The following is a 54,684-nucleotide window of genomic DNA, read 5'->3' as shown; positions in this document are numbered from 1 at the left end:
CACGGTGAGCTGGGGCTGATCCCGCCTCAGCCGGCTACGACCCAGATGTGGCGGGCGACCTCGTGTTCGAGCGCGAGCTCCACGTGGTCGCACAGGATCACCGTCATCGGCTGCTGCTGCAGGACCTTCACCGGGTGCGGCGCCGACAGGCCGTAGGCGTGCAGCTGCTCGCGCTGCAGCGGGTCGATCTCGTCGCCGAATTCGGCGATGTGCACCATGCGCCCGACCGGGGTGCCGGTGAGGCGGATGCGTTCATGCGGATGGGGCGCGGCGTTCATCGGGGACCTCAGGCGAACAGGCGCAGCAGGTGGTTGAGCAGGCCGCCGACGAGGAAGGCGGTGGGCACGATCAGCGCCACCATGGCGGCGGCGGTGCGCAGGCCCTGCTCCTTGACGATCATCATCAGGCTGGCGATACACGGAATGAACAGGGTCAGCGTGACCATGCCGACCACCGCCTGGATCATGTCGAGCTGGTCCTGCAGCGCGAACAGCCCGCTGGCGCCGAAGTCGCGGCGCAGGAAGCCCATCACGAAGGCGGCGCTCGCCTCCGGCGGCAGGCCGAGCCAGCCCGACACCAGCGGCTTGCCGGCCTCGATGATCCAGGGCAGCACGCCGGTGCGGTCCATCACGAACATGAGCAGGGTGCCGACGAGAAAGATCGGGATCACCTCGATCAGGTACCACTTCAGCCGGCCGCCGGTCTTCTTCAGCACGTTGCCGAGCACCGGTCGGCGCATCGGCGGCAGCTCGGTGACCAGCGGGACCCGCCGGCCGGGGACCACCTTGCTCGCGAGCCAGCCGGTGGCGAGCAGCACGCCGACCATGCTCACCACCCAGATCAGGGTGGCAGCGAAGGAGATGCCGCCGAGCATGCCGAGCACGACCCCGAGCTGGGCCGAGCAGGGAATCGCCAGCGCCATCAGGAAGGTGGTGATCAGGCGCTCGCGCGGGGTGTGCAGGATGCGGGTGGTGAGCGTCGCCATGGTGACGCAGCCGAGGCCGAGCACCATCGGCAGCACCGCGCGGCCGTTGAGACCGATTGCCGCGAACAGGCGGTTGGCGATCACCGACAGGCGGGCGAAGTAGCCCGAATCCTCGAGCACGCCGAAGGCGATGAAGAAGGTGGTGACGATCGGCAGGATCAATGCCAGGGCGTAGGTCATGCCCATCGTCCACAGGCCGTATTCGCCCACCAGCAGGTCGGCGAGCCAGGGTGGCGAGACGTGGGTGTTTACGAAGCCGCTGACCGCCGGGTTGAGCACAGCGCCGAACAGGTCTTCCTCGAGCAGGCCGACCAGCACGCCGGCGCCGAAGTCGCCGACGAAGAGATAGACGAGGTAGAGCACGCCGAGCAGCATCGGCCAGCCCCACAGCGGATGAACCGCGAGGCGGGCGGCGAACTGGGACAGGGTGCGGTCGTGCAGCTCCGCCTGGTGGCTGACGGTGCGCGCGAGCGCCTCGGCGGCGCCGCTGCGCTCGCGCGCGAGCCGGGCCGGTACCGAGTCGCGGCCGACCGCGGCGGTGAGCTCGACCAGCGCCTCGCGCACCGCGTCGCCGCCGGCCTGACGCGCGAGCCAGGCCTCGACCTCGGGGTCGCGTCCGATCAGCAGGATCGCCAGCCCGCGAGCGGCCAGGCGCGGATGCGGGCAGTGGGTGGCGATCGCGGTGGCGACGCGCGCGATCGCGCGCTCGAGGACCGGGTCGTACTGCAGCAGCGGTGCAGGCAGGGCGGCGCGGGCGAGCGCGTCGGTGAGCGCGCCGACGCCCTCGCCGCCGGTGGCGACCGTCTCCACTACCGGCACGCCGAGCGCTTCGGCGAGGCGCGTGCCGTCCACGCTGACGCCGCGCGCCTTCGCCTCGTCGCACATGTTGAGCGCCATCACCATCGGCACCCCAAGCTCGGCCAGCAGCGCGCTCAGATTGAGGGTGCGGCGCAGGTTCTTGGCGTCACCGACCTGGATGATCAGCCGCATGTCCTCTTCGAGCAGCGCACGCACGGTGGCGCGCTCGTCGTCGCTGCGCGACGGCAGGGCGAGTACGCCCGGGGTGTCGAGCAGCGAGGCCTCGCGATCGAAGCGCGGCGCGGCGCGCGCCACCTCCACCGTGGTGCCGGGATAGTTCGACACGGTCACATAGGTGCCGGTGAGGCGGTGGAAGAGCACCGACTTGCCGACGTTGGGGTGACCGACCAGGGCCAGCGTGCACAATGGGACGGGGGCGGGGGCGAGCGGGGCAGCGTGGGCCATGGTTTCGGATGCGGGTGAGGTCGGTCTTGTCGGGAATGATAATGGATCGCATTAAAGGGATTCCTGATCCATCTCAAGTCTCGTGCTCGTGTCCGGCCCGCAGCGAGGGGCGCTACGGTCGGGTCCAGCGGCGCAGCAGGTTGTGATACACGCCGGTCAGGCGCAGCAGGTCGGGGTCGTCCGCGCGTCCCGCCGCGCTCAGCCCCTGGATCGACTGATCGAGGTCGTAGAGCAGGGTGCGGGCGCCATCGTCCTGCACCAGGCTCTGGATCCAGAAGAAGCTGGCGATGCGGGCGCCGCGGGTGACCGGCGTGACCCGGTGCAGGCTGGTCGAAGGGTAGAGCACCATGTCGCCCGCCGCGAGCTTCACCGACTGCACGCCGAACGGGCCTTCGATCTGCAGCTCGCCGCCATCGTACTCCTCGGGCTCGGCAAGGAAGAGCGTCGCCGAGACGTCGGTGCGGAGGGTGATGTCGGTGCCCGGCACCGCCATCAGCGCGCTATCGACGTGAGCGCCATAGCTGCCGCCGCCGCGGTAGCAGTTGAACTTGGGTGGGTAGATGCGCTGGGGCAGGGCGGCGGAGATGAACTCAGGGTGGCTGCCGAGCGTTCGCAGAATGTGGTGACCAAGGCTCACGCCGACTTCGGACCCGTCGGCCAGCTGCAGATTGCGCTTGATGCCGGCGGCCAGCGTGCCGGCGGTCGTCCGCCCGTCTTCCCATTCCGCGTGGTCGAGGTGTCGGCGGAACTGGCGAACTTCGTCCCCGCTGAGGACGTTCTGAATCGAGATCAGCATGGCGACTCCAGGGAGGCGGGAAAGGCGACGGCGTCGGCGTCGATGTCGGCGAGGGTGGCGCAGCCGGCCAGCGCCATGCACAGCTCCAGCTCCTCGCGCAGCAGCTTGAGCATGTGGGCGACGCCGAGTGCGCCGGCCACCGCCAGCGCATAGGCCTGCAGACGGCCGACCAGAACGGCGTCGGCGCCGAGCGCGAGCGCGCGGAACACGTCGGTGCCGGAGCGGATGCCGCTGTCGAGCAGCAACGGGTAATCGGCGCCGACCGCGCCGCGGATGTGCGGCAGCGCGGCCAGGCTGGCGGGGACGCCGTCGAGGCCGCGGCCGCCGTGGTTGGACACGATCAGGCCGGCCACGCCGCGCGCCTTGAGCGCACCCGCGTCGTCGGCGCGCAGCACGCCCTTCACCAGCACCGGCAGCCGGGTCTGCGCGAGCAGCCAGTCGAGGTCTGCCCGGGTCGGCGCCTCGCGCATCAGGCCCTGGAAGATCCGGCTCTGCTCCGGCGCGAGGCTGACCTGGCCGGGGCGGGGGTGGGCGCGGAGATTGGCCGGTGCGAGGTCGGGCGGCAGGCGGAAGCCCGCGCGCAGGGCGCGCCGGCTCGGGCTCTGTACCGCGGCGTCGAGGGTGACGACGAGCGCCGCATACCCCGCGGCTTCCGCCCGGCGCACGAGGTCGAGGGTGGCTGCGCGCAGCGGCTGGAAGTAGAGCTGGAACCAGTTCTCGCCGCGGTTGTGGCGCGCGATCTCTTCCAGCGCAAAGGCGGACAGCGTGCTCGCCACCAGGCAGGTGTCGGTGGCCTGCGCGGCGCGCGCGGTGTCGAGCTCGCCGTGCGGATGGGCCAGGGTCTGGAAGGCGAGCGGCGCGAGCAGGATCGGGTGGCGCAGGCTGCGGCCGAAGAGCTCGACCCGGGTGTGGCCGGCGGTTACGTCGCGCAGCAGGCGGGGCAGGATGCGGACGGAGGCGAAGGCGCTGAGGTTGGCGCGCAGCGTGGCCTCGTCACCGCTGCCGCCGGCGATGTAGGCGTGTGCCCCGGGCGCGATGAAACGGGGCGCGAGGGCCTCGTAGTCCTGCGCGCACAGGATGTCGGGCGGGATGCGATCGAGCGGCGAAGACGGCGGTTCTATTGGCGTCATGAGAATCGAAGCGGGGAGGGCGCCGGACATGCGCGTCCGGCGCCCTCCCGCGAGGTCGGGCTCAGAAGTTGTAGTCGAGGGTCAGGCGCACGTTGCGGGCGTCGCCGATGTAGGCGAAGGCGCCCGAGCGGTAGGCCGCGGTGTAGTAGTCCTCGTCGGTGAGGTTGCCGATGTTCAGGCGCGCGGTCAGGTCCTTGCTGACGCGATAGCTCGCGAACAGGTCATAGACGGTGTAGGCGGGCACCTTGAGGTCGGTCGCCGCGGCCGACTCCGGCTCGCCCGAGTACTTCTCGCTCGAGTGGGTGAGGCCGCCGCCGAAGGTGAATTTCGGCGTGAGCTCGTAGCTCAGCAGCAGCGAGGCGGTCTTCTCGGGGAAGTTGCTCAGGCCCTTGCCGACGTTGTCGGGATCCTGCGACTCGCGGATCTCGGAGTTCATCACCGCCACGCCGGCCTGCACCATCAGCTTGTCGGTGAGCTTGCCGCTCAGGCCGAGCTCGGCGCCTTCGACCCGGTATTCGCCGGTGTTGATGCTGCCGATGCTCGAGTAGGCGTCGTCGGTGGCGTTCTCCATGACGTCGGTCTTGACGGTGCGGAACACCGCGCCGCTGGCGAGCAGGCGGCCGTCCATCAGGTTCCACTTGGTGCCGAGCTCGAAGTTCTGCGACTTCTCCGGCTTGCTGTTGGCGAACATGCGCAGCCGCTCCTCGGCGGTGGTGCCGCTCGGCACGCAGATGCCGCCGTAGCCGCAGCTGGCACCGACGTCGGACTCGCCGCCGTTGAAGTCGCTCGCGGTGCTGTAGTTGAAGTAGACGTTGGCGTCGGGGCGGAACGTGTAGCTGATCCCGGCGTGGCCGTTCCACAGGCCGTCCTCGAGCGCGTAGTCGAGCGCGCCGGCGCTGCGGTCGATGACCGTGTTGTCGTACTCGAAGCGGTCGTAGCGCAGGCCGCCGAAAACGCTCCACTCGTCGTTCAGGTCGACCGTGTCCATCGCCGACAGCGACACCGTCTTCACCTTCCAGTCGGTGTCCCAGTCGCCCTTGCTGAAGCTGCGGTTCATCATGCGGCCGATGTCCGGCACGACCTGACGGCCGTCGACGATCGGGCAGTGGCCCGGCTGCGGACCGCCGCGGCCGTTCGCCACGCAGTTGGTGGGCGAGTTCGCCCGGTAGTCGTAGACGCCGTTCTTCACGCTGTGGTCGGAATACTCGAGGCCGAACACGAACTGGTGCTTCATGCCGGCGATCCGCTTGTCGAGGTAGAGGTTCAGCGCGTTGGCGAAGTAGTCGACATCCTGCCAGCCCTGATGGGTGCTGAGCGAAGTGCCGCGGTAGCCGGTGGTCAGGTAGCCGTTCTCGGTGGTGCCGTAGCGGGTCAGGTTCTCGAGGCGGAGGTCGGCACTGAACTGGTAGCCGAGGCGTAGCGTCCAGGTGTCGATCTTCGACTCGAGGAAGTCCTCGGCCTGCAGATAGACCGGTACGTCCTTGACGACCCTGCCGGTGCTGCGGTCGATGTAGGCGCCCATGTCCGGCTTGTCCTCCGCCTGGGCGAAGTAGTAGTCGGCGGTGACGTCGAGCTTGTCGGTCGGCTTCCACAGCAGGGACACCGCCGCGCCCTCGCGGTCGCGATCGGCGGGGCCGCGATCGGGCACTTCCTGGTAGGCGTCGAGCAGGTTGACCCGCACAGCCAGGGTGTCGGTGAGGACACGGTTGCCGTCGAAGGTGTAGCGGCGGTAGTCATCGCTGCCGAAGCCGGCCGAGAGCCTGGCGAAGTCGAGGTCGGTGGTGGCCTGCTTGGTCACCGAGTTGACCGCGCCGCCGGTGGCGCCGCGGCCGGCGAAGGTCGAGCTCGGGCCCTTGGTGATCTCCACCTGCTCGGTGGCGAAGCTCTCGCGCACCGTCATGCCGGGGTCGCGCAGGCCATCGACGAAGACGTCGCTGCGTGCCTCCTGGCCGCGGATGACGTAGCGGTCGCCGAAGGCGTTGCCGTTCTCGCCGGTGCCCAGGGTGATGCCCGGCTGCGCCTGCAGGATATCGCGCAGGTCGCTGCGGCCGCTGTCCTCGAGCTGCTTGGCGGTGATTACCTGGATGGTCTGCGGCGTCTCGGCGAGCGGCTTGACGTGCCGCTTGTCGCCCGAGGTCCTGGCCTTGTAGGGCACGCCGGGTTCGGCGTTGGGGTTGGGGTCGATCACCGTGTCGACCACCTCGACCGCCGTCATCTCGGTCTGCTCCTCGGCGCCGAGCGCACCGGCGGGGGCCAGCATGGCGGTGGACAGGCCGAGCGCGAGGCCGGTGCGGGTGAGGGCGGGGCGGCGGCGGAGCGTGGCGGGCTGCTTCACGTTGGGCTTGTTCAGCGACATCTGATTGTTTTCCTGAGCACGGGTTGGCGGTCACGAAGGGTGTGGCCGGCCCCGGCCCGGAGCTTCGCGGCGGCGTTCCACGCTCGCCGCGAGGGCGGGCGCGCGTGCGGATCTCCGGGTCAAGCAGGGCTGGCTTGGCTGGCTGATCCGCACGCGGCGGAGTGGCTGGCTGGGTGGGTGTTGCGAGCGCGGGTCGCGCGCCGACGCGCCTTCAGGTGGGCGCGGTGCCACGCGATCTGCATCTGCAGACGGACGGGATTGTCACAGAGGATTTGATGAATGTCAATGCAACTGCGAACAGTTCGCATTCGCAATCTTGCATTCATGCCACGCCGCGCGAGCGAGCGTGGCCACCAAGCCTCAGCTCGAGGGCGGGACGCCGGCCTCGGCCGGCGTCCATCCGCCGCCGAGTGCCTTGTACAGGTCGACCGCGTCGGTCAGCCGCGCCAGGCGCAGCAGGGCGAGTTGTTCCTCGGCGGAGAACAGGGTGCGCTGGGCGTCGAGCACCGCGAGCAGATCGTCGGCCCCTTCGCGGTAGCGCAGCTCGGCGAGGCGCAGGCTGCGCTCGGCCTCGGCGATGATCGCGTGCTGGGCCGCCTCGCGGTTGGCGTCGCGCGAGGTGTTGCCGAGGGCGTCCTCCACCTCCTTGAGGGCGGCGAGAACGATGCGTCGATGGTCTTCGAGCAGCGCGCGCTGACGCGAACGCTCGATCGCGACCTGGGAGCGCAGGCGGCCGCCGTCGAAGATGCGCTGCAGCAGCGCGGCGGACAGCGACAGGCTTTCGGTGGGGTCGGCGAGCGAGAGCAGGGCGCCGCTCGCGACCCCGCCGGTGGCCGACAGGTTCAGCGACGGCAGCAGTGCGGCGCGCGCCGCGGCCACGTCGGCGGCGGCGGCGGCGAGCCCGGCCTCGCTGGCGGCGATGTCCGGCCGGCGCAGCAGGAGCTGCGAGGGCAGGCCGGGGGAGACCGCGGGCACGGCCAGTTCGACGAGCCGCTCGTCGGCTGCGGCCAGCGTCTGCGGCGCGCGGCCGAGCAGGATCGCGAGCGCCGAGCGCGTCTGCCGCTCCTGGACCTCGAGCGGCTCGATCGCGGCGCGCTGGGCGAGCACCTCGGTCCGCTGGCGGCTGACGTCGAGCGCCGAGGCGGCGCCGTGCCGGTAACGGGCTTCGGCGACGCGAAGCACGCGCTCGGCGATCTCGAGGTTGCGGCGGGCGATCGTCAGCCGCTCCTCCAGGGCGAGGATCTGGAACCAGCTGGTGGCGACGCCGGCGGCCAGGCTGAGGCGGGCGGCGTCGTGGTCGAAGCGGGTGGCGGCGAGGCTGGCCTCGGCGCTGTCGACCGTGGCTGCGATGCGGCCCCACAGGTCGAGCTCGTAGCCGGCCGACAGGTTGAGCGCGGTCGACTCCGAGCCGTCGCCGTCCACACGCCGGCTGGCGCTGCTGCCGCCGAGCTCGAGGGTGGGGAAGAGCGAGGCGCCTACGCTGCGCAGCGCCAGTTCGGCCTGCACCACGCGTTCGGCCTGGCTGCGCAGGTCGGGGCTGGCGGCGACCGCCTCGCGGATCAGCGCGTCCAGCCGCGGCGAGGCGAAGGACTGCCACCACGCGGGGTCGATGTCCGCGGCCGGGGCGTCGGTGGCGGCGGTCTCATGCCAGTTCACCGGCAGGTCGAGCGCGGGTTTCCGCACCGGTTCGCCGATCGCGCAGCCGGCGAGCAGCAGCGCGGCGAACAGGCCTGAAATCGGGGCGGAGAGCGAGGGGCGCGTGCGAGACGGGGTCATGGATTCACTCCGAAGCGAGGGCGGTCACCGGGTCGAGGCGGGCGGCCTTGCGCGCGGGCAGGTAGCCGAACACGAGGCCGGTGGCGAAGGCGCAGCCGAAGGCGAGCAGCACCGGCGCGACCGAGTACTCGATCGCGGTGCCGAACCAGGCGATCAGCGCGGCGCTGCCCAAGCCGGCGGCGACGCCGATGAGGCCGCCGACCGCCGATACCACCAGGGCCTCGATCAGGAACTGCTGGAGGATGTTGCGGGTGCGTGCGCCGGTCGCCATGCGGATGCCGATCTCGCGGGTGCGTTCGGTGACCGACACCAGCATGATGTTCATGACGCCGATGCCGCCCACCAGCAGCGAGATCGCCGCTACCGTGCCGAGCAGCACGGTGAGCGTGTTCTGGGTTTCGGAGACGGTGTCGAGCACCGAGGCCATGTTGCGGATCTGGAAGTCCTCGACGCCGTGGCGTGCAAGCAGCAGGCTCTGCACCGCGGCCTGGGTGTCGTCGATCGCGCCGACGTCATCGACCGCGACGGTGGCGTTGCGCAGGAAGCGCTGGCCGGTGATGCGCAGGCTGCCGGTGGTGTAGGGGACGAAGACGATGTCGTCCTGGTCCTGGCCCCAGGGCGTGGCGCCCTTGGGCGTCATCGTGCCGGTGACCTGGAAGGGGATGTTGTTGACCAGGATGAACTGGCCCACGGCGTCGCCGGTGGGGAAGAGCGCGTCGGCTACGGTCTGGCCGAGCACCGCCACCGTGGCGTAGCGCGCCTCGTCCTCGACGGAGAAGAAGGTGCCGCTGGCGACCTCCCAGCTGCGCGCGAGCACATAGTCGGCGGAGGTGCCGTTGACGCTGGTGCGGTGGTCGGTGTTGCCGAAACGCACGGTGATCGTGCCGCCCTGCTCGGGCACCGAGGCGAGCACGTTGGGCAACTCGGCGATTGCGCGCACGTCCTCGATCACCAGGGTCGCGGGGGCGTCGCGGCCGCGGGTGTTGGGCGCACCGGGGCGGACCGTGAGCAGGTTGGTGCCCATCGCGCTGATCTGGTCGATCACCTTCTGCTTGGCGCCGTCGCCGATCGCCAGCATCGCGATTACCGAGGCGACGCCGATGACGATGCCGAGCAGGGTCAGGATCGAGCGGAACAGGTTGGCGCGTATTGCGCGCAGCGCGGTGCGGGTGGCCTCCGTCAGGTCCGACATCGGTGAGGTGCGATCGACATGGGGGCTGAAATCGGGCTCCGGATTGACCGGCGGCTGCGGGCCGGGGTCGCCGACGACGCGGCCGTCGCGGATCTCGATCAGCCGGTGCGCCATCTCGGCGACCTCGCGCTCGTGGGTGATCAGGATCACCGTGTGGCCGTCTTCCGAGAGCCGGCGCAGCAGCTTCATGACCTCCTCGCCGCTGCGGCTGTCGAGCGCGCCGGTGGGTTCGTCGGCGAGGATGATGCGCCCGCCGTTCATCAGCGCGCGCGCGATCGACACCCGCTGCTGCTGTCCGCCGGAGAGCTGGTTGGGGCGGTGGTGGGTGCGCTCGCCGAGGCCGAGCGTCGTGAGCAGGGCTTCGGCGCGCGCGTGGCGCTCCTCGCGCGGCATGCCCGAGTAGATCGCCGGCACCTCGACGTTCTCGCGCGCGGTCGCGCCGCCGATCAGGTTGTAGCTCTGGAACACGAAGCCGAAGGCCTCGCGGCGCAGGCGAGCGAGCTCATCCCGGTCGAAGCCGGCGACGTCCTCGCCCATGAAGCGGTAGCTGCCGCTGCTGGCGCGGTCGAGGCAGCCGATGATGTTCATCAGGGTCGACTTGCCCGAGCCCGAGGCGCCCATGATGGCGACGAACTCGCCCGCGTAGATGGTGAGGTCGATGCCGTGCAGGACGCGCGTCTCGACCTCGCCATTGACGAAGGTGCGGGTGATGCCGGCGAGTTCGATCAGCGGCTGGCGGGCGGCGGCTGACGTCGCGGCGGGCAGCGGGAGGCGTTCGGCCTTCACAGGCGGGGCGTCCTGCCAGCCGCGCCACCGGCGCCGTTGGCGGCGCGCGCCAGGCCGGCGACGACCTGATCGCCTTCGGCAAGCCCCGAGCGGATTTCCGCCTGCACCCGGTTGGCGACGCCGATCTCGACCGCGCGCTCCTCGAGCGCGCCCCTGGCGCCGACCACCCTGACCGTGCCGCGGCGGACGGCGGGACGGGACTCGTCGGCGGGCGTCGCCGACACCGCCCGTGCCGCGGCCTGCGCGCCGCGGGCGCGCGGCGCGCCCTGCGCGAGCGCCGCCATCGGCACCACCAGCGCGTTCTCGGCCTGGGCGACGACGAAGAAGACCTGGGCGGTCATCTGCGTCATCAGTCGGCCGTCCGGGTTGGGGACGTCGAACAGCGCGTTGTAGAGCACGACGTTGTTGGTCACCGTCGGCGTGGGCTCGATCTTCTCGAGCTTGCCGCGCCAGCGCTCGCTGCCCCCACCGAGGGTGGTGAAGTAGGCTTCCATGCCGAGCCGCAGGCGGCCGACGTCGGCTTCCGAGACCTCGGTCTGCACCGTCATCGTGCTGAGATCGGCCACGCGCAGGATCACCGGTGCCTGCTGGTTGGTGTTGAGCGTCTGGCCCTGGCGGGCGGTGATCGACACCACCGTGCCGCTCATCGGCGACAGGATGTCGGCGTACTCGAGGTTGGCCTCGTCGGCACGCAGGGTGGATTCGATCTGCTCGATCTGGGCGCGCAGCGCCTCGAGCTGGGCCGCGGCCGACTTCTGCGTCGCTTCGGCGCTCTGCACGCTTTCCCTGGTGGTGGCGTCCTCGGCCATCAGCGCGGTCTGGCGGCGGAACTGGATGCGGGCGAGGGCGAGCTGGGCCTCGCGGTCCTTGAGCTGGGCGCGCAGGTTGCGCAGCTGCGCGCGCGATGCGTCCACCCGGGCGCGATAGACGGTGGGATCGATCTCGGCCAGCAGCTGGCCCTGCTCGACCTCGCTGCCGACCTCGACATGGATTCTCTCGAGCTGACCGGACACTTGGGCGCCGACATCGACGTAGTTGCGTGGCTGCAGGGTGCCGGTCGCGGTGACGACGTCCTCGATGTCGCCGCGGGCGACGGTGGCGAGCTGGTAGGCGGCGAGGCCGTCCTCGCGCTGCTGCATGGCGCGCCAGCCGGTCCAGACGAGGGCGGCGAGCACGCACAGGGCAGCGAGGCCGAGGAGGGGGCGTTTCCATCTTGGGGCGGGGCGGGGAGGCGATGCTGGCTTCATGTTGTCGGGTCGTGGTGAGGGGATTGGCGGGAGGACAGACAATGGATGCACTGTAAATGTTCGCTCCGGCGGCCTGTGTATCGATTTGCAGCGTCGGCGCGAGCTCCGCGGGTCGGGCCCGAAAGGCGCATTTGATGATCTGGATCAAGAAACGCGCCGTCGCGGGCGGGCTATCCTTTCGTGAAACATTTAGACACGGTCCAATCTGCCCATTCCGGGCGCATTTCGAGCAAGGAGAACGCCACCATGAAGATGAAGCTGCTGGGTATTGCGGTCGGACTCGCGGTCGCCGGGTCGGCCTGGGCGGCTGGCGTGCGTGACGAGCCGATCACCCCGATCCGTCCGCCGCAGAACATCAACATCGGCAAGGCCGAGCTGGGCAAGAAGCTCTACTTCGACCCGCGCCTGTCGAACTCCGGTTTCATCTCCTGCAACTCCTGCCACAATCTGTCGATGGGCGGCAGCGACAACCTTCCGACCTCGATCGGTGACAGATGGCAGCAAGGCTCGATCAACTCGCCGACCGTGCTCAACTCGAGCCTCAACGTCGCCCAGTTCTGGGACGGTCGCGCGGCCGACCTCAAGGAGCAGGCCGGCGGCCCGATCGCGAACCCGGCCGAGATGGGCTTCACCCACACCCTGGCGGTGGGGGTGATCGAGTCGATTCCAGCCTACGTGCGCGAATTCCGTCAGGTATTCGACAAGGACAAGATCGACATCGATCAGGTCACGGAGGCGATCGCCGAGTTCGAGAAGACCCTGGTGACGCCGAACTCGCGCTTCGACCAGTGGTTGCTCGGCAAGGGCGACGCGCTGAGCCCGACCGAGCTCGCCGGCTACGAGCTGTTCCGTGACAGCGGCTGCGTCGCCTGCCACAACGGCGAGGCCGCCGGCGGCAACTCCTTCCAGAAGATGGGCGTCGTCGAGCCCTACAAGGGCAACGAGGGCGTGGAGGGCCGTGCCGCGGTCACCGGCAACGACGCCGATCGCTTCAACTTCAAGGTGCCGACCCTGCGCAACGTGGAACTGACCTATCCCTACTTCCACGACGGCGCGGCGAACACCCTCACCGAGGCGGTCGACATCATGGGCCGCCTGCAGCTCGGCAGGAAGTTCACCGACGACGAGAACGCAAGGATCGTCGCCTTCCTGAAGACGCTGACCGGTGATCAGCCGCTCTTCCGGCTGCCCATCCTGCCGCCGTCGGCGGATGCGACGCCGCGTCCGAAGCCCTTCGACTGATGGGCTGTCGTCCTGGCCGGGCGCATTCGCGCCCGGCGCCATGCTCGCCCACGCCACGCGCGCCTGACTCCATGAACCCGCTGACGGAACGCCTGCGCGGCGCGGGCATTTCACCCACCCGGCAGCGCCGCGAGATCGCGCGCGCACTCCTTGCCCGGCCGGTACACATGACGGCCGAGCAGGTGCTGAACGCGGCGCGCGTGCGCGCGCCCGAGATTTCCCGCGCCACCGTCTATAACACTCTCGCCCTGTTCTGCGCGAAGGGGCTGCTGCGCGAACTCGCGGTGGACCGCGACCGAGTCGTGTACGACTCCGGCCTGCATCCTCACCATCATCTGATCGACATCGACAGCGGCGAGGTGCGCGATCTGCCCGCCGGGCCGTGGCCGGCGATCGACCCCGCCCAGCTGCCGCCCGGCTTCGAGCTCGCCGGTGTCGAGGTGATCGTCCGCGTGCGCCGGCGCTGACGTCCCGGCGCGCTGCGGTGTGCTCGGCTTACCGCGCGGCGGGCGAAGCCTGGGGCACGGTGATGAAGCCCATCTTCTCGATCCCGGCCTCGCGCGCGAGCGCCATCACCTCGGCCAGCTTCTGGTAACGGGTGTCGCGGTCGGCGCGCAGATGGAGTTCCGGCTGCGGCGTGGCCTCGGCGGCGCGCGCCAGCCGCTCGGGCAGGGCCGCGTCCTCGAGCGGCTGGTCGTTCCAGAACAGTCGTCCGCTGCCATCGAGCGCGAGGGTGACCGTCTCGGGCTTCTCCGTGGTCGGCTCGCTGCTTGCTTGCGGAAGGTCGATTTTCACCGAATGGGTCAGCAGCGGCGCGGTGATCATGAACACGATCAGCAGCACGAGCATTACGTCGATCAGCGGCACCATGTTGATGTCGCTCTGCGGCGGGCGGTTGTCGCCCTGGCTGAAGCCGCCGAATGCCATTACGCCGCTCCCCTGCCGGCGAGGCCGGGCTTGGCGGACGGTGCCTGGTTCGCAGGCTGGACGGCGGGCGCCGGTACGATGCGGGCGCCGGTCGAGAACCAGGCGTGCAGGTCGTGGGCGAAGGCGTCGAGTTCGGAGAGTTCGACCCGGTTGGCGCGGGTGACCGCGTTGTAGGCGAGCACCGCCGGGATGGCGACGAATAGGCCGAAGGCGGTCATGATCAGCGCCTCTCCCACCGGGCCTGCCACCTTGTCGAGGGTCGCCATGCCGGAGGCGCTGATGTTCACCAGGGCGTGATAGATGCCCCACACCGTGCCGAACAGGCCGACGAAGGGGGCGGTAGAGCCGATCGAGGCGAGCATCGTCATGCCCGCCTCGAGCTGGGCGGTCGACAGGGCGATCGACTTGCGCAGCGCGCGGGTCAGCACCTCGTCAGCGTCGAGCCGGCCACCGAGGGTTTCCTGGTGTTCGTGGCGGCGCACATGTTCGGCGGCGGCCGCGCCCTGGCGTGCAAGCGCCTCGAAGGGCGAATCGGGCGCCTGCTCATGCAGGCGGCGCAGGCCGTGGTCGAGGCTGGGCGCGGCCCAGAACGCCTCCACCGCCAGATCGAAGCGGCGCGCCTTCAGCTGGCGCAACCCGCGCAGCAGGATCAGGTACCAGCTGGTGACCGACATCAGCAGCAGGAGCGCGGCGACCGCGCGGATGACGAAATCCGATTGGGCCCACAGGTGGGCGAGGCCGAAGGCCTGGATGGAATTCATGTTCAGTTTCCCTGGAGTTTGAAGATGATCGGCACGAGCACGGTGGCCTCGACCGGCTGCTCGCCGCGGCGGGCGGGGACGAAGCGCCAGCGTGCGACCGCCTCGCGTGCGGCACGGTCCAGGCGCTCGCTGCCGGAGCTCTGGTCCACCTCGACCGTGCGTGCGCTGCCGTCGGCGGACACCCGCACCTTGAGCAGGACCTTGCCTTCCTCGCGCAGGCGGCGGGACAGCGGAGGATAAGCCGGCGCGGGGTTCCTGAGGTAGGCTGCATCGAAGCGGGCGGCGGTGACCGTGGGCCCGGCCGCGGCGGAGGCGCCCACCCGGTCCGGGGTGGGGGGCGGGGGCGCACCGGTGCTCGACGCGGGTGCGACTGGCGCCTCGCCCACGGGACTCGCCGGCGCGGGCTGGACGGCTGGAGCGGGCGGCGCGGGATCGGCGGGCGCCGGTTTGGGCGGCGCGGGCTTCGGCGGCGCGGGCTTCGGCGGCGCGGGCTTCGGCGGGGCGGGCTTCGGCGGCGCAGGCTTCGGCGGCGCGGGCTTCGGCGGCGCAGGCTTCGGCGGTTCGGGCGGCTGCGCCGCCGGCAGGGGGGCGGGGGTTTCCGGCGCGCCTGCCGCGAGCTGCGGCTCCGGTGCCTGTACCAATGCGACCTGGATCGGCACCACCTGGGGCGGCCTCTCCGTCTGTCGCGCGAGTTGGGCGAGCGCTGCGAAGCCGCCCAGATGGGCGGCCAGGACCAGCAGGCCGAGGCCCGCACGCGCCGGGGTGAGGCGCATCGGACTGCTGGCGTCGGCGCGCGGCGCCGGTCGAAGCACTGCCGAGCCAGGCAGGCTTACGCTGCCGGATGGAATGAACCGAACGTGCTGCAACGCGGGTCTCATCTCGTGGCGCCCGCGCGCGGCCGCAGGCCACGCCCCGCAGGCGAGGCGGTGCGGACGATCCCGGGGGCGGACCAGGGCGACTCGATCACGCGGCCTCCATCGCCGGCACAGCCGCGCACAGGCCGACCGCCGCCGCGGCAGGGGCAAGCGAGCTGCCGCCCCCGAGGGCGGCGTGCATGCACTCCCGCGCATGGCGGGCGCAACGGCCGCATTCGGCACCGACCCCGAGCTGCTCGCGCAGCTCGCGCAGACTGCACATGCCTTCGTCGACGGCTTGGCCGATGTGGCGTTCGGTTATCGCGTTGCAGACGCAAACGTACATGTTTCGCCCTCGAAACTGGATTCGTATTCTGCGGCCTCGAGGGCCGCCGTCATTTGGTCAGGATCAATTTCCCGGCGCGGGTCGCGCGCAGGACATAGATGACTCCGCGATGTTCGATGGCGACCGTATCCCTGCCGCCGAGCAGCATCGCGCTCGGGATCGCCGTTCCGAGTGTGGGCCGTGGCTCGCTTTCGGTGGCATGCGCTGCGCTGCCGCCGGGCTCGGCGCGGTGGGGCGGAGTCGTCACGGAAATCATCACTAGGAACAAGAACGATTCGCATTACAACACCGAGGCAGACCGAGGTCAATAGGATCGGCGCCCTGCATGGTTCAAGGGAGGCGAAGCAGGATGCGCAGGCGCGAGTCGATCTCGGCTTCGGGCAGATAGCCGATGGTGTTCGGTTCGGCCACGAGGATCTCGCGCGCTTCCTCGATGCCGCGCGCCTCGCGCGGCGGCAGCGCGCGGCCGGTGAAGACCTGGCGCGACCAGTAGGCGCGAATCTGAATGGGGTTCTTTCCGGTGAGTTGCTGGTAGAACGCATTGCGCACGGCGCCGATGGGAAGATCGAGCAGACTCACCGCCCGACCATTGTCGAGGGTCGTCCGCCGTCCGAGATAGAGCTGCTCGGCTTCGCTCCGGCTCAGGGTCTCCACCGGGCCTGCGGCGGCGGTCACCATCACCACCTGGGCGTTCACCGGCAGTGCCCCCGCCATCAGTGCGGCGAGCACCAGCAGTCGCAGCCAGGACGCCGGATTTTGCTCAGAAGGTGACATCGATCGATACGCTCAGCACGTTCACGGTGCGCCCGCGGACGAGGGCTGAAGTGGAAGTGTCGAAAGAGTAGAATGAGCCGCTGGCGCCGTCGGCGGTCTCTGCCCGCATGAGCTCGGCCTTGAGTGCTGCGTTGTCCGCGAAATCCCAGCGAACCCCGGCCGTCACGCTCCGTTGGGCGAGATTGCGCGAAGCGTTGAAGTATTCGACGGCCGCGCTGAGTTCGGACGCGGGGGGGATGTCCACGATCGCTTCATCCTGAATCTGGCGCGCGTACGTCAGGTACGGGATGACCGTGCCGAAACGACGCCCGGCCGTCAGGTACCAGCCGTGGGCGCTGTTGGCATTTTGCGAAACCTTGCGCCGCGCATATTCGCCGATCAGGAGCCAGCGCCCGTTATCCCACTGGAAGCCGGCGGATGCGAAGCGGGCACGGCCGTCGCTGCCGGACATCTGCTCGGCAAACGGCACCCCGCCTTCCGTGCGTCTCAGCGCGCCCTGGAGCCAGTCGTGGAGCGGGTCACTCCACTGCAGCTTCTGGTCGGCGCTGCTGTAGCCCGCGTGAATCGACAGATCGCCGCTCGACAGGGCCAGGTTCATGCCGATGATCCCTTTCAGGCGGCTTTCGCCGTCCTCGAAGACGTCGATCCGGCTGCTGCCGAAGTAGGGATGAACTTCGATGTCGACGTTCCGGATGCGAGTCCGGTAGAGCAGATCGACGCCGTCCAGATCGACGTAGGGGTTGAGGCCGTAGACCTCGATCGGCGACCGAATCCAGGGTTGCGCGTAGTTGATGTCGATCGTGTCCGAAAACATGAAGAAGGGCCCGCGCATCCGTCCGAGCCGAACGGTCAGTGCCGGATCGAGCTGGTAGCTGAAGAATGCGAGCGTCGGGCGCGGCATGTAGCTGCCGCGCGGGCTCTCGCGACTCAGGACCTGCAGCACCGCGGCCGCCTGCGGCGAGAAGCGCCAGTTTGCCTGGATGCCGAGCACCGAGTCGGGACCGAAGTCGGGATTCTGATCGCCGGGGTGATCGAAGCCGACGCGGCTGAAACGGGTGTCGTTGCGATCGGTGACCGCCACGCCGAGGGTGGCGAAGCCGGACAGGTCGAGCATGTCGGACTGCGTTGCGTGGACCTCGAGCGCCCAGAGGCTCATCAGCGCGAGCAGTAACGTCTTCATGAATGGACTTCCGTGACCTTGGTTTGGAGCCGACTCCACGCTCTCTCGCGCGGCATGGGGCGGGCGAACAGGTATCCCTGGCCGTAGTCGCAGCCGACCTCGCGAAGGATCCGGTGTTGCGCTTCGGTCTCGATGCACTCCGCCACCACCGTCATCCCCAGATCGTGGGCGAGCTGGATGCTGCGGCGGACGATGGCGCGCAGGCGCGGATCCTCGGTGATGGAATGGACGAAGGAGCCGTCGAGCTTGACCACGTCGCAGGGGATGGTGTGGAGATAGCTCAGGGTCGAGTAGCCGGTGCCGAAGTCGTCGATCAGTACGCTGCAGCCGGCGCTGCGCAGCGCCTGCAGCGTACGCGAGGCGGGGCCGTCGGGCTGCGTGAGCAGGCTTTCGGTCACCTCGAAGCGCAGGCACTTGCGCGAGACCTTGTTGCGGTCGATCACCTCCAGCAGCTCCTCGGCGAGGCGCGGCCGGGCGAGCTGGCGGGCGGACAGATTGACGCCGACCCGCAGCGCCGGCGCTGCGGGATGAAGGCTGAGGTGTTCGCGGATGTCGGTGCAGGCGGTCTCCAGCACCTGCATGCCGAGCTCGTGGATCAGGTCGAGGGTCTCGGCCAGCGGGACGAACTCGCTCGGCGGCATCATGCCGTGCACCGGGTGCGGCCAGCGGACCAGGGCCTCGAAACTGGTCGGCTGGCCATCGGCGAGGGCGACGATCGCCTGGTAGTGGACGGTCAGGCTGCGGGTACGGAGCGCCTCGCGCAGGTCGGCCTCGAGCTGCAGCGTACGCACCGCCTGGGTGTGCATCGAATCGTGGAAGAACTCGATCGCGCTGGTCGAGCTTCGACGCGCGCGGTGCAGGGCGTTGTCCGCATCGCGCAGCAGCGATTCCGGATCCTCGCGCTGCGGGTCGCTGACGACGACGCCGATGCGGCAGTGGAGGTCGAAGCTGCAGCCGGCGCCGGCGATGTCGATCCCCGGCAGCTCGACGAGGGACTCGGCGATGCGCAGCGCGTCGGTCGAATCGCCGATGCCGTTCAGCAGCAGGGCGAACTGGTCGCCGCCGACGCGTGCGGCGACGTCGCCCTCGCGCATCGAGTTGCTGATGTGGCGGGCCACCCGGCGCAGCAGTTCGTCGCCCACCGCGTGGCCGTAGCTGTCGTTGACCAGGCTGAAGCGTTCGATGTTGATCGCCAGCACGGCGAAGCGATACCTGCGGTCGCGGCGCTGCTGCCCGATCGCGCGCAGCGCGTGTTCGAGGAACATCGCGCGGTTGGGCAGGCCGGTGAGGCTGTCGTGCAGGGCGTCGTGCAGCAGCTGTTGCTCGGCCCGCTTGCGCAGGTCCACATCGCCGATCGAACCCGCCATCCGCACTGCGCGCGATCGCTCGTTGCGGCGAGCGACGCCGCGCGTCAGCACCCAGCGATAGCGGTGGTCGGGCAGGCGCACGCGGTGCTCGACCATGAACTGCGCACTCTCGCCCTTGAGGTGGGCGATCATGCGATCGCGGTAGTTCTCGATGTCGTCCGGGTGCATGTAGGCGAAGATCACGTCCGGACGCGACGGCAGGCTGCCGGGCGCGAGCCCGAGGATTTCGCAATAGCGATCCGAATAGTAGGCGCTGCCGCCCTCGATGTCCCAGTCCCACAGGCCGTCGTTGGCGCCGCCGATCGCGAGCGCATAGCGCTCCTCGCTCGCGCTCAGCCTGGAGGCCGTGTGCTGCAGTTCGGTGATGCGCTGCTGCAGGTTGGAGGCCATGATGTTGAAGTGGCGGGCGAGCACCGCGAGCTCGTCCTCGCCCTCGGCCGGCAGGCGGTGATCGAGGTGGCCCTCGGCGATCGCCTTGCTGCCGGCGAGCAGACGGCCGAGGTTGTGGGTGAGCAGGTAGCCGATCACCGACAGCAGCAGCGCGGTGAGCGCGATCTCGGAGAGCGCGATGATCGTGCCCTGCTCGACGATCGCCTGGCGGGCGGCGGCGAGCACCGAGACCGCGACCCCGAACTGGAGGAAGCCGACTTCGTTGCGCGGCAGCAGCAGCGGTTTGCGCACATGGATCAGCGGCTTGCCCAGCACGCCGTCGAGCGAGTCGGTCAGTTCGCCGGTGGGCGGCGGCAGCTGGCGCATTTCGGGCAGGCCGGCGCTGACCAGCAGGCGATCGTCCGGGCTCACCACGCGCACATAGATCAGCCCCTCGCCCGAGTCCGCCAGCAGTTCGCCGAGGACGTCCTGAAGCTCGCCATAGCGCTGCTGGTCGCCATAGGCGACCGCCATCGCGTGCAGCATGCTGGCGTTCTGCACGACGAGGGTGTCGAAGCTGGCCGAGGCGGCATTGTTCATCAGCCGCACGCTGTTGGCGAGCAGCAGGGTCAGCAACACCACCTGGACGACCGTGCTTGCCAGCAGCAGGCGGACGCGGATCGAAGAATGCCTAAAAGGTAGGCGCACACGTCTCTCCCTGGGAGATTTCCGAATCGGGCGATGCCCGACATGGGCAAGGTTAGACGATCGGCCATCCGTGTGCTGTGCAATATGTCCGTGCGCCGGCGAGGGGCGCCTCCCGCTCACCGGCCGGTCATTGGCGCGCCATGCGGCGCACCGCGGGCGAGGCGTCGACCCTGCCTTCGTCCTCGTAGGCCTCGAGGTTCTGCTCGATGCGGTCGGGATCGTAGAGGTAGTTGACCATGATGCCCCAGGACTGCGACAGGCCGCGCGCGGAGGTGTCCGCTAGCCAGTTCAGGCGTTCGACGCGGGCGCCGTTGCCGAGGTGGAAGCGGGCAACCGAATCCACCGGCCGGTCGTTGCGGCTCGCCTGGGTCAGGTAGTAGGCGGCCACGCGCAGGAGCGGGGCGCGGAGCGCGGTGGCGAGCGCCTCGTCCTCCATCCAGTCGCTGCTGCCCTCGAGCAGGCCGCGCAGCAGCGGGGACTCGGGGGCGTCGGCTCCGGCGGCCGCGAGGTGCTTCCAGTCGGCGTCGGTGATCGCGGCGGTGAGGGCCTCCGGGTTCTGCGCGGCCCAGCGCACCAGGCCCGGAATCGGCGACAGCGTGGCGAAGGTCCTGAGCTTGGGAAAGTCGCGCTTGAGGTCGTCGATCACGCGCTTGAGCAGGAAGTTGCCGAAGGACACCCCGCGCAGACCCTTCTGCGTCGCGCTGATCGAGTAGAAGATGGCCGTCGTGGACTTGGCCGCGTTCGCCAGCGGGGCATCGATGTCGAGTAGCCGCTGGACGTCGTCGGCAAGCTCCTCGACGAGCGCGACCTGCACGAAGATCAGCGGCTCGAGCGGCATCCGCGGGTGGAAGAACGCGTAGCAGCGACGGTCGGAGTCGAGCCGGTTCTTGAGGTCGGCCCAGGACCGGATCTCGTGCACCGCCTCGTATTCCACCAGCCGCTCGAGGAGGGCGGCAGGCGAATTCCACGTGATGCGCTGCAACTCGAGGAAGCCGACGTCGAACCAGGCGCTGAGCCTGGCCTCGAGCTCGCGGTCGAGCGGCTTCAGCAACGGATCCTCGGCGACGAAGCGCAGCAGGTCGGCGCGCAGGTCGACGAGGAACTTCACGCCCTGCGGGATCGCGTTGAACTGGGTCAGGATGCGCAGCCGGCGCGAGCGCATCGCCGCCCGCAGGCGGGCTTCCGCATCCCACTGGGTGTCGGTGCCGATCGCCGCCTGATAGTCCTCGTGCGCTGCGGCGACCGCTGCCGGATCGGGTCCGAACTCGAGGGCGATCATGCGCAGGAAGGCGTGCCGGCCGGCATCGTCCAGGCGCAGATAGGTTTCCGCGAGGCGGGCGGCGCGTTGCCGGGTCGATACCTCGCCGCCGCGGCCTTCCGCGCATTCCTGCAGCTGGCCGCGCACGCGCTCGATCTCGCGCTCGGTGGGCTCGCGCTTGCGCGTGGTCGCGTTCGCGACCATCTCGCGCATCTTCGAAAGGCTCCGTGAAACAAGGTCGCTGGCGGACATGGCATCTCACTCCCGATCGTCGTCGCCTGCGATCATAGCGCGCACCAACGTCGCCGGCATGACGTCGGCCGGCGACGCTCAGCGGGCGCGGGTCCGCAGCAGGAGCAGGGCGCCCGCCGCCACCATCGGCACGCACAGCCATTGCGCGGTCGACAGCCCCAGCGCGAGCGTGCCGAAGATCCCGGGATCCGGCGTGCGGAAGAACTCGGCGGCGAAGCGCAGCAGGCCGTAGCCGATCAGGAACATTGCCGACACCGCACGCAGCGGGCGGGGGTTGGCCGAGTAGAGCCACAGGATCGCGAACAGGAGCAGGCCCTCGCCGGCGGCCTGGTAGAGCTGGGAGGGGTGGCGCGGCAGCGCGTCCACCCACGGGAAGACCATCGCCCAGGGCAGCTCCGTCTCCACCGGCCGGCCCCACAGTTCGCCATTGATGAAGTTGCCGATACGCCCGGCGGCGAGCCCGGTGGGCACCAGCGGAGCGATGAAATCGGTGACCTGCCAGAAGCCCTTGCCGTGCCGGCGTCCGTAAAGCCACATCGCCGCGAGCACGCCGAGGAAGCCGCCGTGAAAGCTCATGCCACCCTTCCACACGGCGAAGATCTCGAGCGGGTGGCTCAGGTAGTAGCCGGGCTGGAAGAACAGCACCTCGCCCAGCCTGCCGCCGATGATCACGCCGAGCACGCCGTACATCAGCAGATCGTCGATCGCCTGCGCATCCCAGCCGAGCTCCGGGCGCCGGCGGGCGTGGATGCGGCCGAGCACGATGAAGAGGAGAAAGGCGATCAGGTACATCAGGCCGTACCAGCGCACCGAAAGGGGGCCGAGCGAGAAGGCGATGGGGTCGAACTGGGGATGAGTCAGCATGGGCCGCAGGCAGGTGGTCGGGGGGTCAGTCGAATTGCTGGCGGAAGGCGTCGAACTCGCGACGCAGGGTTTCGAGCGCCGCAGCGAGGCGCGCGACCTCGAGCTCGAGTTCGGCGATCCGGCCGCGTCCGGCGCCCGGCGCGCCCGGGCCCGCGGCCTGGGCTTCGGCCATTTCCTGCACCGCCGCCTCGCCCCCGAGCAGGTGGGCGTAGCGCGTTTCCTTGGTGCCCGGCGCACGCGGCAGGGTGGTGGCCATCGGCGGGAACTTGTCGGCGAGATGTTCGAGTACGGCTTCCACCGCGGAGATCTCGTCGAAGCGGTGCAGGCGCTCGCAGCGTTGCCGCAACTCGCCCGCGGTCTGCGCGCCGCGCAGCAGCAGCACCGCCAGCACCGCCTGTTCCGGCGGCGGCAGCGAGTGGCGCAGGCGCACCTGGTGCTCGTACTTCGCCACGCGCGAGCTCGCCTGGTCGCGCCGCGACACCAGGCGGCGCGCGATCAGGCTATCGATCGCCGCCTGCGCCTGGGCTTCGGACACGCTCATCACCGGCTCGCGTGCGGTGAGCTGGTTGCAGCCGGTGAGGATCGCGTTCAGCGACAGGGGGTAGGCGTCCGGCGTGACGAAGGCCTTCTCGATGAGGACGCCGAGCACGCGGATCTCGACCGGGTCGAGGTCGAAGCCCTCGGTGATGCCGTCGGTGGCGGGGGCGGAGGAGGTGGGCTGGGCGGACATGCGGACTCCGGCGGGCGGTGGCGTTGCACGATGATACGCATGCTTGCAGGCCCGCGGCCACCGCGCACGGGTCTCTGTCGCCGCGGAACGGGTGACCGGGAGAAGGCGCGGCGTTAAACTCGAGGACTTTCCCGCACAGTCTTCCGGAGCGCCCCCATGCCTCAGTATCGTTCCCGCACCTCCACCGCCGGCCGCAACATGGCGGGCGCCCGCGCGCTATGGCGCGCCACCGGCATGAAGGACGGCGACTTCGAGAAGCCGATCATCGCGATCGCCAACAGCTTCACCCAGTTCGTGCCCGGCCATGTGCACCTCAAGGACCTCGGCCAGCTGGTCGCGCGCGAGATCGAGGCCGCCGGCGGCGTCGCCAAGGAGTTCAACACCATCGCGGTGGACGACGGCATCGCCATGGGCCATGGCGGCATGCTGTACTCGCTGCCCTCGCGCGACCTCATCGCCGACAGCGTCGAGTACATGTGCAACGCCCACACCGCCGACGCCCTGGTGTGCATCTCGAACTGCGACAAGATCACCCCGGGCATGCTGATGGCCGCGTTGCGCCTGAACATCCCGGCGATCTTCGTCTCGGGCGGGCCGATGGAGGCGGGCAAGGTGAAGTGGGAGGCCAAGGTCATCTCGCTCGACCTCGTCGATGCCATGGTCAAGGCCGCCGACAAGAGCTGCTCGGACGAGGAGGTCGACGCCATCGAGCGCTCCGCCTGCCCGACCTGTGGCTCCTGCTCGGGCATGTTCACCGCCAACTCGATGAACTGCCTCACCGAGGCGCTCGGCCTCTCGCTGCCGGGCAACGGCACCACGCTCGCCACCCACGCCGACCGCGAGCGCCTGTTCAAGGAGGCGGGCCGTCGCATCGTCGAACTCGCCCGCCGCTATTACGAACAGGACGACGCCTCGGCGCTGCCGCGCTCGATCGCCAGCTTCGAGGCTTTCGAGAACGCGATGAGCCTGGACGTGGCGATGGGCGGCTCGACCAACACCGTGCTGCACCTGCTCGCGGCGGCGAAGGAGGCGGGGGTGGATTTCACCATGAAGGACATCGACCGCATCAGCCGTCGCGTGCCCTGCCTGTGCAAGGTCGCGCCTGCGATCGCCGACGTTCACGTCGAGGACGTGCATCGTGCCGGCGGCATCATGAGCATCCTTGGGGAGCTCGACCGCGCCGGGCTGCTGCACACCGCAGTGCCCACCGTTCACAGCGCCTCGATGGCCGAGGCGCTGGACAAGTGGGACATCAAGCGCACGAGCGACGAGTCGGTGCACACCTTCTATCGCGCGGCGCCCGGCGGGGTGCCGACCCAGGTCGCCTTCAGCCAGGACCGGCGCTGGAAGGCGCTCGACAGCGACCGCCAGCACGGCATCATCCGCGACAAGGCGCACGCCTTCACCGCCGACGGCGGCCTCGCGGTGCTCTACGGCAACATCGCCGAGAAGGGCTGCATCGTGAAGACGGCGGGCGTGGACGAATCGATCTGGACGTTCACCGGCAAGGCCCGCGTGTACGAGAGTCAGGAATACGCGGTCGAGGGCATCCTCGGCGAGCAGGTGCAGGCCGGCGACGTGGTGGTGATCCGCTACGAAGGCCCCAAGGGCGGTCCCGGCATGCAGGAGATGCTGTACCCGACCTCCTACCTGAAGAGCCGCGGCCTCGGCGCGGAGTGCGCGCTGCTCACCGACGGCCGCTTCTCCGGTGGCACCTCCGGCCTGTCGATCGGCCACGCCTCGCCCGAGGCGGCGATGGGCGGCGCGATCGCGCTGGTCGAGGACGGCGACACGATCGAGATCGACATTCCGAACCGCCGCATCCACCTCGCGATCTCCGAAGAGGAACTGACCCGCCGGCGCGCGGCGATGGAGGCGAAGGGCGGCGCGGCGTGGAAGCCGGTCAAGCGCGAGCGCGTGGTGTCGGCGGCGCTCCAGGCCTACGCGGCGCTCACCACCTCGGCCGATACCGGTGCGGTGCGCGACGTCAGCCAGGTGCAACGCTGAGCGCGGCCCGATTGACCCCGACTGCAGCCCTCACTACGATCGCGCCATGGAAAACGAACTGACCCAGCTCGAGACACGCATCGAGCAACTGATCGCCCTTTACGGCAAGCTCAAATCGGAAAACGTCGAGCTGCATGCACGCGTGGTGCGCGTGGAGGCGGAAAACCGCGCACTGGCGGACAAGCTCAAGCGCGCCGCCGACCGCTTCGAGGCGGTCCTCGACAAACTGCCGGAGGCCTGAAGACATGGCTGGAGACTTTCTCGACATCGTCCTGCTCGGCAGGGAATACCGCGTCGGCTGCACCCCGGAGAACCGGGCGGCGCTGCTCGAGGCGGTCACGCTCCTCGACGAGAAGTTCGCCGAGCTCGGCGCCAAGACTCAGGCGTCGGGCGAGCGCCTGGCGGTGATGACCGCGCTCAACATCGCGCACGAATCGCTCCAGGTGCAGCGCGGCGGCGGGTTTGACATGCCGGGCGCGAGGCGTAGAATCGGACTCATGAAAGCGCGCCTGGACGGTGTTCTGGCGCAGCAGGAAAAGCGGTTCTAGAAGCGGGTTTTTCCCGCCAGATCAATCCCCTGCAGTGTTCGACGAAGTCGTAGATTCCTTGAACCAATAGTCGAGAGACTCGGTCGCGGCCCTTTGAACCCGCTGGTGTGCATGCTCCTCGCGAGCGAGCCTGAAAGCGGACGGAATGCGACCCCCCTGAACCCTAGGTTCAGGATGATCGGCGGAGACGGCACAGGCGGGGGGCCAATTGCGGAAGGGCGCGGTGCAAGCCGCGCCCTTCCGCGCTTGTGCGCCTGTCGCGACACGCGAGCCGGCGGCGCCAGGCAGGAAGGACGACAAGCGCAACGAAGATGACATTCGATATCTGGTGGCTCGCCTATCCGGTCCTTGGGGCCGTGGTGGGTTTCTTTGCCGGCCTGCTTGGTGTGGGCGGCGGCGGCATCATGGTGCCGATGCTCACAACGCTCTTTCTGGCCCAGGGCTTCCCTCTCGCGCAGGTGGTGCACATGGCGCTCGGGACCTCGATGGCGGCGATCGTGATGACCTCCGTCTCCAGCCTGCGGGCGCACCATCGCCATGGCGCCGTGCGCTGGGACGTGGTGCGCCGGATCACGCCGGGCATCCTGCTCGGCACCTTCGGCGGCACCTTCATCGCCTCCCGCGTGGATACCGCCGGCCTGGCGGTGTTCTTCGTGGTGTTCATGGGCTACGTGTCGATCCAGATGCTGCTCAACATCAAGCCCAAGCCCACGCGTGAACTGCCCGGCACGGCCGGGATGAGCGCGGCCGGCCTGCTCATCGGCGGCGTGTCGGCACTGGTCGCGATCGGCGGCGGCTCGCTGTCGGTGCCCTTCATGACCTGGTGCAACGTCAAGGTGCAGAACGCGATCGGCACCTCGGCGGCGATCGGTCTGCCGATCGCGCTCGCGGGTACGGTCGGTTATCTGGTCAATGGCTGGAATGCGGCGGGCACGCCGCCGCTGACGCTCGGCTACGTCTACCTTCCGGCGCTGGTGTTCGTGTCGCTCGTCAGCATGGCGACGGCACCGTACGGCGCACGGCTCGCGCATCGGCTTCCGGTGGCGACCCTGAAGAAGGTCTTCGCAGGCGTGCTGATGCTGCTGTGCGCGAAGATGTTGCACAGCATCTTCGCTTGAGGAGGGCGGCTTGAGCTGGAGCATGTGGCTCGCATTCGTGATGGCTTCTACGGTGATCGCGGTGTCGCCCGGGCCGGGCGCCGTCTTGTCGGTGTCGAATGGCCTGCGCCACGGCTATCTCGCCGCCCTGCGCGGCATCGCCGGCCTGGAAACCGCGCTGCTGCTCCAGCTCGGTGTGGTGGCTTTGGGCCTGGGGGCCCTGCTGGCGACGTCGGCGACCGCCTTCCTGGTGGTGAAGCTGTCGGGGGCCGCCTACCTGGTGTGGCTTGGAATCGTGAAGTGGCGCGCCCCGGCAGAGGGTTTCGAGGCGGAGGTCGGTGCGGCGGAGGGGGGGAGGGTGCGCCGACGGCTGTTTCGCCAGGGCCTGCTGGTGAATCTCACCAACCCGAAGGCGATCGTCTTCATCGCCGCCCTCGTGCCCCAGTTCGTCGTGCCCGGTCGGCCGCAGCTGCCGCAGTTCCTCGTCATCGCGCTGACCATGGTCGTGGTCGACGTCGCGGTGATGTCCTGCTACGCGCTGCTCGCCGCCCGCTTCCGGCCGCTGTTGCGCGACGCGCGCGCGATCCGGCTGCAGAACCGCTTGTTCGGCGGTCTGTTCATCGGTGCCGGCGCGATGCTGGCGGCGTCGAGCCGGTGAGCGCTCGGCCTGTCCGCGGGCAAATCCGGTAACGGTGAGCCAACGCCGCGCAGGTTAGAATTCTCGCGCAATCACGGTTTTTCACTTGGCATCGATGGCGACCTACGCAATTGGCGACATTCAGGGCTGTTTTGGCGCGCTGCAGCGGCTGCTGGCGAGGATCGAATTCGACCCGGCGTCGGATCGCCTGTGGGTGGTCGGCGATCTGGTCAACCGCGGTCCCGAGTCGCTGAAGGTCCTGCGCCTGCTGCGCGATTTCGGCTCCGCGGCGACGGTGGTGCTCGGCAATCACGATCTCTACCTGCTGATGGTCGCGGCGGGCTACAAGCGGCGTGACAACGACGACACGCTGTACCAGGTCCTCGAGGCGGAAGATCGTCAGGCGCTGCTCGGCTGGCTCGCCTCGCGGCCGCTGGTCTACGTCGAGGCCGAGCATGTGCTTGTGCACGCCGGGCTCCTGCCGGGCTGGACGGTGGCGCGCGCGAAGGCGCTGTCGGACGAGGTCGCTGCAGCGCTCGCGGGGCCGGAGGCGAGGCAGTTCCTCCTCAATCTCGCAGGCAACAAACCCGAGCGCTGGTCTGAATCGCTGCGCGGCTGGGACAGGCTGCGCACCATCGTCAATGCCTGCACCCGGATGCGATTCTGTACCGCCGACGGCCGCATGGTGCTGCAGGCCAAGGGCTCGCCCGACCAGGCTCCGCGCGGCACGATGCCGTGGTTCATGGTGCCCGATCGCCTCAGCCGCACGCATACCGTGCTGTGCGGCCACTGGTCGGCATTGGGTTTCTACCGTGCGCCGGGGCTGATCGCGCTCGACTCGGGCTGCGTCTGGGGCGGCAAGCTGACCGCGCTGCGGGTGGAGGACGGCGAAGTCTTCCAGGTCTCGGCCTGAGGTTCGAGGTCGAGCGTGAGACGCAGGATGATCTCGCGCGCGGCTTGCGCCACGCTGCGTCGATCCGCCTGTGCACCGGCGGGGATCGGTGCGGACGGCTGCGCGTGCGCGACCAGGCCGCGTTCGGCGACGATCGCCGCCAGGCAGGCCCCCAGGCTGATGTCTCCATCGTAGGCCGGGGCGCGACTGAAGCTGCCGTCGGGCCCGCGGTAGGAAAGTGCGACCGGCTGCACCGGGTGGCCGGCGGAGAGCGCTGGCTGCAGCAGCGCCGCATGGAAGCCGAGCACCTTGCTGCCGTCGGTGGTGGTGCCTTCGGGAAAGACCGCCACGTTGCGTCCGGCCTCGAGCAGCGCGGCGATCTCGGCGTTGACCTGGCGGACGTGGCCGCGGCTGCCGCGACGCAGGAAGACGGTCTCGTGGCGGGCCGCGAGCCAGCCGATCAGCGGCCACGCGCGTACCTCCGCCTTCGAGATGAAGGCGGTCGGGGCGAGCGCGTTGATGACGAAGATGTCGACCCACGAGATATGGTTCGCCACCAGGAGACTGCCCGGCTGCACCGCCTGACCGCCCGTCCGCAAATCGATGCCGAGCACCCCCAGCAGGTGCGTCGACCACCGCTGGCGCAGGCGCAGGCGGGTGGCGGGGCGGACCAGGGGAAAGACGCAGGCGAGGGTGAGGCTGCCCTCGAGCAGATGCAGCCCGAGCCGTGCGTAGCGCCAGGCACGCAGCACGAGCGGCGCGCGTGCCGGGGTGGCGGTGCGGGCGCGGGGCGTGGATTCGGTCAGCGTGTTCAGTTTTCGCGTTCCAGGAAGTGGCGGGCGTAGCGACCCTCGATCTTGCCCATCGGCATCAGGATCGGCAGGTCGGCGGTGTTGAAGTCGGGATCCCAGGCCGGTTCGCCGCAGATCCAGGCGCCGGCGCGCAGGTAACCCTTGATCAACGGCGGCGCTTCGGCTTCGAGGTCGGTGCGCAGCTGGTCGAGTGGCAGCGGGCAGCGCGGAAATACGTGGTACTCGAGCGGCGCCAGGTGGGTTTCGCGCAGGCGATTGTACAGGCTGGCCGCATTGTGGCCGCCGTCGGCCATGCTCACCGAGGCGCAGCCGATCAGGTAGTCGTAGTCGTTGTCGCGCATGTAGCGCGCGAGGCCTGACCACAGCATGGCGATCACCGCGCCGCTGCGGTACTCCGCGTCGATGCACGAACGGCCGATCTCGACGATGCGGCTGCGCAGGTGCTGCAGGCGGGTGAGATCGAACTCGTTCTCCGTATAGTAGCCGCCGACCTTGCGCGCGGCCGCGGGCGAGAGGATGCGGTACGTGCCCACGATTCGGCCCGCATCTTCGTCACGCACGATCAGGTGTTCGCACCAGGGATCGTAGAGATCGCGGTCCACACCCGGCGTGCGGCTGCACAGGCGGGCGCCCATCTCCTCGGCGAAGACGCGGTAACGCAGCTTCTGCGCCTCGAGGATCTCGGTCTCGCAGGTGGCGAGGCCGACATGGATGTTGCGGCCGGGGCGGGCCTTGCGCTGCTGGCTTTTCTCTAGCATGGGATGGCCTCTTCCTTGTCTGGTGCGAACATTCTCGAAAGGTCGTGTTGCAGTGCGGTGATGTGCTGGTTACGATGCGGTGACGTAGCCCATGACAAGAGGAAGGCGACGATGGAGAACTGCGTTTTTTGCCGGATCGCCCGCGGTGAACTGCCGGCATCGAAGGTGTACGAGGACGAGCACACGCTCGCGATCATGGACATCCAGTCGGTGAATCCCGGGCACATGCTGGTGCTGGTCAAGCCGCACCGCGACAACGTCTATACGCTCGACGACGAGCTCGCCGGGGCGGCGATGAAGACCGCCGCGCGCATGGCGCGTGCGGCGAAGGCGGCCTTCGGCTGCGAGGGTGTGACCCTGCTGCAGGCCAACGAGCCGGCCGGCGCGCAGACCGTGTTCCACTTCCACATCCATGTGTTGCCGCGCTGGCATGGGGATGGCATGGAACTGGCTTGGCCGGCGAAGAACCCGTCGCGCGAGGCGCTGGCGGAAATGGCGGAGAAGCTGCGCGCCGTGCTCTGAGGCGGCGCTCGCCGCACGCGGGCGCAGGGCGGCTGCGGTCGCCCGTATAATCGAAGGATTCGACAACCGCTTGGGGGCGACATGTCCATTCTCGTCTGTGGCTCGATGGCCTATGACCACATCATGGTGTTCGAGGATCGCTTCAGGAATCACATCCTGCCCGACCAGATCCACATCCTGAACGTCTCCTTCCTGGTGCCCGACATGCGCCGTGAGTTCGGCGGGGTGGCGGGCAACATCGCCTACAACCTCAAGCTGCTCGGCGCCGATCCGCTGATCATGGCCACCCTCGGCGAGGACGCCGATCCGTACCGCCGTCGGCTCGACAATCTGGGCATCAGCCGCGAGCACGTGCGCGAGGTGCCGGGGACCTTCACCGCGCAGGCCTTCATCACTACCGACCTCGACGACAATCAGATCACGGCCTTCCATCCGGGGGCGATGCAGCATTCGCATCTCAACCGGGTGCGCGATGCCGAGGGCATCGCGCTGGCGATCGTGTCGCCCGACGGCCGCCAGGGCATGCTGCGCCATGTGCAGGGCCTGTCCGAACTGGGCACGCCCTTCATGTTCGATCCCGCGCAGGCGCTCCCGATCCTCAGCGGCGAGGAACTTCGCGACTGCCTGGAACGGGCGAGCTGGTGCGCGGTCAATGACTACGAAGCGAAGTTGCTGTGCGACAAGACCGGCTATCGCCTCGAGGAGATCGCCGCCAAGCTCGATGCACTCGTGGTGACCCGCGGGGGCCAGGGCTCGGCGATTCACGTCGGCGGGGAAGTGCTCGAGATCGGCGTGGCGCGGCCGGATGCGATGGTCGATCCGACCGGTTGCGGCGACGCTTATCGAGCGGGTTTGTTGTACGGCATCTCCCGCAACTGGGAATGGCGCAAGACGGGGCAGCTGGCGGCGGTGATGGGCGCGATCAAGATCGCGACGCGCGGCGGCCAGAACCATCGCCCCTCACGCGCACAGATCGCCGAACGCTATGCGTCGGCCTTTGGAGAGCAACTGTGGTGAAGATGCGGGGAATTCGGGCACGCGTCGTGCTCGGCGCGCTGCTGGCCGGCCTGATGCTCGGCGGCTGTGCGGGCGGCTTGGGCGGCAGCGATTACGCGCGGAGCGAGGCGCGGCGAGCGATGGTCGTGCAGTTCGGCACCATCGAGTCGGTACGCGGGGTGCAGGTCGAAGGAACGAAGACACCGATCGGTTCGGTTGCGGGGGCGGCGGTCGGTGGCATCGCGGGCAGCACGGTCGGCGGCGGCCGCGGCTCGGCGGTGGCCGCGGTGCTCGGCGCAGTCGTCGGCGGTGTCGCGGGTTCCGCGATCGAGGAGGGGGCGACCCGCAAGCCCGGCGTCGAAGTCACCGTGAGGCTCGACAACGGCCAGTTTCTCGCGGTGGTGCAGGAGGATGCGGGCGAACGCTTCCGCGTCGGCGAGCGGGTGCGCATCCTGCGCGACGGCGGCACGACTCGCGTGACCCGCTGAGCGCGGCCGGCGGAGCGCCTGGGCTCGCCGGTTTTCAGCCGAATACCACCAGGCTCCACACCAGCGCCAGGTTCAGCAGCGAAAGCATCACCGCTGCGCTGCCGATGTCCTTGGCGCGCTTGGCGAGTCGGTGACGTTCAAGCGAGACGCGATCCACCGTGGCCTCGATCGCCGAATTCAGCAGTTCCACCACCAGCACGAAAAACACGCTGCCCACCAGCATCGCCTTGCCGACGCTGCCCACCGGCAGCAGCAGGGCGAGGGGAATCAGTACCGCCGCGAGCAGGCATTCCTGGCGAAAGGCGTCCTCGTGGCGGAACGCTGCGCGCAGACCGGCGAGCGAGTAGCCGAAGGCGTTGAGGATGCGCGTGAGGCCGCTCTTGCCCTTGAAGGGACTCTCCGGGTTCGGCTCGGCCGTCGTGCGCGGATCGGCGTCGGCGGCCGGGTCGGGGCGCTCAGGGGTAGAAGACATGGATGCGGTAACCGGTGGGCATGAGCTCGCGGATTTCGAAGTCGACGCGTATCGCCTTGCTGGAGCGTGCCTCGAGGGCGGTGTCGGCATGGTGCGCAGGCAGCCAGTCGGCGGGCGGCATCACGCGCCGGGCTATCGGACGGTCGGCGGCGTCGGTGAGCGTGAGTTCCAGGTGCGGCAAGGCCAGCGGATATTCCGCCTGGTTGCGCAGCGTGGCCAGCAGCACGTACTGACCTGATCGGTTCGGCTCGGACTGGAGGTCTGACGACTCGAGGCTGATCCGTCCCAGTTCGCGCGGTAGCGGCACCGTGCAGCCGAAGGCCGCGCAGGCGTCGACCAGAAGCGGGCGCAGTCCGGGCAGTTCGCGTGCGATCTCGGTGCGGAACAGGTAGATCGCCTGGACTGCGAGGATCCCGGCGAGAAGCCCTGCGGCGAGGCCGCCGAGGGTGCGCTGCAAGGGATTCGGCTCGCTCGACGGGCGGCCGTAGGCGGCGTCCAGGCGTGCGGAGTCCATCCGGGTGTTGACGGGCTGTGCCTGCGGCGTCGGCCGGGGTGGTGCATTCTCGATGTCCTGCGGGCGCAGGCGGGGGGGCTCGTGCGTGCGCTCCGCCCTCGCTGCGTTGTCGGGCCTCGCCAGCAGGCGCGCGGTATCCGCCGCCTGTGCCGCGGCGACCCTGGGCTTGCGCAGCACTGCAGGGCCGTCGGACGGCGGCGTGGCCGCGGCAGCGGCGCGTGCGATCAGCGATTCGCGCATCGTGGTCGGCGCCTCGCCTGCCGTGCTGTCCTGCATCGGCCGCGTGGCCTGGGCCGGTATCCGCAACTCGCCTTCCGCCCGAGGCGTGGCGGCAGCGGGTGGCAGCGTGAGCGTTTCCTCGTCGTTCCCGTCGACCGCCTCGTCGAGGGCGATGCGATGCTCGAGCGCGTTGAAGGCCTGGTAACAGAAACCGCACCGGACCAAGCCCTCTCGGGCCTGCACCTGATCCGGCCGCAGCCGGAAGACCGTACGGCAGGCTGGGCAACGGGTCTGCATCAGCGGACGGCGGCGCGGCGCTCGCCTTCCAGCCGCACCCATCCTTCGGAGGTGGCGCCGACCCGCAGCGAGAGGTGGGGCGCCCAGGCTTCGATGACCTGCCCGGCCTGGCTCTCCAGCACCCCCGAGAGCGCAATCCGACCCGCGGGGGCGACGCGCGCGGCGATCGCGGGCGCGAGCACGCACAGGGGGTTGGTGAGGATGTTGGCGACCACCAGGTCGAAGGTCTCGGCGAGCGGCTCCGCGGAGTGCTGCACCCGCATCGTCACCCGATTGCGGGCAGCGTTGTCGCGCGCGGCCTCGACGGCCTTGTCGTCGATGTCGACCCCGAGGATGTCACTCGCGCCGAGCAGCCCCGCGGCGATCCCGAGGATGCCCGAGCCGCATCCGTAGTCGAGCACACTCAGACCGGGTTCGACGACCTCGCACAGCCACTCGAGGCAGAGTCGGGTGGTGGGGTGGGAGCCGGTGCCGAAGGCCATGCCCGGGTCGAGCTCGATGTTGATCGCGTCGGGATCCGGTGCTTCGTGCCACGAGGGCACGATCCAGAGCCGCTCGGTGATGCGGATCGGGTCGAACTGGCTTTGCGTGAGCTGCACCCAGTTCTGCTCGGCGACCGCCTCGGAGCTGAAAGGCGGCACCTCGTCGAAGCCGGCCGCTCGCGCGGCCTCGAGCAGGATCGTACGGAATGCCTCTTCGCCCGCCGCGGCATCGAACAGGGCGATGACGCGGCTGTGGTCCCACAGCGCGGTCGGCAGGTGGCCCGGTTCACCGAACTGCGGGGTCTCCGCTTCGGTACCGGCGTCGGCGTCCTCGATCGAGACCGACAGCGCACCGGCCTCCATCAGTGCGTCGGACAGTGCCTCCGCCTTGTCGGCGTCGGCCTGCAGGGTGACCGAAATCCACATCGCGCGCTCAGCTCTGTACTTCGTTCCGATTCGCAAGCTTGTGCTCGAGATAGTGGATGCTGGTGCCGCCCTCGTTGAAGCGCGGATCGAGCATCAGCGTCTGGTGCAGCGGCACGTTCGTCTTGATGCCGGCGACCGCCATCTCGGAAAGTGCGATCCGCATGCGCCGGATCGCCTGGTCGCGCGTATCGCCGTAGGAGATGATCTTGCCGATCATCGAGTCGTAGTGCGACGGTACGGTGTAGCCGCCATAGACGTGCGAGTCGACCCGGATGCCGGGGCCGCCCGGCATGTGCCAGTTGGTGATCTTGCCCGGCGAGGGGGTGAACTTGAACGGATCCTCGGCGTTGATGCGGCATTCGATCGCGTGCCCACGGAACTCGATGTCGCGCTGGCGGAACCACAGCTTCTCGCCCGCGGCGATGCGGATCTGCGCCTGCACGATGTCGATGCCGGTGATCAGCTCGGTGACCGGGTGTTCGACCTGCACGCGCGTGTTCATCTCGATGAAGTAGAACTCGCCGTTCTCGTACAGAAACTCGAAGGTGCCGGCACCGCGATAACCGATCGTGCGGCAGGCCTCGGCGCAGCGTTCGCCGATCTTGGCGATCAGCTTGCGGTCGATGCCGGGCGCCGGCGCCTCCTCGATGACCTTCTGGTGGCGGCGCTGCATGGAGCAGTCCCGCTCGCCGAGATACACCGCGTTGCCATGCTGGTCGGCCAGCACCTGAATTTCGATGTGGCGCGGGTTCTCGAGAAACTTCTCCATGTATACGACCGGGTTGCCGAAGGCGGCCTGGGCCTCGGAGCGGGTCGTGGTCACCGCATTGAGCAGGGCGGCCTCGGTGTGCACCACCCGCATCCCGCGGCCGCCGCCGCCGCCGGCGGCCTTGATGATCACCGGGTAGCCGACGGCGCGCGCGATCTTCACGATCTCCTTCGGGTCCTCCGGCAGTGCGCCTTCCGAGCCGGGCACGCAGGGCACGCCGGCGAGCTTCATCGCTTCCTTGGCCGACACCTTGTCGCCCATCAGGCGGATGGTGTCGGCACGCGGACCGATGAAGACGAAGCCCGATTGCTCGACGCGCTCGGCGAAATCGGCGTTCTCCGAGAGGAAGCCATAGCCGGGGTGGATCGCTTCGGAGTCGGTGACCTCCGCTGCCGAGATGATCGCCGGCACGTTGAGGTAGCTCAGGGTGGAGGACGCCGGTCCGATGCACACCGACTCGTCGGCGAGCTTGACGTACTTCGCCTCGATATCGGCTTCGGAATGGACGGCGACGGTCTTGATGCCGAGTTCGCGGCAGGCGCGCAGGACGCGCAGCGCGATCTCTCCGCGATTGGCGATGAGGATCTTCTCGAACATGGCGATCAGCCGATGACGAACAGGGGCTGACCGTACTCGACCGGCTGGCCGTTCTCGACCAGGATCGCCTTCACCGTGCCGGTGACCTCGGACTCGATGTCGTTCATCAGCTTCATCGCCTCGATGAGGCACAGGCGGTCGCCTTCGGCGACGCTGTCGCCGACATCGACGAAGGGTTTGGCGCCGGGCGCCGACGCGCGATAGAAGGTGCCGACCATCGGCGACTTGACGACATGGCCGGCGGGCAGTGCCTCGGCTACGGCTTCGCCCGCAGCGGGCGCCGCGACGGCTACCGGGACGGCGGCAGGCAGGCCGGCCGGCTGGCTGAGGTAGTTCGCCGCCGCAGCGGGTGCGAGCTGCTTGGCGATGCGCACCTTCTCCTCGCCCTCCGTGATCTCGAGTTCGGAAATGCCCGATTCCTGGACGAGGTCGATCAATTTCTTCAGCTTGCGCAGATCCATGCTTTTTTCTCCGGACACGACACCGCCCTCCGCGGGCGGTCGTCGTCATGGGTGATCAGTGTGTGCTTGGCCGGTGGCCGGCAGGGCGTGGCCGCTTGCCGTGTTCGCAGGACCCGCCGCCTGGGAAAGGTCGTTCCGTGTCCTGCGCTGACTCGCGTTGGTGCTCGTGATCGTGCCGACGGGCATTCAAAGCCCGCCGTCCGGCCGGTTCCGACTCGTCGGCGTTGAATTCATGCGTGCGTTTTGAACGCGTCATAGCGGCAAGTTTGCCGTAAATGGCAGCACGTTGTCCAGCGTGGCCGCCTTCGTTGCGGTCCGTGCCGCGGTCGGTCGGCGGACGGCTCGTGGGGTGTTCAGGACCCGAGCAGCGGGTGGATTCTGCGCTCCAGTTCGGCCTTGTTCAAGGTGCCGAGCTTGATGTGGGCCGGCTTGCCCTCGCGGTCGATGATCACGGTGAAGGGCAGGGCCTGGGCGGTGTTGCCGAACTGCGCGGCGAGTGCCAGCACCTCGTGAGAGGCGATCAGCAGCGGGTACGGGACGTCCATCTCGTCGTCGAAGGCACGCACCTTCTCCGCCGAATCGATGCTGATGCCCACGAACTGCACCGGCTCGCCGGCGAGGGCCTCGCTGACCTCGGCGAACTCGGGGATTTCCTTGCGGCAGGGCGGACACCAGGTGGCCCAGAAGTTGGCCACCACGACCTTGCCCTTCCATTGCGACATCGGCTGTGGCCTGCCTTCGGTGTCCGGCAGTTCGAGGGCGAACAGAGCGTCCATCGCGGCGGACGGGACCTCGTGTGTGGCGTCGCTGTCGCCGGTCGGAAAATGCTGGCGGGTGAGGAAGCCGGCAACGCCGGCGATCAGTGCGATGCCGGCAACGAGGGCGAAGCGGGTCGTCTTGTTCATGACTGTTCATCCGTGTCGCTTGGCGCGCCGCTGGAGGCAGGCGCGTTGAGGAGGGCTTCGACCTGGGCGAGGCGGGCACGTTCCTGGCCGCGCTTGCCGGCGCGTTCGGCACCCGTGTGGTAGATCGACAGGCGTACCGGAACGTCTTCCCAGTCGAAGGCGAGAACTGCCTCTGGCGCATGCGGTGCGGGGCGGCGCGGCTCGCGGTGCTCATAGGGGAAGTCCTGGTTGAGAAAGAAGATCTCCACCTCTTTCGCGCTTTCCGGGAACACCTCGATCTCCAACTCGGAGTAGCGCCCGGCGGTGCCGTCGAGCGCGCCGCCGGTGAGATAGGGGCGGAAGTCGGCGAGCAGACGCATCAGGCCCGCCGCCGCCAGGCGCATCTCGCGCAGGCGCTCGGCCTGTTCGTCGTCCTGGTAGAGCGCCTGCCAGGCGCGCAGTTCGGCCTCGATCTCCGCATTGTTGGGGAGGGCGACCGTGTCGCCGACGCCGAGCTGGCGCGCGGCCTTGCGCTTGGCGAAGCCGAAATCGCTGATGCCGTCCTCGGCCATCATGCGCGCGGCAAGCGAAGCGATTTCCCGGCGCACTGCGGCGACGCGGGAGGCGTGAGCAGATGTGGGCATGGGCTGTCCGGGCAGGGTCCGGCGATCGGTTCGGGAGCGGCGCCGGCTGAAGTGGCATCGCCGCCATCAGGTAGAATCGCGCCCATTGTACATGGGCCGGTTTCATCGGGATGACGGCCCGCCCCCGGAGCCTTCATGCATATCCATATTCTCGGCATCTGCGGCACCTTCATGGGTGGCGTGGCGCTCCTCGCGCGCGCCGCGGGCCACACCGTGACCGGCTGCGACGCCAACGTCTATCCGCCGATGAGCAGCCAGCTCGAGGAGCAGGGCATCGCGTTGACCGAGGGCTACGATCCGGCCCAGGTCGCGCTCGCCCCCGACCTGTTCGTGGTCGGCAATGCGGTCTCGCGCGGCAACCCGCTGCTCGAGGCCATCCTCGACCGCGGCCTGCCCTATGTGTCGGGGCCGCAGTGGCTCGCCGAACATGTGCTCGCCGGGCGTTGGGTGCTCGGCGTGGCTGGCACGCACGGCAAGACCACGACCACCTCGATGCTGGCATGGATCCTCGAGGATGCGGGGCTGAATCCAGGCTTCCTGGTGGGGGGGGTGCCGAACGATTTCGGAGTCTCCGCGCGCCTGACCGAAGCGCCCTTCTTCGTCATCGAGGCCGACGAGTACGACACCGCCTTCTGCGACAAACGCTCGAAGTTCGTCCATTACCGGCCCCGCACCGCGATCCTCAACAATCTCGAGTTCGACCACGCCGATATCTTTGCCGATCTTGCGGCGATCGAGACGCAATTTCACCATCTCGTGCGTGTGATGCCGTCGACCGGCAGGATCATCGCCAACGGCGCAGAGTCCAGCCTGCAGCGGGTGATCGAACGAGGCTGCTGGTCGGAGCTCGAGTGGTTCGGCGGCGAGGGCCGCTGGCAGGTCGAGGTCGGGGCGAGCGAGGCGGAGGCGGTGTTCAGTCTGGACGGGGTGGAGCAGGGCAGGGTGGCACTGCCGCTGGCGGGCAGCCACAACCGCAGCAACGCGCTGGCCGCGATCGCCGCCGCCCGGCACGTCGGCGTCACGCCGGTGCAGGCGATCGAGAGCCTGGGCCGCTTCCGTGGCATCAAGCGTCGGCTGGAGTTGCGCGGGACCGAGGGCGGGGTGCGGGTGTACGACGACTTCGCCCACCATCCGACGGCGATCGCGCTCACCGTCGATGGCCTGCGTCGGCGCGAGCCGCAGGGGCGGATCCTGGCGGTGCTCGAGCCGCGCTCGAACACGATGAAGCTCGGGGTGATGAAGGCCCAGCTGCCGGCCAGCCTGGCGAGCGCCGATGCCGTGTGCTGTTTCACCGGCGGGCTGGAATGGGATGCAGCGGAGGCGCTTGCGCCCCTCGGCGGCAAGGCGTACTGCTCCGATTCGCTCGAGGACGTGGTGGCCGAGGTGGCGGCGCAGGCGCGGGCCGGCGATCACGTGCTGGTGATGAGCAACGGCGGCTTCGGCGGGATCCATCAGAAGCTGCTCGACGCGCTCGCGGCGCGCTGAGCGCTGCGCAGACGAAAGGGGGCGGCGCCGGCGCTGGCGCCGCCCTTTGGCTTACTTGCGCTCGGCCGTTCCGAGGCGGTTGTCGAGCCGGCGCGCTTCATCGTCGCTGATGTACTCGAACACGCGCACCACCTTGCGCACCCCCTTGCTGGTGCTGGCGATCTCGGCGGCGGCGTCGGCCTCCGCGCGGGTCACGAGGCCGAGCAGGAAAACCACGTTCGCCTCGGTGACGACTTTCACGTTGTGCGCCGAGAAGCGCTGCGCGTCTACGAATCGAGCCTTGACGTTGGAGGTGATCAGCGTGTCGTTCGCACGCGCGCTCAGCGACGAGTTCGGTCCCACGGCGACCTCGTTCACCAGCCCGGTGACGTTCTCTACCCCCGATGCGATGCCGTCGAGCGCACTGCGGGAGGCCTCGTTCGGCGCTTCGCCCGTAAGCAGCACGATGCGGTTGTAGGAGGTCACGTTCACGTGAGCCGAGTCGCCGAAGCGCTCGGCGATGCGCGATTTGATCTTCCACTCGATCGCTTCGTCCTCGACGTAGGCGCCACTCGTGCGGCGGTCGGATACCATCGCGGCGCCGGCACCGACGCCGGTGGCAACGATCGGGAAGCAGCCCTGCAGGAGCGGGAGACTGCCGGTGGCGAGCAAGCCGAGCAGGAGGGTGCGCCGTTGGGGAAGGGCGGGGGTCGTCATCAGTCTTCTACTCCAAGCAAGAGACAGTCGATGCCGTCGCACAGGCAGTGGAGAACGAGCTGCTGGAGCTGCAGCACATGCCCGGTGCGCTCGGCGGAAATGCGGATGGGGACGTCGCCCGGCGCGAGCTGGGCCTCGATCATGTCGGCATCGCAGGCGGTGAGGGCGATGACGCGCATGTCGCGCTCATGGGCGGCGGCGATCGCCGCGCCGATGCCTTCGCCGCCGGACTCGGTGGCGATCGCGAGCAGGACGTCGCCCGGCTGGCCGAGGGCGCCGATCCGGCGCGAGAAAGGATCCTCGTCGCCACCCGGGAGCGCGATCGCCGCCAGCGGCGGGCGCTCCATCTCGAAGCCGTCGGCCATCGCTGCCGCGAAGCGCATGGCGTCGTCGACGCCGCGCCCGCTGCCGCACGCGAACACCTTGCCGTTGTCGAGCAGGCTGCCGGTGATGATCTCGACCGCGCCAGCGATGGGTGCCGCGAGTGCGTCGAGCGCATCCAGCGTGGCACGGGCGCTGTCCTCGAACTGCCGCGAGATGCGGTCGATCAGGTCCATGGTGTCCTCATCCATACGGATGGCGCAGTCTAGCATGGGGTTTCATCCGGCATCGAACGCGCCGCGCAGCCAAGACACCGCGGCTTCGTCGAGCTGGTCGAGCACGACCGCATCGAAGCGGCAGGCCGCGGCGGCGAAGCGGCGGCCCCGGCCTCCGAGCCACCACTGCGCGGCCAGCAGGATGCGGCGGCGCTTGGCGGCGGTGATGCTTTCCGCGGCGCCGCCGAAGCGGGGGTTGGTGCGCAGGCGCACCTCGACGAAGACGATGGCGCCGCAATCGAGGCAGATCAGATCGACCTCGCCGCCGCGGCACCGCACGTTGCGTTCCAGGATGCGCAGTCCATGCGAGACGAGATGGCGGGCGGCGAGATCCTCCGCGGCCCGACCACGCGCTTGCGCCGGCGTCGGGGGAGCGCCGACAATGCCTTGCGCCCTGCTCAAGTCCCGTCTCCGGGCAGTGCTTCATCCATCACCTGGGCTGTTCTCATGATCCTTCCTCCTGCTCCCTCGGGTTCGCCGCTTTCTAGCACACCGTCATTATATGTGGTGGCCACGCCGCTCGGGAACCTGCAGGATGTCAGCCTGCGTGCGCTCGCCGTGCTCGGCGCGGTCGACCTGATAGCGGCGGAGGACACCCGCCACAGCCAGCGCCTGCTCGATGCCTGCGGGATCCGCGCGCCGATGCTGGCGCTGCACGAGCACAACGAGCAGGAGGCTGCCGGCAAGCTGATCGAGCGCCTGGCCGAAGGCCGGCAGGTGGCACTGATATCGGATGCGGGCACGCCGGCGGTGTCCGACCCGGGCGCGCGCGCGGTGGCGCGCGTACGTGAGGCCGGCCATCCGGTGGTGCCGGTGCCGGGTGCCTGTGCGGCGATCGCCGCGCTGTCGGTGTCGGGCTGGGCGGATGGCGGGTTCCGCTTCGTCGGCTTCCTGTCGCCGAAGTCGGGCGCGCGCCGCAGCCGGCTCGCCGCTCTGGCCGATGCGGCCGAGGCGCTCGTGTTCTACGAGGCGCCGCACCGGGTGGTCGAGTGCGTGGTCGACATGGCCGAGGTCTTCGGCCCCTCGCGCGGCATCCTGGTCGCGCGCGAGATGACCAAGCTGCACGAGCAGATCGTCCGCCTCAGCCTGGGGGATGCGGCCGCCTGGTTCGCCGCCGACCCGAACCGCGGCCGGGGCGAGTTCGTCCTGGTGGTCGACGGCGTACCGGCGGCGGTGGGGCTCGATGCCGAGGCGGAGCGCGTCCTCGGCCTGTTGCTCGCCGAGCTGCCGCTCAAGCGCGCCGCCAGGCTGGCGGCCGAGATCACCGGGGCGCCGAAGAACGCGCTCTACGCACGCGCCCTCGAGCTGAAGCAGGACTAGCCGCCGGGGCCTTCCGGCGAGCGCCGCGCCGCAGCCCGCGCGCACGCGAATGCCTATAATGAAGGCTTCCGCTTAGGGATGGCTCCTCCATGCAATCGATTACCCTGATCCGCCCGGACGACTGGCATCTGCACGTGCGGGACGACGCGGCGCTGACCGCAGTGGTGCCGCATACCGCCGCGCGTTTCGGCCGTGCGTTGATCATGCCCAACCTGAGACCGCCGGTGACCACCACCGAGCAGGCACTCGCCTATCGCGAGCGCATCCTGGCCGCGGTGCCGGGCAGCAGCTTCGAGCCGCTGATGAGTCTCTACCTGACCGACAACACCGATCCGGACGAGATCGACCGCGCGAAGGCGAGCGGCAGGATCGTCGCCGCCAAGCTCTACCCGGCCGGCGCCACCACCAACTCCGACGCCGGCGTGACCGCGATCGACCGCGTCCATCCGGTCCTCGAGCGCATGGAGGCCCGCGGCATGGTGCTGTGCGTTCATGGCGAGGTCACCGCCGCTGATGTGGACGTGTTCGACCGCGAGCGGGCCTTCATCGAACGCGTCCTGTCGCCGCTGGTGCGGCGCTTCCCTGGTCTGCGCGTGGTGTTCGAGCACATCACCACCGCCGAGGCGGCGCAATTCGTGCGTGCCGCGGGTGCCAACGTCGGCGCGACCGTCACCGCCCATCACCTCCTGCTCAACCGCAACGCGATCTTCGCCGGCGGCATCCGTCCGCACCACTACTGCCTGCCGGTGCTCAAGCGCGAGACCCACCGCCAGGCGCTGGTGGAAGCGGTGACGTCGGGGCATGCGCGCTTCTTCCTCGGCACCGACTCCGCGCCCCATGCACGCAGCACGAAGGAGAACGCGTGCGGCTGCGCCGGCTGCTACACCGCGCACGCAGGGATCGAACTGTATGCCGAAGCATTCCACGCGGCGGGCGCGCTCGATAAGCTGGAGGCCTTCGCCAGTCTCAACGGCCCGGCTTTCTACGGCCTCCCGCCCAATACGGATCGCATCACGCTGGCGCGCGATGCATGGACCGTGCCGGACGCTTACGATTACCTGGAGAACGATCCGCTGGTGCCGCTGCGCGCGGGCGAGGCGGTCGCCTGGCGCATGGTCTGAGTCCGTCGCCGCCGCACCGCGTTTGTGGCTACGTCCGCGTATAATCGTAGGCGGGAAGTTCGCCAGGCAGTCGCTGCACGTGTTTCGCGTGTGGAGGAAAGTCCGGGCCCCGCAGAGCAGAATGCCGGCTAACGGCCGGGCGCCGTGAGGCGACGGAAAGTGCAACAGAGAGCAGACCGCCGATGGCCTCGCGAGGGGATCAGGCAAGGGTGAAAGGGTGGGGTAAGAGCCCACCGCAGGACTGGTGACAGGACTGGCACGGTAAACCCCATTCGGGGCAAGGCCAAATAGGGGAGCATCGGCGTGGCTCGCGTCGCTCCCGGGTAGGCTGCTAGAGCGGCGCGGCAACGCGTCGCCCAGAGGAATGACTGCCCGGCGGTCGTGGTTCGCGCCACTGCCGCTCGACAGAACCCGGCTTATCGGCGAACTTCCCCCCCCCCCCGTTTTCTCCGGACCGCCGGCGCGCGACGGTCCATACGCACGGGCCGCGACGCAGATTTATTCCGACGAGGCCCCCGGCCCTTGCGAGCGTCATCGAATCGACCTCCATTCGTGCATTTCTCCCCACTTTCCCCCACATGTCGGGGGGGAGTGTTCGAGTTCGTCCCTTACCTCAGCCGAGTTCGCTATCGTCCTTGATTTTTCAGGGTTTATGCGGGTTCGTAAGGTGCGCATAAGTCATTGTGTAACAAAGAAAATCCCCCTGAACCCGCCTTGACCCTAAAAAGCCTTTCCAATAAAGTGGGGGCAAGTGGAAAAAAGTGGGGTGAAGTGTCATTTGCGACGCTTTGCCGGCATGCCTGAGGGGGGTAAATGTTCCAGGGAGCCGCAGCGCTCAATCTCGATGCGAAGGGGCGTCTCGCGATTCCCGCTCGCCATCGGGATGCGCTCGCCATCGAGGATGGACTGGTCGTGCTGACCGCGCATCCTCACGGCTGCCTGCTCGTCTATCCCGTCCCCGCCTGGATTCCCATCCGCGACCTGGTGCTCTCGAAGTCCAGCTTCGACATCCAGTCGGCGCAGCTCAAGCGCCTGCTCGTCGGCTTCGCCCAGGAAGAGACGCTCGACGCCGCCGGGCGTGTGCTGATCGCTCCTTCGCTGCGCCGCTTCGCCGAGCTCGAGAAGCAGGTCTGGCTGGTGGGTCAGGGCAGCCATTTCGAACTGTGGTCGGATGCCGGCTGGCAGCAGCAGCAGGAAGCGATGTTCGCGCTGGCCAAGTCCGATCTGCCGGGCGGTTTCGAGAGTCTCGCGCTGTGATCCCGGCGGAGGTTCCGAACGCGCACGTCACCGTGCTGCTGGCCGAGGCCGTGGATGCCCTCGTCCCGCGCACCGACGGCGTGTATGTCGATGGCACCTTCGGGCGCGGCGGGCACAGTCGTGCGCTGCTCGCCCGTCTGGGGCCCGCCGGCAGGCTGATTGCGTTCGACCGCGATCCCGCGGCGATCGCCGCCGGACGGACGATCGAGGATGGGCGCCTGACGCTCGTGCATGCGCCCTTCAGCGCGCTGGACGAGGAACTCGAGCGGCTGGGCGTGGGCCAGGTCGATGGCGTGCTGCTCGATCTGGGCGTGTCCTCGCCGCAGATCGACGATGGCGCGCGCGGCATGAGTTTCCGCTTCGATGCGCCCCTGGACATGCGCATGGATACGAGCCGCGGCCAGACCGCGGCGCAATGGCTGGCGACGGCGTCGGTCGGTGAGATTACTGAGGTGCTGAGAGACTATGGCGAAGAACGGTTTGCTCATGCGATTGCAAAGGCGATTGCTGCTGCTCGGGCAGGGGGGGCTGTCGCAACCACTGGACAACTTGCCGCGATCGTGGAAAAAGCGGTCCGTACGCGCGAGCCGGGGCAGCACCCGGCGACTCGCTCCTTCCAGGCTTTACGGATTTTCGTCAATCAGGAACTCGAGGAGCTGACGCGCGTGCTGCCGGTCTGTGTCGATCGCCTGCGGCCGGGCGGCCGACTTGCGGTGATCAGCTTTCATTCGCTCGAGGATCGCATCGTCAAGCGCTTCATGCGCGACGCCTCGCGCCCCCCGGCCCTGCCCGCGCGGCTGCCGCTGCGTGCTGCCGAACTGCCGCCGCCACGCCTGCGTCTGGTCGGCAAGGCGCTGCGGCCGGGCGCAGACGAGGTCGCGGCGAATCCGCGTTCGCGCAGCGCAGTGATGCGCGTTGCCGAACGGACGGAGGCCGCATGATCCGTACGGTCCGTCTGGACGCGATCCTCGTCGCCCTCGTCGTCTCGAGCGCCTTCGGCGTAGTGTCGGCACAGCATCAGGCACGCAAGCTGTTCTCCGAGCTGGAGCGTGAACAGGCCCGCGCCCACGACCTCGAGGTCGAGTGGGGGCAGCTGCAGCTCGAGCAGAGTACCTGGGCGGCGCACGCCCGCGTCGAGCGCTTCGCCCGCGCTCGCCTCGACATGGCGGTCCCGGCGCCGGGGCAGGTGCTGGTGATGGAGTCGCAGCCATGAGGAAGGCGGGCGTCACCTTCAAGGACAATCCGCTGCTCGAGCGCGAGCTGCCGGTGTGGCGGCCGCGTCTGTTGCTGCTGGCGCTGCTTGCCGGTTCGGCGGTGCTTGCCGGACGCGCCTTTTACCTGCAGGCGGTGAACGACGGTTTCCTGCAGCAGAAAGGCGAATCGCGCTACGCACGCACGATCGAGGTGCCGGCCACGCGCGGGCGGATCACCGACCGTCATGGCGAGATGCTCGCGGTGAGTACTCCGGTGAAGTCGGTGTGGGCGATCCCTGCGGATGCCCGCCTGCAGCCGGCCGATGCGCGCAAGCTGGCCGGCCTGCTCGAGATGGACGTGCGCGAGCTCAACGAGCGGCTCGCCAACGGCCGCGACTTCGTCTATCTGAAGCGCCAGGTGGCGCCCGAGGTCGCGGAGCAGGTCGCCGAGCTCAAGCTGCCCGGCGTCCACCAGCAGCAGGAATACCGTCGCTTCTATCCCGGCGGCGAGGTCAACGCCCACATGATCGGCTTCACCAGCGTCGAGGATCGTGGCCAGGAAGGCATCGAGCTCGCCTACGAGAAGCAGCTCGCCGGTGTGCCGGGCGCGCGGCGGGTGATCAAGGACCGTCGCGGCAGCATCGTCGAGGACGTGGAGTCGATCCGTCCGCCGCGTGACGGCGCCGATCTGTCGCTGTCGATCGACGGCAAGATCCAGTACCTCGCCTGGTCCGCGCTGCGCGAGGCGGTCGAAACGCACAATGCCAAGGCCGGCGCCGCGGTGGTCCTCGACGTGCGCACCGGCGAGGTGCTCGCGCTGGTCAATGCGCCCACCTACAACCCCAACAATCGCAGCAACCTGACGGGCGAGCAACTGCGCAACCGGGTGTTCACCGACACCTTCGAGCCGGGTTCGATCATGAAGCCCTTCATTGCCGGCCTCGCGCTCGAGCGTGGCAAGGTGAAGCCGACGACCAAGTTCGACACCAGTCCGGGCCGCATGACCATCGGGCGCGCGACGATTTCCGACTCCAGCCGCCACGACGTGCTCACCGTTGCCGAGATCATCCAGAAGTCCTCGAACATCGGCACCGTCAAGATGGCGATGATGTTCACCCCCGATGAGTTGCACCATCTGTTCGAGCAGCTCGGTTTCGGCACGCCGCTCAATCTCGGTTTTCCCGGCGAGGCGGGCGGGCGGCTGCGCCCGGCCAGGACCTGGAAGCCGATCGAGCAGGCGACGATGTCCTATGGGCATGGCATCTCGGTCAATCTGATGCAGATGGCGCGTGCCTACTTCGCCATCGCGCGTGACGGCGACCTGCTGCCGCTGTCGCTGACCAAGATCGAAACGCCGCCTTCGGCCGGACGTCGCATTTTCTCGCCGCAGGTCGCACGCGAGATGCGTGCGATGCTCGAGGGTACCGCCGCGACCGGTGGCACCGCGACCCGCGCTCAGGTGCCCGGCTATCGGGTGGGCGGCAAGACCGGTACCGCGAACAAGCTGGAGGGCGGGCGCTACACTCGCAAGTACGTCGCTTCCTTCGTCGGCATCGCGCCGCTGTCGAACCCGCGCCTGGTGGTTGCAGTGATGGTCGACGAGCCGCGCGGGCGCACCTTCTACGGCGGCACGGTGGCGGCGCCGGTATTCGCCCGCATCACCGAAGGCGCCTTGCGCACCCTCGGCGTGGCGCCCGATGCGCCGCTGGTACCGCTCACCGTGGCGCGCAAGCCGGCGGAGGAGGCGGCAGAAGCGGGCGCCGCACCCGCGCGGAGGGGAATGTGAGTCCGGATCCGCGCGTCGCCGAACTGCTCGAAGCCCTGCGCACCGCCGGGGTGAGGCCCGCGGGCATCACCGCCGACTCGCGTCGCGTCGGGGCGGGCGACCTGTTCGCTGCATGGCCGGGTTTCGCCACCGACGGGCGGCGCCACATCGCCGGCGCGATCGAGCGTGGCGCCGCCGCGGTGCTGTGGGAAAGTGCCGACGGCTTCAATCCGGGCCCGCTGCCGCGGCCCTCGCTGCCGGTCGCCGGCCTGCGTGAGCTCGGCGGCCATCTCGCCGACGAGCTTCATGGCCGTCCCTCCGAGCGACTCTGGCTCGCCGGGGTCACCGGCACCAACGGCAAGACCACGGTGAGCCAGTGGATCGCTCAGGCCCTGCAGGAGCTGGGTACCGGTTGCGGCATCATCGGCACGCTTGGCTGCGGCTTTCCGGGCCGGCTCGCCGACGCCCTCAACACCACGCCGGATGCGCTCGACCTGCACCGCCACCTCGCCGCTTTTCTCGGCGCGGGCGCGGGCGCGGCGGCGATGGAAGTATCCTCGATCGGCCTCGACCAAGGGCGAGTCAACGGTGCGCGCTTCGATGTCGGCATCTTCACCAATCTGAGCCGCGATCATCTCGACTATCACGGCTCGATGGAGGCCTATGCCGCGGCGAAGGCCCGGCTGTTCGAGCTGCCGGGCGTCGCCCGCGCCGTCATCAACCTCGACGACGCCTTCGGGCTCGCCCTCGCGCGCCGACTGTCAGCGCGTGGCGACGAGGTGATCGGCTACACCGGCTCCGCTGCCAATGCGGGCCTGTTGCCGGGCGCGCGCGTGCTGCTGGCCGACCGCCTGCAGGTGGCGCCGGCCGGATTGCGCTTCGTACTTCACTTCGAGGGGCGGCAGGCCGAGCTTCGGGTGCGCATGGTCGCGCCCTTCAACGTGTCCAACCTGCTCGCGGTGATCGGCGCGCTGCTGCTGCGCGAGGAGCCCTTCGACAACGTCTTGACCGTTGCCGCCCGACTGGTGCCGCCGGAGGGAAGGATGCAACTCGTGGGCGGCGTCGGCGAGCCGCTGGTGCTGGTCGACTATGCGCACACGCCCGACGCGCTCGCGAAGGTGCTCGATGCGGTGCGCGATACCGTGCGTGCGCGCGGCGGGCGGCTCGTGTGCGTGTTCGGCTGCGGCGGCGACCGCGACCCGGGCAAGCGCCCGGTGATGGGCGAGGTGGCGCGCATGCGCGCCGATCGCGTGCTGGTCACCACCGACAACCCGCGCACAGAGGATCCGATGAAGATCATCGAGGCGGTCGCCGCCGGTGCCGGCGCCAGCGCCGAATGCGTCGTCGACCGTGGCCAGGCGATCAGCGTCGCGATCGGCGAGGCCGGCGTGGACGACGTCGTCGTGCTGGCGGGCAAGGGGCACGAGCCCTATCAGGAAATTCTCGGTCAGCGATTGCCGTTCTCCGACGTCGAGCAGGCGCGGTTCGCACTGGCAGCATGGCACAGGGGGAGGGCGCAGGGATGATGACTTTGCTCGACGCGGTGCGCGGTCTCGGCGCGCACGATGCGCGTGCGGTGGGCGAGGCGCGCTTCGGCTCGGTCGGCACCGACAGCCGGGCGATCGAGCCGGGACAGCTGTTCGTCGCCCTGCGCGGCGAGCGTTTCGATGGACACGACTTCCTTGCCGCCGCGGCGGCGGCCGGCGCGGCGGCAGCGATGGTCGATACGCGCTGGTTGGGGACGCCTCCGCTGCCGCTGCTGGTGGTTGAAGACACCCGGCTTGCGCTCGGCAGCCTCGCCTCCGCATGGCGCGCGCATTTCGCGCTGCCGCTGATCGGCATCACCGGCAGCAACGGCAAGACCACGGTGAAGGAGATGTGCGCTGCGATCCTGCGGGCGCAGGCGCGTCGTCATGGCTTCGGCGAGGAGTCGGTGCTCGCCACCCATGGCAACCTGAACAACGACATCGGCCTGCCGCTGAGCCTGCTCGGGCTGCGCGACTACCATCGTGCCGCGGTGATCGAGATGGGCATGAACCATCCCGGCGAGATCGCCGACCTTACCGGGATTGCGCGCCCGACGGTGGCGGTGGTCACCAATGCCCAGCGTGCCCATCTGCAGGGCCTCGGCTCGCTGCTCGAGGTCGCGCGGGAGAAAGGCGCGATCTACGAGGGGCTGGGCGAGGCCGGGGTGGCGGTGATCAATGCCGACGATCCGCACGCCGCACTGTGGCGGGACCTCAACGCCGGTCGCCGGGTGCTGAGCTTCGGTGCCGAGGCGGAGGCCGACGTGCGCGCGCGCCACGAGCTGCGCGGCCTCGGCGCCCGCCTTGAGCTCGATACCCCGCAGGGACCGATCGGTGTCGACCTGCAGGTCGCCGGCCTGCACAACGTGAGCAATGCCGCCGCCGCCGCCGCCGCCTGCCTCGCGGCCGGAGTGTCGCCGGAGGCCGTGGCCGAAGGGCTCGGTGCCTATACCGGCACCCGCGGCAGGCTGCAGCGCCGCGTCGGCCCGCAGGGCTCGCTGCTCCTCGACGACAGCTACAACGCCAACCCCGATTCGGTCCGCGCCGGCATCGATGTGCTCGCGGCGATGCCGGGCCGCACCTTCCTCGTCTTCGGCGACATGGGCGAGATCGGCGAGCGCAGCGCGCAGGCGCACGACGAGATCGGTGGTTACGCCCGCAGCAAGGGCATCGACGGGCTCTATGCGCTGGGCGAATTGAGCGCCCTCGCGGCACGCAATTTCGGCGAGGGCGGGCGGCATTTCGATTCGGTCGAGGCGCTCGTCGCCGCGCTCGCGCCGCGGCTCGACCGCGACAGCGTGGTGCTTGTGAAAGGCTCGCGCTTCATGCGGATGGAAAGAGTGGCGGACGCGTTGGTTGCAGTGCACAATCCGTCCCCCGAAGAGAATACCGGTCTGTAAAATGCTGCTCGAACTCGCCCTCTGGCTCGGCCAGGAAACCCGCGGCTTCAACGTTTTCGGATACATCACGCTGCGCACCGTGCTCGCCGCGCTGACCGCGCTCGCGATCTCGCTCGTGGCCGGGCCGGCGGTGATCCGCTGGCTGGCGGCGAAGAAGATCGGACAGGCGGTGCGTGACGACGGTCCCAAGTCCCACCTCACGAAGGCGGGCACGCCGACGATGGGCGGAGCGCTGATCCTGATCTCGATCGCGATCACCATCCTGCTGTGGGGCGACCTGCGCAACGCCTATGTCTGGGTGACCCTGATCGTGACCCTCGGCTTCGGCGCGGTGGGCTGGGTCGACGACTGGCGCAAGGTCGTCCATCGCGATCCGAAGGGGCTCGCCAGCCGCTGGAAGTACCTGTGGACCTCGGCGATCGCGCTCGGCGCGGCGCTCTTCCTCGGCCTGACCGCCGACACGCCGGCCCACACCGACATGATCGTGCCCTTCTTCAAGGACGTGGTGCTGCCGCTCGGCGTGCTCGGTTTCATCGCGCTGAGCTACTTCGTGATCAACGGCACCAGCCATGCGGTCAACCTCACCGACGGTCTCGACGGCCTGGCGATCATGCCCACCGTGATGGTCGCCGGCGCACTCGCGATCTTCGCCTACGTCGCCGGTCACTCCGGTTTCTCCAGCTACCTCGGCGTGCCCTACATCGCCGGCGCCGGCGAGCTCGCGGTGTTCTGCGGTGCGATCTGCGGCGCCGGACTCGGCTTCCTCTGGTTCAACGCCTATCCCGCCGAAGTGTTCATGGGCGACGTCGGCGCGCTCGCGCTCGGCGCCGCGCTCGGCACCATCGCGGTGATCGTGCGCCAGGAGATCGTGCTCTTCATCATGGGCGGCCTGTTCGTCGCCGAGACCCTGTCGGTGATGCTGCAGGTCCTCTACTTCCGCGCCTCCGGCGGCAAGCGGATCTTCCGCATGGCGCCGCTGCACCACCATTACGAGCTCGGCGGCTGGAAGGAAACCCAGGTCGTCGTCCGCTTCTGGATCATCACCATCATGCTGGTGCTGTTCGGCCTGTCCTCGCTGAAACTGAGATGAGCTCACTTACCGGCAAATCCGTACTGGTCCTCGGGCTCGGCGAGTCCGGTCTCGCGATGGCGCGCTGGTGCGCGCTGCGCGGCGCCCGCCTGCGCGTGGCCGACGACCGCGCGGAGCCGCCCGGCCTGGCCGTGCTGCGCGAGGAGGCGCCGCTCGCCGAGATCGTCACCGGCAGCTTCGGCGCCGAGGTGCTCGACGGCATCGAGCTGGTGGCGATCAGCCCGGGCCTCGACCCGCGCACCGGCGTGTGCGCCGAAGCAGCGCGCCGCGGCCTGCCGCTGACCGGCGAGATGAGCCTGCTCGCCCAGGCCCTCGACGAACTCGGCGTGCGCGAGCGCACCCGCATCCTCGCCATCACCGGTACCAACGGCAAGACCACCACCACCGCCCTCACCGCGGCGCTCGCTCAATCCGCGGGACTGGACGCGGTGGCGGCGGGGAACATCGGTCAGACCGCGCTCGGGGTGCTGATGGACCGTCTCGAGATCGGCGTCGAGCTGCCCGAATGCTGGGTGCTCGAGCTGTCGAGCTTCCAGATCGAGACCATGCACGGCCTCGCCGCGGATGCGGCGACGGTGCTTAACGTCACCGACGATCACCTCGACCGCTACCTCGACCTCGATCATTACGCGCGCACCAAGGCCGGGATCTTCGAGGGCGAGGGCGCACAGGTGCTGAACCGCGACGACACCCGCGTGATGGCGATGGCCCTGCCCGAGCGCGTGCGGGTTGGCTTCGGCCTCGGCGCACCCGCGCGCGCCGGGGACTACGGCCTGATCGAGCACGCTGGGCGCACCTGGCTCGTGCGCGGCGCCAACCGGCTGATCGGAGCCGACGAGCTTGCGCTGGCCGGCCGCCACAATGCCACCAACGCGCTCGCCGCGCTCGCGCTGTGCGAGGCGGGCCTGAGCCTGCCGCCCGAGTCCCTGCTGCCGGGCCTGCGCGCCTTCCGCGGCCTGCCGCACCGGGTCGAGCTGGTCGCCGAGCGCGCCGACGGCGTGCGCTTCTACGACGATTCCAAGGGCACCAACGTCGGCGCGACGGTCGCCGCGCTCGCGGGCTTCGAGCGGCGGGTCGTGCTGATCGCAGGGGGCGACGGCAAGGGTCAGGACTTCGCCCCGCTGGCCGACGCCGTCGCGCGTCGCGCGCGCGCGCTGGTGCTGATCGGTCGCGACGCGCGCCTCATTGCCGACGCGGTGGCCGGCTGCGACGTGCCGCTCGAGCACGCGGCCGACCTCGACGAGGCGGTGGCGCGGGCCTGGGCACTGGCGCAGGCGGGGGACGCCGTCCTGCTTTCGCCTGCCTGCGCGAGCCTCGACATGTTCCGCAACTACGCGCACCGGGCCGAGGTCTTCGTCGCCGCGGTGCGCCGCCTGCTGGCGGAGGAGGAACGGTGAAGCTCACGGGAACCCTCGGTCGCCTGTTCTCCGGTCGCAAGCCCGGGCCCGCGGTGCGTGGCGCGGCGCCCGCGCACGAACTCGACCAGTCGCTGATCTGGGCGGCCGCAGGCCTGCTGCTGCTCGGCCTGGTGATGGTGTATTCGTCCTCGATCGCGATCGCCGAGGGCAGTCGCTTCACCGGCCATCAACCCTATTTCTTCGTGCTGCGTCACGCGCTCTTCCTCGCGGTCGGCACGGCGTTCGGGGTGGGGGCCTTCCAGCTGTCGATGAGCCAGTGGCAGCGGCTGGCGCCGGCGCTTTTCGTGGCCGGGGTGGTATTGCTCGTCGTGGTCCTGATCCCGGGCGTCGGGCGCGAGGTCAACGGCGCCCAGCGCTGGCTCTCGCTCGGCCCGGTCAACCTGCAGCCGTCCGAGCTGATGAAGGTTTTCGCGGTGCTCTACACGGCCGACTACACGGTGCGCAAGCTCGAACTGATGGGCAGCTTCCGGCGCGGCTTCATGCCGATGCTGATGGTGATCCTGTTCGTCGGCTTCCTGCTGCTGCGCGAGCCCGACTTCGGCGCCTTCGTCGTCATCACCGTGATCGCATTCGGCGTGCTCTTCCTCGGCGGCGTCAACGTGAAGGTGTTCGTGCCGCTGGCGTTGCTGGCGGTGATCGGCTTCGTCGGCCTGATCGTTATCTCGCCCTACCGCCTCGAGCGCCTGCTCGGCTTCATGGACCCGTGGCAGGACGCCTTCGGCTCGGGCTACCAGCTGTCGCACGCATTGATCGCCTTCGGTCGCGGCGAGCTGTTCGGGGTCGGCCTCGGCGCCAGCGTGGAGAAGCTGTTCTATCTGCCGGAGGCACACACCGACTTCCTGCTCGCGGTGATCGCCGAGGAGCTCGGCTTCGTCGGCGTGCTGGCGGTGATCGTGATGTTCGCGGTGGTGGTGCAGCGGGCCTTCGTGATCGGGCGCGAGGCGATCCGGCTGGAGCGCTACTTCACCGGCCTCGTCGCCCAGGGTATCGGCCTGTGGATCGGCGTGCAGTCCTTCATCAACATCGGCGTCAACATGGGCCTGCTGCCGACCAAGGGTCTGACCCTGCCGCTGATGAGCTTCGGCGGCTCCGGTCTGGTGGCCAACTGCATCGCGCTCGGCATCCTGCTGCGGGCCGACTGGGAAGTGCGTCAGATGAAGCGGAGGGTCGGGGCGTGACGGCGAAGACCCTGCTCGTCATGGCCGGGGGCACCGGCGGCCACATCTTCCCCGGCATCGCGGTGGCGGAGACGCTGCGTGCGAAGGGCTGGCGCGTCGTCTGGATGGGCAACCCGGACGGCATGGAAGCGCGGCTCGTGCCGGCGCGCGGTTACGAGACCGCCTGGGTGCGATTCGGCGCGCTGCGCGGCAAGGGCCTGGTGCGCAAGCTGCTGCTACCGGTGAACCTGTTGGCGGGCTTCTGGCAGGCGCTGCGCGGCCTTCGCCGGGTGAAGCCCGACGTCGTGCTCGGCATGGGCGGCTACATCACCTTTCCCGGCGGCATGATGGCGGCGCTGCTCGGGCGGCCGCTGGCGCTGCACGAACAGAACTCGGTCGCCGGGCTGTCCAACCGGGTGCTGGCGCGGGTCGCCGACAAGGTGCTCTCCGGCTTCCCCGGCGTGCTCGACGGCGCCGAATGGGTAGGCAACCCGGTGCGCGCCGAGATCGCCGCGGTGGCGCCGCCCGAGGCGCGTTTCGCTGCACGCAGCGGTCCGCTCAAGCTGCTGGTGGTGGGCGGCAGCCTGGGCGCCGCGGTGCTCAACGAGAACGTCCCGCTCGCGCTCGCCCGCATCCCCGCCGCAGTGAGGCCGCAGGTGCTGCACCAGGCGGGCGAGAAGCAGATCGCCGCGCTGCGCGAGGCCTATGCTGCAGCCGGCGTCGAGGGCGAGCTGCGCCCCTTCATCGAGGACATGGCGGGCGCCTACGCGGAGGCCGATCTGGTGATCTGCCGCGCCGGGGCGCTCACCGTCGCCGAACTCGCCGCAGTCGGGGTGGCCAGCCTGCTGGTGCCCTTTCCGCATGCGGTCGACGATCACCAGACCGGTAACGCGCGTTTTCTCGCCGAGCGCGGCGCCGCCTACCTGCTGCCCCAGCGCGAGCTCGACGTCGCTCGCCTGACCGGCATCCTTTCGA

Annotated in this window: 56 protein-coding genes and 2 other RNA genes (1 of these 58 only partly in view); 27 read left to right on the top strand and 31 right to left on the bottom strand. The window is 69.3% G+C overall.

Features of this window, described 5'->3' with window-relative positions; all coding sequences use genetic code 11:
- On the top strand, window positions 1–19 hold the 3' portion of the coding sequence (locus BB334_RS02775) for a response regulator transcription factor (protein ID WP_068804075.1). 698 nt of this gene lie to the left of the window's left edge; only the last 19 of its 717 coding nucleotides appear in the window; the start codon falls outside the window, past its left edge; its stop codon occupies window positions 17–19.
- Between the two features lie 7 nt (window positions 20–26).
- Here the strand turns inward: BB334_RS02775 and BB334_RS02770 are convergent, their stop codons facing one another.
- The 8 genes from BB334_RS02770 to BB334_RS02735 all read right to left on the bottom strand — a co-directional run bounded on the left by BB334_RS02770 (window position 27) and on the right by BB334_RS02735 (window position 11,531).
- The gene (locus BB334_RS02770) at window positions 27–278 is read right to left on the bottom strand and encodes a ferrous iron transport protein A (RefSeq protein WP_068804073.1); all 252 of its coding nucleotides are present in this window, start codon (window positions 276–278) and stop codon (window positions 27–29) included.
- An 8-nt stretch (window positions 279–286) separates the two neighbouring features.
- Window positions 287–2,248: a ferrous iron transport protein B gene (feoB, locus tag BB334_RS02765; RefSeq protein ID WP_068804071.1), complete on the bottom strand. Its 1,962-nt coding sequence runs from the start codon at window positions 2,246–2,248 to the stop codon at window positions 287–289.
- Between the two features lie 112 nt (window positions 2,249–2,360).
- Window positions 2,361–3,044 (bottom strand): Fe2+-dependent dioxygenase, encoded by a 684-nt coding sequence (locus BB334_RS02760; RefSeq protein ID WP_068804070.1) that lies wholly within the window; start codon window positions 3,042–3,044, stop codon window positions 2,361–2,363.
- Window positions 3,038–4,174: an alpha-hydroxy acid oxidase gene (locus tag BB334_RS02755; protein WP_068804068.1), complete on the bottom strand. Its 1,137-nt coding sequence runs from the start codon at window positions 4,172–4,174 to the stop codon at window positions 3,038–3,040. Before BB334_RS02755 ends, BB334_RS02760 begins: the two co-directional genes overlap by 7 nt.
- Before the next feature lie 61 nt (window positions 4,175–4,235).
- Entirely contained in the window at window positions 4,236–6,530 is a 2,295-nt protein-coding gene (locus tag BB334_RS02750; protein WP_068804060.1) for a TonB-dependent receptor, read from the bottom strand.
- Between the two features lie 360 nt (window positions 6,531–6,890).
- On the bottom strand, window positions 6,891–8,306 hold the full coding sequence (locus BB334_RS02745; protein ID WP_068804058.1) for an efflux transporter outer membrane subunit: 1,416 nt from the start codon (window positions 8,304–8,306) through the stop codon (window positions 6,891–6,893).
- A 4-nt stretch (window positions 8,307–8,310) separates the two neighbouring features.
- On the bottom strand, window positions 8,311–10,284 hold the full coding sequence (locus BB334_RS02740) for a MacB family efflux pump subunit (RefSeq protein ID WP_068804056.1): 1,974 nt from the start codon (window positions 10,282–10,284) through the stop codon (window positions 8,311–8,313).
- On the bottom strand, window positions 10,281–11,531 hold the full coding sequence (locus tag BB334_RS02735) for an efflux RND transporter periplasmic adaptor subunit (RefSeq protein WP_068804054.1): 1,251 nt from the start codon (window positions 11,529–11,531) through the stop codon (window positions 10,281–10,283). The genes BB334_RS02740 and BB334_RS02735 overlap by 4 nt, the downstream gene beginning before the upstream one ends.
- A 246-nt stretch (window positions 11,532–11,777) precedes the next feature.
- Here BB334_RS02735 and BB334_RS02730 point away from each other — a divergent pair, with 246 nt between their 5' ends.
- A complete protein-coding gene (locus tag BB334_RS02730; RefSeq protein ID WP_068804052.1) occupies window positions 11,778–12,773 on the top strand; it encodes a cytochrome-c peroxidase in 996 nt (331 codons plus the stop codon).
- A gap of 71 nt (window positions 12,774–12,844) precedes the next feature.
- Window positions 12,845–13,240 carry a Fur family transcriptional regulator gene (locus BB334_RS02725; RefSeq protein ID WP_068804050.1) on the top strand — a complete coding sequence of 132 codons (396 nt, stop codon included), beginning with the start codon at window positions 12,845–12,847 and terminating at the stop codon, window positions 13,238–13,240.
- 28 nt (window positions 13,241–13,268) lie between these two features.
- On the opposite strand, the gene BB334_RS02720 is transcribed toward BB334_RS02725, so the two are convergent.
- The 11 genes from BB334_RS02720 to BB334_RS02670 form a co-directional block, all read right to left on the bottom strand.
- A complete protein-coding gene (locus tag BB334_RS02720; RefSeq protein ID WP_068804048.1) occupies window positions 13,269–13,700 on the bottom strand; it encodes an ExbD/TolR family protein in 432 nt (143 codons plus the stop codon).
- On the bottom strand, window positions 13,700–14,461 hold the full coding sequence (locus BB334_RS02715; RefSeq protein WP_068804046.1) for a MotA/TolQ/ExbB proton channel family protein: 762 nt from the start codon (window positions 14,459–14,461) through the stop codon (window positions 13,700–13,702). The genes BB334_RS02720 and BB334_RS02715 overlap by 1 nt, the downstream gene beginning before the upstream one ends.
- 2 nt (window positions 14,462–14,463) lie before the next feature.
- Entirely contained in the window at window positions 14,464–15,234 is a 771-nt protein-coding gene (locus BB334_RS02710) for an energy transducer TonB (protein WP_068804044.1), read from the bottom strand.
- A gap of 190 nt (window positions 15,235–15,424) precedes the next feature.
- Window positions 15,425–15,661, bottom strand: a complete 237-nt coding sequence (locus BB334_RS02705; RefSeq protein ID WP_068804042.1) for a bacterioferritin-associated ferredoxin — start codon at window positions 15,659–15,661, stop codon at window positions 15,425–15,427.
- Window positions 15,662–15,710: 49 nt separating this feature from the next.
- Window positions 15,711–15,920, bottom strand: a complete 210-nt coding sequence (locus BB334_RS02700) for a hemin uptake protein HemP (protein WP_232756639.1) — start codon at window positions 15,918–15,920, stop codon at window positions 15,711–15,713.
- A 71-nt stretch (window positions 15,921–15,991) separates the two neighbouring features.
- Window positions 15,992–16,435, bottom strand: coding sequence for a hypothetical protein (locus BB334_RS02695; protein ID WP_068804038.1), 444 nt, complete (start codon window positions 16,433–16,435; stop codon window positions 15,992–15,994).
- Window positions 16,422–17,615, bottom strand: coding sequence for a hypothetical protein (locus BB334_RS02690; protein WP_068804036.1), 1,194 nt, complete (start codon window positions 17,613–17,615; stop codon window positions 16,422–16,424). The genes BB334_RS02695 and BB334_RS02690 overlap by 14 nt, the downstream gene beginning before the upstream one ends.
- Window positions 17,612–20,059 carry an EAL domain-containing protein gene (locus BB334_RS02685; protein WP_068804034.1) on the bottom strand — a complete coding sequence of 816 codons (2,448 nt, stop codon included), beginning with the start codon at window positions 20,057–20,059 and terminating at the stop codon, window positions 17,612–17,614. Before BB334_RS02685 ends, BB334_RS02690 begins: the two co-directional genes overlap by 4 nt.
- A 127-nt stretch (window positions 20,060–20,186) precedes the next feature.
- Entirely contained in the window at window positions 20,187–21,569 is a 1,383-nt protein-coding gene (locus tag BB334_RS02680; protein WP_068804032.1) for a malonyl-CoA decarboxylase, read from the bottom strand.
- Window positions 21,570–21,647: 78 nt separating this feature from the next.
- Window positions 21,648–22,433 carry a prolipoprotein diacylglyceryl transferase gene (lgt, locus tag BB334_RS02675; RefSeq protein ID WP_068804030.1) on the bottom strand — a complete coding sequence of 262 codons (786 nt, stop codon included), beginning with the start codon at window positions 22,431–22,433 and terminating at the stop codon, window positions 21,648–21,650.
- A 25-nt stretch (window positions 22,434–22,458) separates the two neighbouring features.
- Window positions 22,459–23,163 (bottom strand): YceH family protein, encoded by a 705-nt coding sequence (locus BB334_RS02670; protein WP_068804028.1) that lies wholly within the window; start codon window positions 23,161–23,163, stop codon window positions 22,459–22,461.
- 156 nt (window positions 23,164–23,319) lie between these two features.
- On the opposite strand from BB334_RS02670, the gene ilvD reads away from it, so the two are divergent.
- From ilvD to BB334_RS02635, 7 genes are all read left to right on the top strand, one after another.
- Window positions 23,320–25,170: a dihydroxy-acid dehydratase gene (gene ilvD / locus BB334_RS02665; protein WP_068804026.1), complete on the top strand. Its 1,851-nt coding sequence runs from the start codon at window positions 23,320–23,322 to the stop codon at window positions 25,168–25,170.
- 46 nt (window positions 25,171–25,216) lie between these two features.
- Complete coding sequence (locus tag BB334_RS02660; protein WP_068804024.1) at window positions 25,217–25,411, top strand: hypothetical protein; 195 nt, start codon at window positions 25,217–25,219, stop codon at window positions 25,409–25,411.
- A gap of 4 nt (window positions 25,412–25,415) precedes the next feature.
- Entirely contained in the window at window positions 25,416–25,718 is a 303-nt protein-coding gene (locus tag BB334_RS02655; RefSeq protein WP_068804022.1) for a cell division protein ZapA, read from the top strand.
- A gap of 23 nt (window positions 25,719–25,741) precedes the next feature.
- Window positions 25,742–25,925: non-coding RNA, 6S RNA (gene ssrS, locus BB334_RS02650), on the top strand.
- Between the two features lie 104 nt (window positions 25,926–26,029).
- Entirely contained in the window at window positions 26,030–26,836 is an 807-nt protein-coding gene (locus tag BB334_RS02645) for a sulfite exporter TauE/SafE family protein (RefSeq protein ID WP_068804020.1), read from the top strand.
- Window positions 26,837–26,846: 10 nt separating this feature from the next.
- A complete protein-coding gene (gene rhtB / locus BB334_RS02640; RefSeq protein ID WP_068804018.1) occupies window positions 26,847–27,473 on the top strand; it encodes a homoserine/homoserine lactone efflux protein in 627 nt (208 codons plus the stop codon).
- A 94-nt stretch (window positions 27,474–27,567) separates the two neighbouring features.
- On the top strand, window positions 27,568–28,365 hold the full coding sequence (locus tag BB334_RS02635; protein WP_068804016.1) for a symmetrical bis(5'-nucleosyl)-tetraphosphatase: 798 nt from the start codon (window positions 27,568–27,570) through the stop codon (window positions 28,363–28,365).
- Here BB334_RS02635 and BB334_RS02630 read toward each other — a convergent pair.
- Complete coding sequence (locus tag BB334_RS02630; protein ID WP_068804014.1) at window positions 28,260–29,096, bottom strand: lysophospholipid acyltransferase family protein; 837 nt, start codon at window positions 29,094–29,096, stop codon at window positions 28,260–28,262. The two genes, BB334_RS02635 and BB334_RS02630, sit on opposite strands and share 106 nt — an antisense overlap.
- Before the next feature lie 59 nt (window positions 29,097–29,155).
- Window positions 29,156–29,914, bottom strand: a complete 759-nt coding sequence (locus BB334_RS02625) for a GNAT family N-acetyltransferase (protein ID WP_068804012.1) — start codon at window positions 29,912–29,914, stop codon at window positions 29,156–29,158.
- A gap of 111 nt (window positions 29,915–30,025) precedes the next feature.
- Here BB334_RS02625 and BB334_RS02620 point away from each other — a divergent pair, with 111 nt between their 5' ends.
- The 3 genes from BB334_RS02620 (at window position 30,026) to BB334_RS02610 (ending at window position 31,920) form a co-directional block, all read left to right on the top strand.
- Complete coding sequence (locus BB334_RS02620; protein ID WP_068804011.1) at window positions 30,026–30,436, top strand: HIT family protein; 411 nt, start codon at window positions 30,026–30,028, stop codon at window positions 30,434–30,436.
- 81 nt (window positions 30,437–30,517) lie between these two features.
- Complete coding sequence (locus BB334_RS02615) at window positions 30,518–31,453, top strand: carbohydrate kinase family protein (protein ID WP_068804009.1); 936 nt, start codon at window positions 30,518–30,520, stop codon at window positions 31,451–31,453.
- Between the two features lie 2 nt (window positions 31,454–31,455).
- The gene (locus tag BB334_RS02610; protein WP_088179145.1) at window positions 31,456–31,920 is read left to right on the top strand and encodes an outer membrane lipoprotein; all 465 of its coding nucleotides are present in this window, start codon (window positions 31,456–31,458) and stop codon (window positions 31,918–31,920) included.
- Between the two features lie 34 nt (window positions 31,921–31,954).
- Here BB334_RS02610 and BB334_RS02605 read toward each other — a convergent pair whose 3' ends face one another.
- The 7 genes from BB334_RS02605 to BB334_RS02575 form a co-directional block, all read right to left on the bottom strand.
- Window positions 31,955–32,392 (bottom strand): diacylglycerol kinase, encoded by a 438-nt coding sequence (locus BB334_RS02605; RefSeq protein WP_083200240.1) that lies wholly within the window; start codon window positions 32,390–32,392, stop codon window positions 31,955–31,957.
- Complete coding sequence (locus tag BB334_RS02600) at window positions 32,376–33,422, bottom strand: zinc-ribbon and DUF3426 domain-containing protein (protein ID WP_232756629.1); 1,047 nt, start codon at window positions 33,420–33,422, stop codon at window positions 32,376–32,378. The genes BB334_RS02605 and BB334_RS02600 overlap by 17 nt, the downstream gene beginning before the upstream one ends.
- Complete coding sequence (prmA, locus tag BB334_RS02595; protein WP_068804005.1) at window positions 33,422–34,330, bottom strand: 50S ribosomal protein L11 methyltransferase; 909 nt, start codon at window positions 34,328–34,330, stop codon at window positions 33,422–33,424. Before prmA ends, BB334_RS02600 begins: the two co-directional genes overlap by 1 nt.
- A gap of 7 nt (window positions 34,331–34,337) precedes the next feature.
- Window positions 34,338–35,696: an acetyl-CoA carboxylase biotin carboxylase subunit gene (accC, locus tag BB334_RS02590; protein WP_068804003.1), complete on the bottom strand. Its 1,359-nt coding sequence runs from the start codon at window positions 35,694–35,696 to the stop codon at window positions 34,338–34,340.
- Between the two features lie 5 nt (window positions 35,697–35,701).
- Window positions 35,702–36,157: an acetyl-CoA carboxylase biotin carboxyl carrier protein gene (accB, locus tag BB334_RS02585; protein ID WP_068804001.1), complete on the bottom strand. Its 456-nt coding sequence runs from the start codon at window positions 36,155–36,157 to the stop codon at window positions 35,702–35,704.
- Between the two features lie 353 nt (window positions 36,158–36,510).
- Entirely contained in the window at window positions 36,511–37,062 is a 552-nt protein-coding gene (locus BB334_RS02580; protein WP_068803997.1) for a TlpA family protein disulfide reductase, read from the bottom strand.
- The gene (locus BB334_RS02575) at window positions 37,059–37,685 is read right to left on the bottom strand and encodes a hypothetical protein (RefSeq protein WP_068803995.1); all 627 of its coding nucleotides are present in this window, start codon (window positions 37,683–37,685) and stop codon (window positions 37,059–37,061) included. The genes BB334_RS02580 and BB334_RS02575 overlap by 4 nt, the downstream gene beginning before the upstream one ends.
- A 135-nt stretch (window positions 37,686–37,820) precedes the next feature.
- Between BB334_RS02575 and mpl the strand changes: the two genes are divergently transcribed.
- Entirely contained in the window at window positions 37,821–39,170 is a 1,350-nt protein-coding gene (mpl, locus tag BB334_RS02570) for a UDP-N-acetylmuramate:L-alanyl-gamma-D-glutamyl-meso-diaminopimelate ligase (protein ID WP_068803993.1), read from the top strand.
- A 51-nt stretch (window positions 39,171–39,221) separates the two neighbouring features.
- Here the strand turns inward: mpl and BB334_RS02565 are convergent, their stop codons facing one another.
- The 3 genes from BB334_RS02565 to BB334_RS02555 are packed head-to-tail and all read right to left on the bottom strand — an operon-like array spanning window position 39,222 to window position 40,864.
- A complete protein-coding gene (locus tag BB334_RS02565; protein WP_068803991.1) occupies window positions 39,222–39,866 on the bottom strand; it encodes a BON domain-containing protein in 645 nt (214 codons plus the stop codon).
- A complete protein-coding gene (locus BB334_RS02560) occupies window positions 39,866–40,423 on the bottom strand; it encodes an SIS domain-containing protein (RefSeq protein ID WP_068804438.1) in 558 nt (185 codons plus the stop codon). The genes BB334_RS02565 and BB334_RS02560 overlap by 1 nt, the downstream gene beginning before the upstream one ends.
- 42 nt (window positions 40,424–40,465) lie before the next feature.
- Window positions 40,466–40,864 carry a YraN family protein gene (locus BB334_RS02555; RefSeq protein ID WP_068803989.1) on the bottom strand — a complete coding sequence of 133 codons (399 nt, stop codon included), beginning with the start codon at window positions 40,862–40,864 and terminating at the stop codon, window positions 40,466–40,468.
- Between the two features lie 45 nt (window positions 40,865–40,909).
- Here BB334_RS02555 and rsmI point away from each other — a divergent pair, with 45 nt between their 5' ends.
- The 13 genes from rsmI to murG all read left to right on the top strand — a co-directional run.
- Entirely contained in the window at window positions 40,910–41,782 is an 873-nt protein-coding gene (rsmI, locus tag BB334_RS02550) for a 16S rRNA (cytidine(1402)-2'-O)-methyltransferase (RefSeq protein ID WP_068803987.1), read from the top strand.
- A gap of 89 nt (window positions 41,783–41,871) precedes the next feature.
- Entirely contained in the window at window positions 41,872–42,903 is a 1,032-nt protein-coding gene (gene pyrC, locus BB334_RS02545) for a dihydroorotase (RefSeq protein ID WP_068803985.1), read from the top strand.
- 54 nt (window positions 42,904–42,957) lie between these two features.
- An RNA gene (gene rnpB, locus BB334_RS02540) (RNase P RNA component class A) lies at window positions 42,958–43,338 on the top strand.
- A 378-nt stretch (window positions 43,339–43,716) separates the two neighbouring features.
- Complete coding sequence (gene mraZ / locus BB334_RS02535) at window positions 43,717–44,160, top strand: division/cell wall cluster transcriptional repressor MraZ (RefSeq protein ID WP_068803983.1); 444 nt, start codon at window positions 43,717–43,719, stop codon at window positions 44,158–44,160.
- Complete coding sequence (rsmH, locus tag BB334_RS02530) at window positions 44,160–45,101, top strand: 16S rRNA (cytosine(1402)-N(4))-methyltransferase RsmH (protein ID WP_068804436.1); 942 nt, start codon at window positions 44,160–44,162, stop codon at window positions 45,099–45,101. The genes mraZ and rsmH overlap by 1 nt, the downstream gene beginning before the upstream one ends.
- Entirely contained in the window at window positions 45,098–45,373 is a 276-nt protein-coding gene (gene ftsL, locus BB334_RS02525; RefSeq protein WP_068803981.1) for a cell division protein FtsL, read from the top strand. Before rsmH ends, ftsL begins: the two co-directional genes overlap by 4 nt.
- Window positions 45,370–47,139: a peptidoglycan D,D-transpeptidase FtsI family protein gene (locus BB334_RS02520; protein ID WP_068803979.1), complete on the top strand. Its 1,770-nt coding sequence runs from the start codon at window positions 45,370–45,372 to the stop codon at window positions 47,137–47,139. Before ftsL ends, BB334_RS02520 begins: the two co-directional genes overlap by 4 nt.
- The gene (locus BB334_RS02515; RefSeq protein ID WP_068803977.1) at window positions 47,136–48,644 is read left to right on the top strand and encodes a UDP-N-acetylmuramoyl-L-alanyl-D-glutamate--2,6-diaminopimelate ligase; all 1,509 of its coding nucleotides are present in this window, start codon (window positions 47,136–47,138) and stop codon (window positions 48,642–48,644) included. Before BB334_RS02520 ends, BB334_RS02515 begins: the two co-directional genes overlap by 4 nt.
- Window positions 48,641–50,044, top strand: coding sequence for a UDP-N-acetylmuramoyl-tripeptide--D-alanyl-D-alanine ligase (locus BB334_RS02510; RefSeq protein WP_068803976.1), 1,404 nt, complete (start codon window positions 48,641–48,643; stop codon window positions 50,042–50,044). Before BB334_RS02515 ends, BB334_RS02510 begins: the two co-directional genes overlap by 4 nt.
- A gap of 1 nt (window position 50,045) precedes the next feature.
- On the top strand, window positions 50,046–51,134 hold the full coding sequence (gene mraY, locus BB334_RS02505) for a phospho-N-acetylmuramoyl-pentapeptide-transferase (RefSeq protein ID WP_068803974.1): 1,089 nt from the start codon (window positions 50,046–50,048) through the stop codon (window positions 51,132–51,134).
- Complete coding sequence (gene murD, locus BB334_RS02500) at window positions 51,131–52,531, top strand: UDP-N-acetylmuramoyl-L-alanine--D-glutamate ligase (RefSeq protein ID WP_068803972.1); 1,401 nt, start codon at window positions 51,131–51,133, stop codon at window positions 52,529–52,531. Before mraY ends, murD begins: the two co-directional genes overlap by 4 nt.
- The gene (gene ftsW / locus BB334_RS18370) at window positions 52,528–53,730 is read left to right on the top strand and encodes a putative lipid II flippase FtsW (protein WP_083200239.1); all 1,203 of its coding nucleotides are present in this window, start codon (window positions 52,528–52,530) and stop codon (window positions 53,728–53,730) included. Before murD ends, ftsW begins: the two co-directional genes overlap by 4 nt.
- Window positions 53,731–53,750: 20 nt before the next feature.
- The coding region (gene murG / locus BB334_RS02490; RefSeq protein WP_068804432.1) for an undecaprenyldiphospho-muramoylpentapeptide beta-N-acetylglucosaminyltransferase at window positions 53,751–54,684 on the top strand (934 nt) is incomplete at its 3' end.

Source organism: Thauera phenolivorans, assembly GCF_001696715.1.
Taxonomy (GTDB): domain Bacteria; phylum Pseudomonadota; class Gammaproteobacteria; order Burkholderiales; family Rhodocyclaceae; genus Thauera; species Thauera phenolivorans.
This window is presented reverse-complemented; position numbering and strand designations above follow the sequence as displayed.

What these genes read in the sequence shown, in the direction of transcription:
- BB334_RS02770 (WP_068804073.1), bottom strand. Translation starts at nt 278, where the DNA reads ATGAACGCCGCGCCCCATCCGCATGAACGCATCCGCCTCACCGGCACC.
- feoB (WP_068804071.1), bottom strand. Translation starts at nt 2,248, where the DNA reads ATGGCCCACGCTGCCCCGCTCGCCCCCGCCCCCGTCCCATTGTGCACG.
- BB334_RS02760 (WP_068804070.1), bottom strand. Translation starts at nt 3,044, where the DNA reads ATGCTGATCTCGATTCAGAACGTCCTCAGCGGGGACGAAGTTCGCCAG.
- BB334_RS02755 (WP_068804068.1), bottom strand. Translation starts at nt 4,174, where the DNA reads ATGACGCCAATAGAACCGCCGTCTTCGCCGCTCGATCGCATCCCGCCC.
- BB334_RS02750 (WP_068804060.1), bottom strand. Translation starts at nt 6,530, where the DNA reads ATGTCGCTGAACAAGCCCAACGTGAAGCAGCCCGCCACGCTCCGCCGC.
- BB334_RS02745 (WP_068804058.1), bottom strand. Translation starts at nt 8,306, where the DNA reads ATGACCCCGTCTCGCACGCGCCCCTCGCTCTCCGCCCCGATTTCAGGC.
- BB334_RS02735 (WP_068804054.1), bottom strand. Translation starts at nt 11,531, where the DNA reads ATGAAGCCAGCATCGCCTCCCCGCCCCGCCCCAAGATGGAAACGCCCC.
- BB334_RS02730 (WP_068804052.1), top strand. Translation starts at nt 11,778, where the DNA reads ATGAAGATGAAGCTGCTGGGTATTGCGGTCGGACTCGCGGTCGCCGGG.
- BB334_RS02725 (WP_068804050.1), top strand. Translation starts at nt 12,845, where the DNA reads ATGAACCCGCTGACGGAACGCCTGCGCGGCGCGGGCATTTCACCCACC.
- BB334_RS02720 (WP_068804048.1), bottom strand. Translation starts at nt 13,700, where the DNA reads ATGGCATTCGGCGGCTTCAGCCAGGGCGACAACCGCCCGCCGCAGAGC.
- BB334_RS02715 (WP_068804046.1), bottom strand. Translation starts at nt 14,461, where the DNA reads ATGAATTCCATCCAGGCCTTCGGCCTCGCCCACCTGTGGGCCCAATCG.
- BB334_RS02710 (WP_068804044.1), bottom strand. Translation starts at nt 15,234, where the DNA reads ATGCGCCTCACCCCGGCGCGTGCGGGCCTCGGCCTGCTGGTCCTGGCC.
- BB334_RS02705 (WP_068804042.1), bottom strand. Translation starts at nt 15,661, where the DNA reads ATGTACGTTTGCGTCTGCAACGCGATAACCGAACGCCACATCGGCCAA.
- BB334_RS02695 (WP_068804038.1), bottom strand. Translation starts at nt 16,435, where the DNA reads ATGTCACCTTCTGAGCAAAATCCGGCGTCCTGGCTGCGACTGCTGGTG.
- BB334_RS02690 (WP_068804036.1), bottom strand. Translation starts at nt 17,615, where the DNA reads ATGAAGACGTTACTGCTCGCGCTGATGAGCCTCTGGGCGCTCGAGGTC.
- BB334_RS02680 (WP_068804032.1), bottom strand. Translation starts at nt 21,569, where the DNA reads ATGTCCGCCAGCGACCTTGTTTCACGGAGCCTTTCGAAGATGCGCGAG.
- lgt (WP_068804030.1), bottom strand. Translation starts at nt 22,433, where the DNA reads ATGCTGACTCATCCCCAGTTCGACCCCATCGCCTTCTCGCTCGGCCCC.
- BB334_RS02670 (WP_068804028.1), bottom strand. Translation starts at nt 23,163, where the DNA reads ATGTCCGCCCAGCCCACCTCCTCCGCCCCCGCCACCGACGGCATCACC.
- ilvD (WP_068804026.1), top strand. Translation starts at nt 23,320, where the DNA reads ATGCCTCAGTATCGTTCCCGCACCTCCACCGCCGGCCGCAACATGGCG.
- BB334_RS02660 (WP_068804024.1), top strand. Translation starts at nt 25,217, where the DNA reads ATGGAAAACGAACTGACCCAGCTCGAGACACGCATCGAGCAACTGATC.
- BB334_RS02655 (WP_068804022.1), top strand. Translation starts at nt 25,416, where the DNA reads ATGGCTGGAGACTTTCTCGACATCGTCCTGCTCGGCAGGGAATACCGC.
- BB334_RS02645 (WP_068804020.1), top strand. Translation starts at nt 26,030, where the DNA reads ATGACATTCGATATCTGGTGGCTCGCCTATCCGGTCCTTGGGGCCGTG.
- BB334_RS02635 (WP_068804016.1), top strand. Translation starts at nt 27,568, where the DNA reads ATGGCGACCTACGCAATTGGCGACATTCAGGGCTGTTTTGGCGCGCTG.
- BB334_RS02625 (WP_068804012.1), bottom strand. Translation starts at nt 29,914, where the DNA reads ATGCTAGAGAAAAGCCAGCAGCGCAAGGCCCGCCCCGGCCGCAACATC.
- BB334_RS02620 (WP_068804011.1), top strand. Translation starts at nt 30,026, where the DNA reads ATGGAGAACTGCGTTTTTTGCCGGATCGCCCGCGGTGAACTGCCGGCA.
- BB334_RS02615 (WP_068804009.1), top strand. Translation starts at nt 30,518, where the DNA reads ATGTCCATTCTCGTCTGTGGCTCGATGGCCTATGACCACATCATGGTG.
- BB334_RS02610 (WP_088179145.1), top strand. Translation starts at nt 31,456, where the DNA reads ATGCGGGGAATTCGGGCACGCGTCGTGCTCGGCGCGCTGCTGGCCGGC.
- BB334_RS02605 (WP_083200240.1), bottom strand. Translation starts at nt 32,392, where the DNA reads ATGTCTTCTACCCCTGAGCGCCCCGACCCGGCCGCCGACGCCGATCCG.
- BB334_RS02600 (WP_232756629.1), bottom strand. Translation starts at nt 33,422, where the DNA reads ATGCAGACCCGTTGCCCAGCCTGCCGTACGGTCTTCCGGCTGCGGCCG.
- prmA (WP_068804005.1), bottom strand. Translation starts at nt 34,330, where the DNA reads ATGTGGATTTCGGTCACCCTGCAGGCCGACGCCGACAAGGCGGAGGCA.
- accC (WP_068804003.1), bottom strand. Translation starts at nt 35,696, where the DNA reads ATGTTCGAGAAGATCCTCATCGCCAATCGCGGAGAGATCGCGCTGCGC.
- accB (WP_068804001.1), bottom strand. Translation starts at nt 36,157, where the DNA reads ATGGATCTGCGCAAGCTGAAGAAATTGATCGACCTCGTCCAGGAATCG.
- BB334_RS02580 (WP_068803997.1), bottom strand. Translation starts at nt 37,062, where the DNA reads ATGAACAAGACGACCCGCTTCGCCCTCGTTGCCGGCATCGCACTGATC.
- BB334_RS02575 (WP_068803995.1), bottom strand. Translation starts at nt 37,685, where the DNA reads ATGCCCACATCTGCTCACGCCTCCCGCGTCGCCGCAGTGCGCCGGGAA.
- mpl (WP_068803993.1), top strand. Translation starts at nt 37,821, where the DNA reads ATGCATATCCATATTCTCGGCATCTGCGGCACCTTCATGGGTGGCGTG.
- BB334_RS02565 (WP_068803991.1), bottom strand. Translation starts at nt 39,866, where the DNA reads ATGACGACCCCCGCCCTTCCCCAACGGCGCACCCTCCTGCTCGGCTTG.
- BB334_RS02560 (WP_068804438.1), bottom strand. Translation starts at nt 40,423, where the DNA reads ATGGACCTGATCGACCGCATCTCGCGGCAGTTCGAGGACAGCGCCCGT.
- rsmI (WP_068803987.1), top strand. Translation starts at nt 40,910, where the DNA reads ATGATCCTTCCTCCTGCTCCCTCGGGTTCGCCGCTTTCTAGCACACCG.
- pyrC (WP_068803985.1), top strand. Translation starts at nt 41,872, where the DNA reads ATGCAATCGATTACCCTGATCCGCCCGGACGACTGGCATCTGCACGTG.
- mraZ (WP_068803983.1), top strand. Translation starts at nt 43,717, where the DNA reads ATGTTCCAGGGAGCCGCAGCGCTCAATCTCGATGCGAAGGGGCGTCTC.
- ftsL (WP_068803981.1), top strand. Translation starts at nt 45,098, where the DNA reads ATGATCCGTACGGTCCGTCTGGACGCGATCCTCGTCGCCCTCGTCGTC.
- BB334_RS02520 (WP_068803979.1), top strand. Translation starts at nt 45,370, where the DNA reads ATGAGGAAGGCGGGCGTCACCTTCAAGGACAATCCGCTGCTCGAGCGC.
- BB334_RS02510 (WP_068803976.1), top strand. Translation starts at nt 48,641, where the DNA reads ATGATGACTTTGCTCGACGCGGTGCGCGGTCTCGGCGCGCACGATGCG.
- mraY (WP_068803974.1), top strand. Translation starts at nt 50,046, where the DNA reads ATGCTGCTCGAACTCGCCCTCTGGCTCGGCCAGGAAACCCGCGGCTTC.
- murD (WP_068803972.1), top strand. Translation starts at nt 51,131, where the DNA reads ATGAGCTCACTTACCGGCAAATCCGTACTGGTCCTCGGGCTCGGCGAG.